The following is a 57,671-nucleotide window of genomic DNA, read 5'->3' on the forward strand; positions in this document are numbered from 1 at the left end:
TAGGTAGGCGGCAAGTGGCGCTAAGCCCTAGGAGCATACACAAGTATGTGACTAAGGCTCCCTCATGAAGCCAACACCGTGACAGTGCAAAATATGACGCGTATTTATATTCTAAATAATTCGTGCTGTGACTAGGCGACCAACGAGGATAGCTCGGGGAGCATACATAAGTATGTGACCCGAGTAGCTGAGAGCAGTCAACAACGTCACAGTACGAAGTATGACGAATATTTTAGAGGAGTTGTTGCTCCAACCACTCCTTCACAGGAATAGGCGCTGACTTCAAACTATTTGACCCGCGCGTAATAGTCGCAATTCCCACGCCTAGCTCATTTTTCAGTTCTCTTTGGCTCATTTCGCCGCGCATCAGTTCTTGCACAATTTTAACGCGAGTCGCTAACGCTGTACGCTCATCTGGCGTGAGTAATAACTGAAGAACTGGCAGATGAATATCTTGTTCAAATGCCAATTGTAATAAATTCACAAAGCGCAGCCAGTCAGCGTTCTCATCGGCTGTTAGAGCCGGATCTTGGTGTTGATTTGCTGTCATCGTTTATCCACCCATACTATTTAACTAGTACAAATAATAACACACTCTTATTAGAAATCATCAACCAAACGCTTTTCAAGCTTCAATAATACAAAAAATAACCAAATTTCATTTAGTTAGCTAATAACGCTTTAGATAGTTTGAATAATATCTAATCGACCGATGTGGAAAGTTAGAAATAAACATTTCCCATACCCACCAACACGCTAAAGCATTCGTGCTGTAGCAAGGCGGCAAAAGAGCTAGGCCCTAGGAGCATACATAAGTATGTGACTAGGGCTAGCGAGTGCAGCCAACACCGCTACAGTGCGAAGGATGACGCGAATTAGTATTTCATATTCCACTCATTAGAAAGCAACACCTTACTATTTTTCTGCCCCATAAAGTGCCGATAGAATAAGTCATATGACAACACGTTTTTCACATAGCCGCGAGTTTCTGAGAACGGAATACTTTCCACAAAGGCGACCGCATCAATACGCCCACCACTATTACCTAACCAACGAGTCACACGAGATGGGCCTGCATTATAAGCCGCACTGGCTAAAATGCGGTTATTACCAAACTGCTGATAAACATCTTCCAAATATGCTGTTCCCAGCTCAATATTGGTCGTAGGATTAGTTAATTGACTAGCATTTACGTAGTTAATACCTTGTTTTTGCGCGGTATGTTTTGCTGTTGCTGGCATCAATTGCATCAAACCTGTCGCTCCGACAGGTGAGCGAGCTTGTGGATTCCACGCACTTTCTTGGCGAGCGATTGCCATTGCATAGCTCTTTTGAATATCTTTCGATTTGGTATATAAATTGAATTCTTTATCCCACGCTAATGGGAAACGTTCTTCTAGGTGATCCCAAAGTTTAGCAGTGATAGTCGCCTGCACGCTGAGATCCGCCCACTTATTATCAAACGCATAACGCGCTAATTGCTCTTGCTGGTTGGCAGGTAGCGATGCCACTAAACTCACCCATTCAGAACGAGCAAGGTTGTCTAGCTCCCAATACATTAACTCTCTAACTCGCTGAACTTCTGGGAGTTGACTGACGCTTGAGTCTGGTTTAACAGCCGTTTTAACGTATACAGGGTAATCTACTTCTAAAACTTGTGCTGCAACCATTGGGTAGAAACCGCGTTTTTCAGTTAATTGGCGAAGTAACGTCTCACCTTCTGCTTTTTTACCTGCATCAATTAACGTGATGGCCTGCCAATATTGCCACTCTTCTTTATTTTTCACTTCCGCTGGCAAGCGATTTAACCATGAAGCGACACCTTTCTTATCGCCAGCCCCTAATGCCAAACGAACACGACGCTCTCTCAATGAAGATGAATTGCTTTCTTGAATGGTCTCATCACGCCATTGAGCCTGTTCAGGGGTCACATCTCCCATATATTGCCAAGCAATACTGTCTTTAAGTAATTGCTTTTCTGCCATGTTCATTTTTTGTGCAGAACTTATGCTATTAAGTACCATACGAGCCGCATCAGGGGATTGACGTGCATAACGACTAAAAGCCGCGATGGTGGCTTGGCGAGTAAAATCCGTTGGCGTCATCGTTTTGGCGAATGTCACAACTGAGGCTGGGTCATTTTGTAATTTCACTAACGCATCACCAATCGTTTTATAACTTGCTGGTAAACGTTTAGCTAAATAACTCGCAATCGAAGTATTACCCTCTTTTATGGCTAAATTAATGCGCTCAAGAGTCATTTCAGGGGTTAAATAACCCTCTTTTTCCCATTCATTAAATAACTTATCACAAGCACTCGGCATTGAACGGCCATTTAACCAGGCTTTTTCTGCCCCTTGCCATGCAACTTGTTTATTTCCCACTGCCCAATTAGCAAAATAAAAATTACATTGTGCTTCTGCAGGTTTTGGGGCTTCAGGGCTAAACTCCAGCAATGATTTCCACTCTTGACGACGGGCTAACTCATTCACAAATCGAGTTTTTAAGTTTTTAGCAACGGGTAGCGTCGGGTAAGTATTAATAAACTCCTGAACTTGGCGAGGTGATACAATATCTAAGTCTTGAGTTAGCTCACGATAAGCGAGATAAGGGTAAAGTGGATAATCATGCAAGGTCGGCAGCAAGCGCTCGACTTCATCCATTTTATTGGCATCCCATGCAACCTTAATTGCTTGATAACGCTCCCGCTGTGCCTGTAAGGAATCCGCCCATACTGTGCTGGAAACCAGCAACATTGTTACAGGTACTGCCGATAACCAACCTTTCATATTCACTCGCTCCATCGCTAAACTAAAGTCAAAATACAGGAAAACCTTAACCTATATATACCCCAAATAATTCGAGTTGCAGGTAGGCGACAAGCGAAGATAGACGGGGGAGCATAGATAAACTATGTAACTCGGCTAGCCTAGTGCTGTCACTTACACCTCAACGAAAAGCGCTGCAACTTGAAGGATTACGGGTATATTAAACATATATCAATACTATGAATGCTACCGAAAGTTTTTATTTAGTAACAGCGGAGAGTTCTTGAATTTTTCGACTTTACAGTCTTTTACTTTATATTTATTAGGTTTTTACTCTCGAGTTAACGCAGATAGCCTAGACCATCACATACGCAATCAGGTATAGTTCATACCAAAATATTTATTGTTGTTTATCCAATCGCAGTAGGTCATGTATTCCTACTGCATAGAAACAGAAAATTAAAATTCCCTTTATAAATCAAAAGGTAAATAAATTGGCTCAATACGTTTATAGTATGTATCGGGTTGGAAAAATTGTTCCACCGAAACGTCATATTTTAAAAAATATCTCTCTGAGCTTCTTTCCGGGGGCTAAGATCGGTGTTTTAGGTCTTAATGGTGCAGGTAAATCAACATTACTGCGTATTATGGCAGGTATTGATACCGATATCGAAGGCGAAGCACGTCCACAACCTGGTTTGAAAATCGGCTATCTTCCGCAAGAACCTAAGTTAAACCTTGAGCATACTGTCCGTGAAGCCGTTGAAGAAGCGGTTAGCGAAGTCAAAAATGCATTAACTCGTTTAGACGAAGTTTATGCAGCTTACGCAGAAGAAGGTGCAGATTTCGATAAACTCGCGAAAGAGCAAGGCGAGTTAGAAGCGATTATTTCCGCACAAGATGGCCATAATTTAGATAACCAATTAGAGCGTGCGGCGGATGCACTGCGCCTACCCGCTTGGGATGCTAAAATCGAAAACCTCTCTGGGGGTGAACGCCGTCGTGTGGCAATTTGCCGCTTACTACTCGAAAAACCCGATATGCTACTGCTCGATGAGCCAACCAACCACTTAGATGCTGAGTCTGTTGCTTGGTTAGAGCGTTTCTTACACGATTACGAAGGGACTGTTGTGGCTATCACGCATGACCGTTACTTCTTAGATAACGTTGCGGGTTGGATCCTCGAACTTGACCGTGGTGAAGGTATTCCTTGGGAAGGTAACTACTCTTCTTGGCTTGAGCAAAAAGATGAGCGTTTGGCGCAAGAAGCCTCTACAGAAGCCGCTCGCCGTAAGTCTATCGAAAAAGAACTTGAGTGGATCCGCCAAAATCCAAAAGGCCGTCAAGCTAAAGGTAAAGCGCGTTTGGCTCGCTTTGAAGAACTCAATAGCGTTGAATATCAAAAACGTAACGAAACTAGCGAACTGTTTATTCCACCTGGACCGCGTTTAGGGGATAAAGTTATCGAGGTTGAAAACCTAAGTAAATCTTATGGTGACCGCGTTCTGATTGATAACCTGAATTTCTCAATCCCGAAAGGGGCAATAGTCGGGATTATCGGCCCTAACGGTGCGGGTAAATCCACCCTGTTCCGTATGATTTCAGGCCAAGAGCAACCGGATTCCGGCTCAATCACGTTAGGTGATACCGTAAAAATTGCCTCTGTTGACCAGTTCCGTGATGCGATGGATGACAGCAAAACTGTCTGGGAAGAAATTTCTAACGGCCAAGATATCATGCGTATTGGTAACTTTGAAATTCCAAGCCGTGCCTATGTGGGTCGTTTTAACTTTAAAGGCGTGGACCAAGGTAAACGTGTTGGTGAGTTATCAGGTGGTGAACGCGGCCGTTTACACTTAGCTAAATTACTGCAAGTGGGCGGTAACGTCCTGTTACTCGATGAACCAACCAACGACCTCGACGTTGAAACTTTACGTGCCCTGGAAAACGCCCTGTTAGAGTTCCCAGGCTGTGCCATGGTTATTTCCCATGACCGTTGGTTCCTTGACCGTATTGCAACCCATATTATTGATTACCAAGACGAAGGTAATATTACGTTCTTCGAAGGTAACTTCTCTGAATATGAAGATTACAAAAAACGGACGTTAGGCGCGGAAGCGTTGCAGCCACATCGTATGAAGTATAAGCGTATGACCAAATAATCCCTGTCATAATTTAGAATTATAGCGGTGTTGGCTGCGCTCGTGAGCCCTAGTCACATACTGGTGTGTGCTCCTAGGGACTCACTCTCTTGCCGCCTACCTATAATTCAAATTATTTAAGGGATCGATATCATATAGATAGAATAAAAAACGGCATCATTCGATGCCGTTTTTTATTGGGTGACTTTATTTATAAGTCATCCAACATCAGTAACTGCTGAACAAGGGTAACACACTCTAAGAAGCGTGTGTCATAATCTGAGGATTCTACACGCACAAATTCAATATTGTTTTTCTTCAGCATTTCAATGAGTAAGCCTTGGAACGCTTTCCGGTCTTTATCACTCCCCAAGCTTCTTAAACCATCAGCTACCCAAGGAGTGTTATTCTCTAAAACTATGACCAAATCGAATCGGTATTCGTCTATCAATGCCTGAACAAATGGATGCTCTTTGCCTTCATAGCGCAAACAAAAGGCTTGAGTCGTGACAAAGTCGGTATCAATAAATGCGACTTTATTAGCATATTTTACTGCAAAATCAATATATTGAGCGTGTCCTAAGGCGATTTTGTCGTAGTCAGAATATTGCAATGCCATCTCATCGCCACCTAAGTGGCTAAACACATAGTCTCGGCCATATTCCCATGCGCTGGATGTATTGAAAATATTCGCTAACTTATTGACTAACGTAGACTTACCACTCGATTCACCGCCTAAAATCGCCACTTTACGCACGAAGAAGGGTTTGACTTCCGTTGGGATATATTCCCAATAACGAAACGGCGCTTGGCGAATTTGGTTACCGCTAATATTCATAAACGTACGTTCAGGGTCAATCAAAATGGTTTCGATACCTAAATATTTTTTATAGCGCGGAGCGTCATTCGCTTCCCCTGAATAAATAAAACTTGGGTTAATATTATGCTTTTTCAAAAAGCCTTTCATTCCATCACTCCACACTTCCCAACCGTGTGGATACGGCTCTATGCCATTTTCATCAAATGAGTGAATATGAATATTTTTTTGATATTTAAAGGTTTGTAATAACCACCGTAAACGGTCGCTTACTGTGGGCTGTTGAGACATAGAACTGTTAATAAACAAGTCCTTATCACGGGGTTCATCGTGGCAGAGAATGACATGAAGCTCATCCACTTGGCTGCACGCCCGTTGAATCAAATAAATATGCCCAGTATGTAATGGATAAAATTTGCCGAACACCACACCAATCGTTTTTTGCTGGTTGGGGTATTCAAGACCTAAAAAGCGATGAAGAGCCGCAATTTTTTGTGCGCTAGGGCTTTTAATTTTGTCGTTAATCAACTGGCTGAGATAGCCTTTGGTCATATCTGTCGCATCCGCAACTTGCTGGAGCGTGTAACCCGCTCGTTTAATTGCGTTTTTAAGATAGTCAAATTCAGCCATGTATTTTCCTTTTACCCTAAATTAAAAGCTTATAATTCATCCAAAATACTTAATGCGTCTGCTAATTTCTTCACGCCATACACTTTCATGTCCGGAGGTGATTTTTTGGGCATATTCGCATGAGGGACAATAGCGCGTTTAAAACCATGTTTTGCTGCTTCAGAGATACGTTCTTGCCCACTTGGAACTGGACGAATTTCCCCTGCCAGCCCAACTTCACCAAATACCACAAGGTCTCTAGGTAGCGGACGATCACGAAAACTAGAAACAAGGGACAGCAATAGTGCTAAGTCAGCGCTAGTTTCTGTAACTTTAACGCCCCCCACGACGTTAACAAAAACGTCTTGATCTGACATTTGCAAACCACCGTGGCGGTGTAATACTGCCAATAAAATGGCTAAACGGTTTTGTTCAAGCCCGACCGCAACACGCCGTGGGTTCGACATCATAGAATGGTCGACAAGCGCTTGGATTTCCACCAGCAGCGGTCTTGTCCCCTCCCAAACTACCATTACCGAACTACCTGATGTGATTTCATCACCACGGCTTAAGAAGATTGCTGAGGGGTTACTGACTTCTTTAAGCCCTTGTTCTGTCATGGCAAACACACCTAATTCATTGACTGCCCCGAAACGGTTCTTATGACTACGCAAAGTACGGAAGCGGTTATCCGCATCGCCATCTAGCATAATAGAGCAATCAATACAGTGTTCGAGGACTTTAGGGCCTGCCAATGAGCCATCTTTGGTGACGTGACCGACCATAATGATGGCCACACCACGGGTTTTCGCAAAACGGGTAAGATAAGCCGCGGTTTCCCTAACTTGTGCCACACTGCCCGGGGAAGATTGGATATCCGCCATATGCATCACTTGGATAGAGTCAATCACCATCAATTTAGGCTGCTCTTGCTCCGCAGTTAAGCAAATTTGCTCAATACTGGTTTCTGACAGCATATTGAGTGAGTCGGTCGGTAGCCCTAAGCGGTGCGCTCGCATCGCCACTTGTTGAAGAGACTCTTCCCCTGTGACATACAAGGTTTTCATTTCGCGAGATAACAAGCACATGGTTTGCAGCAATAAGGTACTTTTACCCGCTCCCGGGTTCCCTCCAATGAGGATGGCGCTACCCGGTACGACTCCGCCACCGAGCACACGGTCAAACTCTTTAAACCCTGTAGTAAAACGAGGCAGTTCTTCGAGGCTGATTTCAGATAATTTCTGAACCTTACTGACCCCAGCCGCATTTCCTGCATAGCCCGTTAAGCGGTCAGTACGCGATGAAGAGCTTGTTGAGGCCAGACGCACTTCCGTAATGGTATTCCATGCATGGCACGCACTACATTGCCCTTGCCAACGCGGATAATCTGCCCCGCAATCATTACAGACAAACGCTCTTTTAACCCCTTTTGCCACAGCAAACTCCTCTTAAAATTCAATTTTGTTCTTATTTCTTATTTTTATAACATTTCAACCCTATACGCTAAATAGTTCGATATTGTAGGTAGGCGGCAAGCTTAGTTATCCCTAGGAGCATACATCAGTATGTGACTAGGGTGATTAAGTGCAGCCAACACTGCCACAGCACAAACCATAAAATATCGATATCAATATTCAAAATAGTTCGGGTTGTGGCTAGGCGGCAAAAGAGGATGTCTTGGGGAGCATACACAAGTATGTGACCCAAGCAGCCGAGTGCAGCCAACACCGCCACAGCACGAAATATGAAGAATATTTAGCGTTCTTCGTGTTTGAGGCCCCCGCTCAACACACACATCACCCCCATCAGATCTGCATGACGAATAGCGACCTTCGCCCTTGCGTACACCTTTGGTTTCGCATGATACGCAATACCCAGCCCCGCTTTACGGATCATCTTCAGGTCATTTGCCCCATCACCGATCGCCACCGTTTGTTCAATGGGAATTTCCAGTTTTTCAGCCAATTTAACCAAGGTTTGCGCTTTATATTTCGCATCTACAATTGGGCCTTTAACTTTGCCCGTTAACTTGCCATTTTTGACTTCAAGTTGATTAGCAACCGCCGCCACAAGTTTCAATCGCTGTTGCAAGTTATTAGCAAAGAAAGTAAAACCACCGGATGCTATCGCAATGTGCCAATTCATTGCTTGTAACTTACGTACGAGATTCGTTAAGCCTGGCATTAAAGGCAATGTTTCCATCACTTGATCAAGAATAGCGGCATCAGCGCCTTCAAGTAAGCTAACTCTTGCTCGTAAACTTTCCGTAAAATCGAGCTCCCCTAACATGGCTCGCTCGGTCACTTCTGCAACCTGCTCTCCCACCCCTGCTAAGCGAGCAATTTCATCGATACATTCAATCTGAATGGCTGTCGAGTCCATATCCATCAGTAATAGGCCCGGTGAACGCAAACGTGGTATTTGCCCTAATGGCACCACATCTAATAAACATTCGTCAGCGAGTTTTTTAATTCGAGGTGTAATACTCCCGGCAATTCTGACCACTTGGTAGTCATCAATACGCCACGAGGAGACAATTACGATAGCGATCCCTAATCGCTGTTGGAAATTACTGATCCGCGCTTTATCTAAGCCACGGCCATATAGTAACCACCCACTGTCACCTGCACGATAATCCAATGGCATCACTTCTTCACCACTTAACGACAATGGCAACCCCGGCCATTTTTGGATTTCGTCGGGTAGATAACAATAGGTCAAACTCGTTGACATGAAAATTAGCTCCTGTAATCGAAAAAACTTTTTTATAATGATAAGTTGCGAGCAGCCGAACGAAGCCACTATACTCAATTTTAAGGCTTTGTGACCTTATGTGTTTACTGCTAAAACTGAAGATAATCCCATACTACCTGAAGTATAACGACATTTTTATACTCAAAATAAGTCGAGAGCACCAATAAAGCAATGAAACTTACCTTTAGGCTCCACAAAACAGTGATTATCGTTATCTGCATTGCGCTGGTAACCTTACTGATGCATGGTATTTCTTATTTAGGAAATAGCCAAAACCAAGGCAGAATTGAGCAATTTAAACAATTGACCTATGTTCTTGCTGAACAAGTCGCCTTCAGCTTATCTGATTATATTGTTCCAGGCAGTAAAGATTTTAACTTAGAGCGCATTAATGCCAATTTAAATAACGTGGTGAAAGATAGGTATATTTTAGATGCCAGTATCTATACCGCTAGCGGCACATTGGTCACTCAAGTTGGTGAACCTACCACGGTAAAAGAACGGCTCGCGATAGATGACAGCTCATCACTACAAAACTTTCAATACCAGCTTGTTGTTCCCATTCAAGGAACAAAAGAGCCAAAAGGCTATTTACGCTTTACGATTGATACAGAGCTCCTTTCAGCCGAAATTCAACAAGCAGATAACAGTACCAATGTATTACGAATTTTTATTCTACTCTCCTTGTGTATTGGTTTCGTTTTAGCAAATACATTACTGCGTTTAAAGAAAAAGAAAGGTCACAAACAAGCCCCTCCGTTAGTCATTAATACAGAGGAAAATCAAGATGATAATGGAGATGACAACAGTAATGAAGATGGCAAGCAAGAGAACAAAGGAACGCCAGCTACTAAGCCAGCACGTTTGAAACGAAAGAAAGAACCTCGACCTTATCGCCCTAAACGGCCTGCCTCAAAAAATAAGCCAAATTCATCTGATAAATAGCCCTAAAAAGGGCTATTGAGTTAAATTTAAATAGAAGTTGTGTCGAACACGATTGGCGCAATAAACTCGACCCGACCATCGACTAGCAATGTTTCTGGCGGGGTAGGAAAAGGCGCAGCACGTGAAATTGTCGCCAACGCTTCTTTATCCAATATTTTCGTACCGGATGAATTCAATAAACTGGCGGCAATCACTTGACCCCGACTATCCAAAACTACTTTTATATGAGAAACCCCTGTTGAGCGGTAACGCAGTGCAGCACGCGGATAGCGTTTGGTTTTAGCTATCCGCTGATGAACCTCACTTTGCCAACCTTGGTGCCCACTCACTGCCGCAGACGCATTACTGGAAAAATTCGCACTGCTACTGGATTCGCTCCCTGATGCAGGGGCGGAAGTGACCGTCGACTCCTGGGTGGTAACAGGTGCTTCGTCGATGACTTTTTTCTCTTGTGGAATTTTCTTTTTCGGTGGTCGTTTTTTCTCACTGACTTTCGTCAATGTGCCATTATCTACAATCGCAGTTTCAGGTAATTTATCCACCTTTTCAATGACTTCAGGTAATGATTCCTCACGTGTCGTCATTTGTTGTTTAGGGGCATGATTGATTTCAGGCTCAGCCTGCTGTTCAAGCTGATAAACACCCAGCTGCAACGAGATTGCTGGTGGTAATACCCCGGTCTTAGGAATTGAAGAGGTAAACCATCCAATAAAAATGATTGCCAGTGTTCCATGGAAAAGACAACTTAAAACCAAACCGCCTAGTGGACGGAAAATCGGGCGCTCTAACTGACCCGTCATACTGCTCATATTCTGCCTCACGACTTTATTTTTTGCAGATTATAGGCATAATACAAACAAAAATGATATTCATTATTATTAGTAAAAACACAATTATTAAAATAAATTATTGATTTAAATAATAAAGTAATCTGAGCAGATTATTAATCAGCACAACTGTGCTCTTTTATGACATTAACACCAGTAAAATGACTATTGATAAATCTCTTGCCCGTAAAATTAGCGGTGCGTATCAGTCAACATATAGCCAACTTGTGCGCTTTTTCCGCAGTCGGCTAGATAACAGCAACGATGCTGATGATTTATCACAGGATGTGTTTACACTATGGCTAAACCGTAAAGAACAAACGCCTGTAAATGAGAGCCGCGCTTATCTGTTTAAAATTGCGAATCATGTTTTGATTGACCATTGGCGACGTAACCAACGCCAAACTAAATCAGAGACATCCATTGATGACATTACTCATGAGCCACATTTTGAACAGAGCCAAGCTGATCCCAGTGAAATCTTGGAACATCAGCAACGGATCCAACGGCTGAGCGAAGCACTTGAAACGTTACCCCCCCGTCGACGAGAAGCATTTTTGCTGTATCGTTTTGATGGCTTATCTCAAAGCGAGATTGCTGAGCGAATGGAAATTTCAATCAGTATGGTGGAAAAACATATTGCAGCAGCACTTGTTCACTGTAAAAAACACCTTGATAATCAGGGCAATAATTCGTAATGACACACGACTCTTTGCAAACATCAGATGATGAAAGCCGCATTGATGAAGAAGCCGCGCTGTGGTTTACCCGCATGCATAGCCAACGCATTAGTGCTCTTGAAACTGAGCAATTCAAACAATGGGTTGCAGCATCACCTGAACATGCAAAAGCGTATGATGCCATTGCTGAGCTATGGCGCGATTTTGATGATATGCCGCGCCCTGCTAGCACAATACTTCCGAAGGAAAAACGCCCTTTTTTTCGCTTATGGCGCCCTTTGGGCAACACTTTAGCGGCATTTTTTATTGCAGCTATTTTGTTTTTGCCTTACAGCCACTTGCCTGCGATGTTACTCAATAATATGACCATAGTAGCAACGGATACGCCTAAAGAAGTCACATTACCCGATGGTTCTCAGCTGTTTCTTAACCGCAATACCCGTATTCATGTCGCCTATGAAACTCCAGTGCGTAATCTGTACCTAGAACAGGGAAATGTTTACTTTAAAGTCAAATCCAACCCTTATCGGCCTTTTATTGTTCAAGCTGATAACCGGCGTATTCAAGTGGTAGGAACCGAATTTGAAGTTAACAAAGTGGCTCAGCAAGTTGCTGTGAATGTCAGCCAAGGCATTGTCAGCTTTGAAGATGCCGCAAGCAAACAACCCGTTTTCCTACTTGCTGGTGACAGTGCAGTCAGTCAATCGCCGAACAGCCCAATCGCTCGCCAACACATCAACCCGCTAGATGTGGCTCGTTGGCGTTTTGGTGAATTTGTTTTTGTTGATAAACCACTTTCAGAAGTCCTCGACGAACTTAAAAACTATTCATCGATAAATATCGAGCTTTCTCCCGCTCAATTAGCGAAGAGTAAAATCTCAGGTCGCATCAATACCCATCAGCCAGAACAGTTTTTTCAAGCCCTTCCTTCATTACTTCCGGTACAAGTCGTCTATCGAGATAAAAATAACGTATTGATTATTCAAAATAAAAAAAATAAATAAAAAATATTTTCATTTGCAGGTGAGGATAATTCTCATTTCACCCTCTTCTTAACTAGTCATCATTTTGCTGACCTATTTTCGCACACTTTTTGTGCAGCTTAAGAATAAGGGATAACCATGTCTATTCAGTTTACTCAAAGCCGATTAAGGCCGCTCGCCCTTGCTATTGCGGTGAGTAGCGCCATTGTTTGTCAGTCTGCATCAGCACAAGAACTCGCATTTTCACTACCAGAACAATCACTGGCGACCTCAGTGGCTGAAATTAGCCGCCAAGGCCAAATTCAATTGATTTATGATAAAGGTCAGTTAAATGGCTTACGAGCACCAGCCTTGTCTGGTAACTACTCCGCACAAACCGCATTACAAAAAATACTCATCGGTAGCGGCTTAGAGTTAATCAATGAAAATGGTGTTTTCGTTATTCGTCAGCAAAATTTAAGCCAAGGCACATTGGTATTACCGGAAACTCAAGTCTCTGGCGTTGTTCAGAATCACCCCGCAACAGATGTTATGTCAGCACCGCAATATGTGACGTCTGAAGAGATTAGCCAGAAAAATACCGGTGATGGCAATATCACCGATTTAATGAAAACTAACCCTGCTGTCCAATTTGCTAACAATGACAGCAACTCGATGAACCAAGGAGAAATCAAGCCTTCCCGCATCTCAATCCACGGCTCAAGCAGCTATCAAAATGCTTATCGCCTTGATGGTGTTAGTTTTAATAATGATTTTGACCCCGCAGACAGTGGTCTCGGTGAAACAGCGACCCGTCTGAGCAGTAGCGACCAAGGGATCTACATCGATAGCCGTCTGATCGACAGCATGACAGTGTATGACAATAACATTCCTGTCGAATTTGGTGGGTTTACAGGGGGAACCGTTGAAGTCAATAGCCGTCGCTGGCAAGGGGAAAATAGCGCCCATGCCTATTACCGCTTAACTCGCTCCGGTTGGAACAACTTGTTCCATGACTCCACACAAGGTATTGATACCACAAAAAATGATACCGCCAACCCTGCTCGCTTTCAAAACCGCTACGATAAAAATGACTTTGGTGGCTGGTTTGAATTAGGGGTGAGTGAAAATTCAGGGCTCGTATTCTCGGCCTCACGTCGTAGCTCGACTATCCCGATGACAGTGACGGGTGGCGAAGCATTTGTACTGGAAAACAACCAAATCGAACCTATTTTTTCTGATTCAGGTAAAAAAAATCAGCGCCGTACCTCAGATAATTACTTTTTAAAATATTCACTGGATTTATCGGATAAAAGTTCATTAGATTTATCTGCTAACTACGCCTCTTACGATAGCCGCTTATTTTCTTCGTCCGTCAGCAACTCGGGTTATGATTCAACCCATGATGGATTAGGTTTTACCGCTGTATTTAAACATCAGCTGGATTTAGGCCAATTTGAAATCACTGCTAATACTCAAGACTTAAAAGATAACCGTAGCAACGACCAAAAATACTCACTAACCGTTAGAGCGATTGAGTTTGATGAGGATTGGAATTACCTCGGCATGACAGAACGTAATAGTGGTGGCCTTGGTGATTTAGAATCGAAACAGAAAAGTCATGGTCTAAAAACAGTGATGAGATTTAATTCTCTCGAAGATAGCTTAGGGATAACTCATCAACCAACGTTAGGGGCCGAAATAAACTATACCAAAGGGACGTATGTCCGTGATCATGATTATCTCCGCTACACCTATTCAGGTAATCTAATCAAAGATGATTATAATGGTAGTCTGACAAATATTAACCGATTTAAAAAAGGGTCATATTCCGCAGACTACACTAACTATGCAATTTTCTTGGATGATAACATCCAGTATGGCAATTTAACGCTACGACCAGGTATTCGTCTTGATCGTGATGATTTTGTAAACCGCACTAATATCGCACCACGTTTATCCGGTAACTATGATGTATTCGGTAATGGTAAAACGCAAATTATAGCAGGTGCGAACCGCTACTATGGCCGCTCCATGCTGACTTATGCACTGTACGGTGCGCAAAATGGCGGAATGCAAAATTGTAATGGTAGTGAATGGGATCCTTGCTCCCTAATATTAGAGAATAACAATTGGGATAATCAAAAAGATTACGAAGGGATCGATTCACTAAAAACGCCATATAATGATGAGCTTACTGTTGCTCTGCAACAAGAAATCCTTTCAACCACATGGCGTCTACAATACGTACACCGTGAAGGGTATGACGAAGTCAGAACTCGTACCAAATATGACACTCGTGATGCCGATAAACGTAGCATTCGGATGTACGACAATGGCGGCCGTAGCTCACACGACACCGTAACCCTTTCAGTTAATAACAGCCAACCTTGGGAGTGGGCAGATGCATCCCATGTAATGACAGCATCACTTACATGGCAGCAAAGTGAAAGTAATACCCCGAAAGATTCAGGTTATAACTCATTTGACCCAGCCAATAAAGTCAATCTAAACAAAGTTTGGTATGACGGCAAAATTATTGATGCATCAAAATTGCCTTCAACCAGCTTTAACTCTCCGTTCAAATTTAACTTAGAACTGACCAGTGTTTGGGATGATTATGACCTAACTTGGTACAACCGCCTACAATGGTGGGGAGCTCGAGACCAAGCAGTTCGCTACGATAACGCCTACGCAGTCGACCCTGAATATGGACAAGTTCGTAAGTACACCAAGCAGCATTTCTCCAGTAAATATACGTGGGATACTCGCCTAGGCTGGAAACCTGAATTCGCTCACGGTTTTGGCTTCTCAGTCGAAGTGAACAATATCCTTAACAATAAAAATGTTGCTGACCGCTTTGTCTTTGAAGACCGAGTATTGAAGTCCTACGACCCGGGCCGTCAGTTCTGGTTACAAGTCAATTACGACCTGTAATCCACCAGCAATGTGAGCAATTTAAAAAATATAAGCCATTAAAATAAAACAACAAATGAATAAAACGTCATGAAGACACTGAAACAATTTTTCTATTTAGTAAAACCTTTTTGGGGGCAGCGTGCTGCCCTTTTGTGCTGGATACTGCTGTTTGCCTCACTCGGGCTCACGTTGTCCTCGGTTTGGTTCAACGTCAAAATGAACATGTGGAATGGGGATTTTTATAACGCCCTACAAAAACTCGACGGCCAAGCGCTGTATGGCTTATTGCAATACTTTGTGATTTTAGTCAGCGGGCTAATTTTTGTCGTTGTTATGGGTAATTACCTAAAACAAATGCTGATTATCCGCTGGCGCAAAGGCATGACGGAGCAAGTACTTAGCCGTTGGTTATCCCCAAATAGCAAACATTACCTATTAAGGCTGACATCACAAGAGCCAGATAACCCAGACCAACGTATTGCCGAAGATATTCGTTTACTGATTGAATCGACATTAAATTTAGTGGTGACATTCCTCCACTCAATGTTAACTCTGATTTCATTTGCGACCATCCTTTGGACACTTTCCGGTAGCCTGTCGTTTAACTTTGCCGATAGCGACTGGACCATTCCTGGGTATATGTTCTGGGCTTGTATTATTTATACCCTCATTGGTATTGCACTTACCCAATGGATTGGTTTCCCACTTCGCCGTTTGCATATGGATAAACAACGCCGCGAAGCGGATTACCGTAGCTCATTAATTAATTGCCGCCAACACGGTGATGCCATCGCAGGGCAGCGTGGTGAAACTCAAGATAGAAAAGAACTGATGGGGCGCTTTGGTGAAATTATTAGCAACTGGAACCGCTTGATCCGTTGTGAGCGGAACCTCTCTTTCTACACAGTGGGTTACCAACAAGTTACCGCCTTAGCGCCTGTATTACTCGCATTACCTAAATTCCTTGCGGGTGAAATCATGTTGGGTGGCTTAATGCAATTGCGCCAAGCCTTTACCAGTGTTGCCACTTCACTCGGCTGGTTTATTTTTGCCTATAAAGAAATCGCCGCATGGCAAGCCACAGTCTCCCGTTTATACAACTTTGTGGTTTTATTGGAAAACGATAACAAAGCGGTGGTTACTATCGACGAAAAATCGCCACCTCTGATCGCTAAATTATCCGTTTCTACCGCAGACAACCGCTGCTTAATTAATTCCGTGAATATAACCGCCAAACAAGGCGAATTAACCTTGATTAGTGGCCGTTCTGGTGTTGGTAAATCCACCTTATTACGCACGCTAAGTGGGCATTGGCCTTTCTTCAACGGCACTATCAGCCGAACAGAAAAAGTTATGTGGATCCCACAACGCCTCTATTTACCAATTAGTCGGCTTGATAGCTTATTGGCTTATCCCAAAGCAACATCCCAATTTAGTCAGCAAGATTTTCAATATGCATTGATGTTAGTCGGGTTAGAAAAGCTGCATCACCAACTCGCACTCGAAACTGATTGGAACAACCGCCTATCTGGTGGAGAACAGCAGCGCATTATGTTTGCGCGTTTATTGCTCAACCGACCAAAACTACTGTTATTGGATGAAACCACCTCTGCCCTTGATGAAAACAGCGCATTAGAACTCCTCGCTCTATTGAAAGCTGAGTTACATGACAGTGCCATTATTTTGGTTAGCCATCAGAGCTTCGTTGCTCAATTTGCGGAACAACAAATATTGCTCGTTGAACCTGCGAGTGAAAAATCCTTAAATACAGGAACACCTGAATATGCTTCGTAAAATTACCTTCGCCACACTGGTAAGCATTCTGCTCGGTGGCTGCGCAGGCAGCACATCTGTGAGTCAAAATGCAACCTCGCTGTTGCCCGTACGCGGTGACCTGCAACACTATCAACTCGAAAATGGACTGCAAGTTTACCTTCTACAACGCAATCAACCTGGAGTTGAACTGCGTTTGTTGGTCAGTAGCGGTTCATTGCAAGAAAATGAACAGCAACTTGGTCTCGCGCACTTTACTGAACATATGGCGTTTAAAGGCACCAAACATTTTCCGGGAACCACGGGGTTCAAACAGCTTGAACACCAAGGGCTTAAACTCGGTAGCCATGTTAATGCGATCACCAGTTTAAATTCCACACTATATAAATTATCACTCCCTGAAGCCACGACAGCACAAGTCGCCACGGGCTTACAAGTGATGGCTGATTGGGCATCAAATATGACATTTGACCAAGACGCCTTTGAAAAAGAGCGTCCTGTCATTGTTGAAGAGTGGCGCTTACGCCAAGGGATGGGCTATCGCATCAACGATAGTTTAGAAAAATTACGCTACCACGGTAGCCGATACGTCGATCGCAACCCAATTGGTTCATTAGATGTGGTACGCAATGCCCCGATTGAGCAAGCGAAAAGCTATTACCAAACATGGTATCAACCTCAGCGAATGTCACTATTAATTATTGGTGATTTCAATAGTTCATCAGTACGTAATCAGGTTGATAATTTATTTGCGCTCCCTAAACCCGAAAAAGTGGCAGAAGATAACCCGCAATGGAAACAATTTGCCCACTCAACCAATATGTTAGTGCAAGGCGTGTTTGATAAAGAGCAAGGGGCGCGTTATGTGCAATTTGCCTTACAAAAGGATGTTAGCGCACCGCTAAATACGCGCTTAGGGCAGTCCGAAGATTTACTCGATAACCTCTGGTTAGCCATTTTAAACCAGCGTTTCTCCGTCATGATGGATAACGGTATTTTGCCATCCATTAGTATCAATGAACAAGGAGCAATGTTAGATAACCAGCGCTTACAACAGTTGATGATCATCCACCCTAAAGGCAATGATTACCAAGGTGCGACTGAGATTTTATTTACAGAGCTACAACGCCTTGCTACTGAGCCGGTTACCCAAGAAGAACTTGATTCTGCAAAGCAAGCCATGCTGAAAAAATTTAGCCAGCAAGCCGCTTCAGAACAACGTTATAGCAATGAATATTTAGCGGGGCAACTCACTACGGCACTTGAATACGACATGCCGATGTGGAATAAGCGCCAGCAGTTAGATAACAGCTACCAATTGATAAAGTCTGTCAAACCGCAGGATTTACAACAACATGTCGCTAAATTCCTACAAACCGCCTCCCCGCGTTTAGCATTAATTGGACCGGATACAGATGCCGCGACAATGGATAAGTCCGCATTTAATCAACAATGGCTTAAAATACGCCAAAGTACACCCGGGCCATTTACGCTGCGCTCCAAAGCGATTCAACTACAGCTACCTCAAGTTCCCAAAGGGGATATTGTTGAGCAATCTAAGCTACCGGTTGAAAAAACAGAGCGTTGGACATTAAGCAATGGTATTCAGGTAATTGTTAAAACAGATAAAAATCTGAAAGATGACATTCAATTTAACTTGCAATTACCGGGTGGCCGCTCGTTAGAAACACAACAAACGGCAGGTTTAACCGATTGGGCATTGAAACTTCCTGAAAGCAGCGGTTATGGGAATTACAGCGCTCGTGATCTGGCTTTACTGGCAAAACAAAACCAAATTAGCGTTCGCCCATACAGTGAATTACTCACGCATGGTTTTCGGGGAAAAACCCCTGTCGATAACCTCGAAACGGCTCTACAACTACTCAACTTGAAGCTAACAGCGCCTCAATTTAGTGGCGAAAAGTTAGAGCAACAAAAACAATCTTTTGCTTTAAACTTATCCAAAACTCCCGTAGAGCGCACGTTCCTTGATAATATCAATAAAGAAAGCTATACCCATGGTGAATTTTTAGTGATCAATCCACAGGGTAGCTGGCAACAATTTACTGCTCAACAGTTGCAGCAAGCCAACCGCCAATTACTCACGTCAACAGCAGATATGACACTGGTCATTACAGGTGCAATGAATAGCCGTGAGCTAAAACCGCTGTTAGAGCAATGGGTTGCATCACTGCCGCAAAGTAATCAAAAACTGGTATCTCGCGACCAAGGGATCATACCAAAAATGGCCAGCTTTAATAAAACATATCCCATCAGTAGCAGTGATAAAAGCATGGTCAGCATTCAATTCGCCTCACCCGCCGTATGGAGCCAACAAGATAGCTTAGCAATTCAACTTATTGATACCATTGTGAGCCAACGTCTGCGCGGCGAATTACGTGAAAAAGCCAGCGGGATCTATGCATTAGGTTTTTCACAGATGTTAGCAAAAAAACCGCAACCTTATTACCTCGCTCGCTTGAATTTCACCACGTCACCTGAGCGCGCTGAAGAAATGACGCAAATCGCCCAAAAAACGATTGGGCAAATTCGTCAAACAGGTGTGAGTGAAAAAGAGTTAACTGAAGCAAAAAATATTTGGCTCACTGAAAATTCACAAGTGACGGATAGTTCAAGCTATTGGACCGAAGCTTTGGCGCAGATTGCTGCAGATGATGGGCAATATCAGCGTTTAAATCAAGAACAAGATATTATTCGCCAACTCACGGTTGAGGATATTAATCGTTTGACTCACCAGTATTTAGGGCAGAATTCAAAAGTGTTTATGATGACGCCTTAATTACTAAATCAAGGTTAGAAAGCCAACAATATATTGTTGGCTTTTCTATCCCGAACTATCATTATTGCTATTCAAAAACGAAAAAATTTTTTCATCTCTAAATAAACTTCTTTTGCTTTTTTTATAAAGAAAAATAATTTCCATTCAATAGCATTTAATAATCGCTCCCGTAAGCTTTTAGGTTTCATTTTGATATCATCGAATATATGGATAGGCTTGACTATTTCAGTATCTATTTTTATATAATCAGTAAGATTACTCTCAATTCTACCTAACGTTGCCTGTGATAAGATATCAAATCCATATTCGAATAGGGAATTTAGTTTTTTAATAAATATCTCTGGTTTCTCATTTTCCTTCAATTTTAAAATATTATCTTTAAAGTGAATAAATAGTTCATCGGGAACATCCTTTAATCTACTCATTTTAGAAATGGTTTTAGTTAATTCCTTATATAACTCATCAGCAACATCAATCGGTTCTGGTGTTGTTATAGTTGCTTGTGATGGTAGCGGAGGAAAAGATTCTAAATTAGTACGTTGCGTATCTTTAGCTATCCCCATTGGTTCTTCTAAATAGTTAACAATAAATTTATTTGTAACATATTCTTTATCTAAAAAAAGCTCATAAAAATCATAAAGTTTAATAACAATGTCATCCGATGATTTCGTTTTTTTCATTTCGCTAATTATTTCTTTAATTAAATCAACATCTCTCTCATCTACTTTATTATTTTTCAATAAGCTATAGAAGCTTTTTTCCATTTCATTTGGAATGGCAATCGCTTCCATTAATGGTGGCCATTCCGGCTTCTCAATGACTCTTATTCTATATTCGTTTCTTTCAAGTCCAACTTGGGGTAGATTACTACCTTTCAATACACCGTGAAGAGGGGCCTCTGCATATTTAATCTCATCAATATTATTTTTATTCTTTCCTCTTAGATTTATAGGCGATAACGTTCGAGTCTGCTTAATATTTTTTATTTGCTTAGTAACATATTTTTTAATTTTTTTTGGGGCATTTTTTATATGCTCCTTGCTCGCTGTTAAGCTAACTAAAATGTTTTTCCTACCCATTGATTCAAGCATAATAATTCCTCTGAATAAATTACTGAACGCTATATAGCCAAAATCGTATATCTATTTATTATGTTGTGATATCAGATAGCGATTTTGTCTATTTTTAGTCACTCAATTTGTAATGCCTTTCATGACGTTGATGACTATCGATTGACAGGTCATCGTTTTAATGTGATTAATATTCTTATAATAAATAACGATAAAGAGACTCGATGTGAACAACGTAACCATCCGCAGAGCAACACTGGACGATGTGTCTGCAATCACCCAAATGCACGCTGACTATTCCGCGTATGCGAATACTTTACAACTGCCATATCCAACAACAAATACGTGGGAAGCTCGCCTAAGTGCTAATGACCCGCTAGTCACACAGTTTGTGGCCACTATTGATGATGTCGTTGTCGGGTTACTCGTTATTCATCAACCAAGCCAAATACGTCGCCGCCATGTGGCTACCTTCGGGATTACCGTTAGTGAAGCCCACCAAGGCAAAGGTATTGGCTCACAACTGATGCGAGTGATGGTGGATTACTGTGACAACTGGCTGAATGTCCATCGCATAGAACTAGAAGTATTCGCCGCAAATGGCAGTGGCGTCGGGCTGTATGAAAAGTTTGGTTTTGAACTAGAAGGCCGCATGAAAGATTATGCATTTCGTGATGGGCAATATGTTGATGCGGTGATGATGAGTAGGATCAAAAAATAGCGATAAAAAAATGCCACACAATAGGTGGCATTTTAGCGCATAATGAAAACGTCTAACGACTATTTGTCGCCTAACAGCACGGAGTCCAGTGCAATTTCAATCATCTCATTGAACGTGGTTTGACGTTCTTCTGACGTTGTTTGTTCGCCAGTTTTGATGTGGTCAGAAACGGTACAAATCGTTAATGCACGTGCACCAAACTCAGCGGCAACACCATAAATACCCGCAGCTTCCATTTCAACACCTAGGATGCCGTATTTTTCCATCACTTTGAACATATCAGGATCTGGTGAGTAAAATAGGTCTGCTGAGAACAAGTTACCCACACGCACATTCACGTTTCTTGCTTTTGCCGCTTCAACCGCATTATGGACTAAGTCATAGTCTGCAATCGCTGCAAAATCATTTTCTTTAAAACGTTGACGGTTAACACGTGAATCAGTACAAGCGCCCATACCAATCACAACATCACGCAATTTGACGTCATCCATTACTGCGCCACATGAACCCACACGAATAATCACTTTTACACCAAAGTCAGTGATCAGTTCTTTCGCGTAAATGGAGCATGAAGGGATCCCCATACCGTGACCCATAACAGAAATTTTACGACCTTTATAAGTCCCTGTAAAACCTAACATGCCACGCACATTATTGACTTGGCGAACATCCTGAAGGAAGGTTTCAGCGATGTATTTTGCACGTAATGGGTCGCCTGGCATCAGAACGACATCAGCGAAATCACCCATTTCTGCATTAATATGTGGAGTTGCCATGATTATTTCCCTTTAAATGATTAAATTTTTTTAAATGAATAAGGTGGTTCCCCACCTTATTCTTAAAAAAGATGACGGCAAAGCCTTGCCCATTACCTTTAACTGCGCACAATTACCCTAAATAATTTGAGTTGTCGCTAGGCGACAAAGAAAATCATCCCTATGAGCATACATAAGTATGTGATTAGGAGGATTTTATGCAGCCAACACCGCGACAGCTCAAAGAATGACGGCAAAGCCTTGCCCATTACCTTTAACTGCGCACAATTACCCTAAATAATTTGAGTTGTCGCTAGGCGGCAAAGAAAATCATCCCTATGAGCATACATAAGTATGTGATTAGGGGGATTTTATGCAGCCAACACCGCGACAGCTCAAAGAATGACGGGTAATGGGTGTTAGAGCATTGGTTTACCATACTCCATCGGCGACAAATCAAAGTACTTAGCGACTGTCTGCCCAATGTCCGCGAACGTTTCACGGTGACCTAATGAGCCAGGTTTAACTTTTGGTCCATAAATCAGTACTGGGATGTGCTCACGGGTATGGTCTGTACCTGGCCAAGTTGGGTCACAACCGTGGTCAGCGGTTAAAATCAGAATGTCATCTTCTTTAACTAATTTCATTAGTTCAGGTAAACGACGGTCGAACAATTCTAATGCTGCGGCATAACCAGCCACATCACGGCGGTGGCCGTATGCTGAGTCAAAGTCCACAAAGTTAGTGAAAACGATGGTGTTATCACCCGCCAGTTTCATTTCTTCTACCGTTGCATCGAACAGTGCATCAATACCTGTGGCTTTAATTTTCTTAGTGATACCAACATGAGCGTAAATATCAGCAATTTTACCGATAGAAACCACTTCACCTTGTTTTTCATCAACTAATTTTTTCAATACTGTTGGTGCTGGTGGCTCTACCGCTAAGTCATGACGGTTACCTGTACGTGTGAAGTTACCGGCTTTATCACCAACAAATGGACGCGCGATAACACGGCCAATGTTATAACCACCTTTGGTTAACTCTTCACGTGCGATTTCGCACAGCTCATACAGTTTATCTAAGCCATAAGTTTCTTCGTGGCACGCAATTTGGAATACGGAGTCAGCAGAGGTATAGAAAATCGGTTTACCGGTTTTCATGTGCTCTTCACCCAGTTGATCGAGGATAACTGTACCGGATGAATGGCAGTTACCTAAATAGCCCGGCAAGTTTGCTTTCTCGACTAAAGTATCCAGCAGCTCTTGTGGGAAGCTGTTTTCTTCATTAGAGAAATAACCCCAATCAAATAGCACAGGTACACCCGCAATTTCCCAGTGACCTGACGGGGTATCTTTACCCGAAGAAATTTCGCTCGCATAAGCGTATGCGCCAATAATTTCTGCATTAGGATCAAGGCCTGCAGGGAATGAACCGCTTGATTCTTCTCCTGCTTTACCTAAACCTAATTTTGTTAAATTCGGTAAATGCAGAGGCCCTTTACGACCAATATCCGCTTCGCCACGTGCGCAAGCATCTGCAATGTGACCCAGTGTGTTTGAGCCTTCATCACCAAATTTATGTGCATCGTGTGCAGCACCGATCCCAAAGGAATCCAAAACCATAATAAATGTGCGTTTCATATTTTTCTCCTGCGGTATTTTTAAATACGATATACCACTAAAATCTTGTGTATTACTCGCTGATTTGGCGATAAACCATTGGTGTAGCTTCAGGTGCTTTATCACCAATCACCATCGCTTCACGCACTTCCTTCGCGGCTTCTTCCCACGCTTTTTCACTATTTGCATGGATAATTGCCAGTGGCGTTTGGGTATCCACTTTGGCACCTAACGCAGCGATATCACTCAAACCAACACTATAATCAATTGGGTCTGTCGCTTTACGACGACCACCACCTAAAGTCACGACAGACATTCCCAGCGCACGTGTATCCATTTGCGTGATAATGCCGTCTTTTGGTGCATAAACCGCTTTGCTCAGCACTGCAGTCGGCAGGTATTTGTTGTAATTTTCAACAAAATCAGCTGGCCCTTTTTGCGCTGCAACCATACGGCCAAACACTTCTGCCGCTTTACCATTGTCTAATACTGCCTGTAATTTTTGACGTGCTTCTTCGCGGTTTGCGGCTAATGAGCCAGACACTAACATTTCTACGCATAGCGCCATGGTGACTTCATAAAGACGTGGATTACGGTATTCACCTGTCAAAAATTGTACAGCTTCACGCACTTCAACGGCGTTACCGGCACTGGATGCCAGTACTTCATTCATGTCAGTTAATAATGCGGTGGTTTTACACCCTGCGCCATTCGCGACTTTAACAATAGACTCAGCTAGCTGTTCTGACTTCTCATAAGTTGGCATAAATGCACCTGAGCCAACTTTAACGTCCATCACCAGAGCATCAAGGCCTTCAGCCAATTTTTTACCTAAGATTGAAGCCGTAATTAGCGGAATAGAATCTACTGTCGCAGTGATATCACGGGTTGCATAAAAACGTTTATCTGCAGGTGCTAATGAATTGGTTTGCCCAATAATTGCTACCCCGACATCTTTGATAATGTCACGGAAACGCGCATCATCTGGGAAAATATCGAAATTAGGGATCGCTTCGAGTTTATCTAATGTGCCACCGGTGTGGCCTAAACCACGGCCTGAGATCATCGGTATATAGCCACCACACGCTGCGACCATTGGGCCTAGCATTAATGAAGTGACATCACCCACACCACCAGTTGAATGTTTATCAACTAATGGGCCATTGAGATTGAGTGATTTCCAGTTCAGCACCGTTCCTGAATCACGCATAGCTAGCGTTAATGCAACACGCTCAGGCATGGTCATATCATTAAAATAGATAGTCATTGCCAATGCAGCAATTTGACCTTCTGAAACTGAGTTATCGCGAACACCATTAATAAAGAAACGAATCTCTTCTTCGCTTAATGGCTTACCATCACGTTTTTTACGGATAATTTCTTGTGCCAGAAACACAATATGCTCCTTTAAAGTCGAATTTATCGGCTAACAATATTGCGAAAATTAATAGCTACTGCTTGATTTTTTAACGTCAAAACCCAGCGTATTTAATAAATTTGCTAATAAACTAGAAGCACCAAAACGGAAATGACGGCTATCTGCCCAATTATCACCTAAAATTCGACCAGCTAACGCTAAATATTCTGCCGCTTCTTCTGCGGTACGTACGCCACCAGCAGGTTTAAAACCAACAGTTTTTTCCACCCCCATATCATGAATGACTTGCATCATGATTTCTGCGCTTTCTAATGTTGCATTAACAGGCACTTTACCTGTTGAGGTTTTAATAAAATCAGCACCCGCTTTAATGGAAATTTCAGAAGCTTTACGGATTAATGCCGCATCTTTTAACTCACCGGTTTCAATGATCACTTTCAACAGCACATTGGCTGCCGCGCAAGCGTCTTTACAGGCTTTCACTAAGTCAAAACCAATTTTCTCATTACCGGCAATCAATGCGCGATAAGGGAATACCACGTCAACTTCGTCCGCACCGTAAGCAATCGCCGCTTTAGTTTCAGCTAATGCGATATCAATATCATCGTTACCGTGAGGGAAATTTGTGACCGTTGCAATACGTACATCTGGAGTGCCTTGTTCACGTAATGTTTTACGTGCAATTGGAATAAAACGAGGGTAAATACAGATTGCTGCTGTATTGCCTGCAGGGCTTTTCGCCTGATGGCACAGTGCGATGACTTTCGCATCAGTATCGTCATCATTTAAAGTGGTTAAATCCATAAGGGACAGCGCGCGTTGTGCGGCCGCTTTTAAATCAGTCATATAACTCTCCAACGTTGTTAATTCTTCAGAACGACACGTTCTTTGTTGGCGAGCGGGCTTGGTTCCTTAAAGATGCTAGTCGGATGCTTTCCGAACTGAGCAGCTGAGATCCTTCTCACCGCATCATGCCCTAGAGTCCTAGACTCTGAGAACTAGCAGTTCCATAGCAGCTTACTAATGCCTATTTGACCATGGAATGATGCCATTTTATGTGCTACAAATCACATTAATCGACTGAATGTTACATTATTAAAATAAAAAATGTGATCAAAATCTAATTATAACATCTCTCGCCATCCATTTTTCTCTCAAATGGCTTTTCAATATATTCTTCATCATTAATTGACTAAGTTAAGAATAGTTGAAAATTTACGATTGATATAAAAAGTCACAAAAGAATATAGCGAATCAAAATGAAAACGGAAGGACTATTGCCCTTCCGATTGACTTATTTGAGATGATATTAATCTTACCACCAGATACATAAACTAAATGACTGCTGCTGCGCCTAATGTCAAGAAAAAGCCAGCAATCGTTGCACTCATTAAGTTAGACAGGGTACCGGCCATAACCGCTTTCATACCTAAACGAGCAACATCACCACGGCGATTTGGCGCCATTCCGCCTAAGCCACCGAGTAAGATAGCGACGGATGAAAGGTTAGCAAAACCACATAATGCAAACGAAATAATCGCTTTAGTATGGTCAGAAAGTACTTGTTTACCTGCCGCCAGAACTTCAGCATCCGCTTTCATGTATTCACCAAAATTCATGAATGCAACAAACTCATTCACGACAATTTTTTGGCCGATGAAAGAACCGGCAATTGTCGCTTCACTCCACGGCACACCAATTAAGTATGCGATTGGGGCAAATAACCAACCTAACAGTAATTCCAGTGACAGCTGTGGATAATCAAACCAGCCACCAATGCCACCTAAGATACCATTGATCAATGCAATCAAAGCGATAAACGCCAATAACATTGCACCCACGTTCAGCGCTAGTTGCATCCCTGATGATGCCCCAGAAGCGGCCGCATCAATGATATTAGCAGGGCGTTCATCTTCAGCGACTAAATCTGTCGCATCAACCCTATCTTTTACATCTTCTGTTTCTGGAACCATCAGTTTGGCGAATAACAAACCACCTGGAGCAGCCATAAAGGAGGCCGCAATCAGGTATTCCATTGGTACACCCATTTGTGCATAGCCCGCCAAAACTGAACCCGCGACAGAAGCTAAACCACCACACATAATGGCAAATAACTCTGATGTCGTCATTGTTGCAATATAAGGACGAACAACCAATGGCGCTTCCGTTTGCCCAACGAAGATATTTGCTGTCGCAGATAACGATTCTGTTCTTGAGGTTCCCAATATTTTTTGCAGGCCACCACCAAGTACTTTAATCACTAACTGCATGATCCCTAAGTAGTAAAGGACAGCAATCAATGAAGAGAAGAAAACAATGATTGGCAAAACGCGGAAAGCAAAAATAAAACCACCGCCGCCAAACAGTTCAAACATTTTATCGGAAACCAAACCGCCAAAGATGAAGCTCATCCCATCTTGACCATATCCAATAACTTTAGAAACCGCGTCAGACATCCCTTGGAGCACACTACGCCCCGCTGGAACATAAAGAACAAATGCACCAATGGCTAATTGAATTAAAAATGCGCCGCCAACTGTGCGTAGCCTAATTGCTCGGCGATTGCTGGAAAATAGAATAGCTATCGCGATAAGTACCGCCATTCCGATAATACTCATAATGAGCTGCATGGAAGGATCCCTGTTCACTTTATTTTAGGTTGATATATAAGGAAACGTGTAAGTCGCCTTGACTCTTAGTTTAATGATTATACCTAGTCATCACCAATAACCCGCAATACTCATCACAAATACATACTGCAATAAACAACAAAAATTCAAGTAATGTGATAAAAATCACAAAATCAACTCAGTTTAGTCTGGAAAGACACTAAAATCCCAATTAGCCACAATAAAAACTAAATAGATTTAAATAGCTAATTAATGAAATTATATAAATATTATTTATGATTATGTATACGGTTTTACTGAGGAAGATTAAATAACGACAAACTATTGTTGTAAAGTTGTTGGGCTATTTCTGCAGGGGATTCGTGGCGAAGCTCACATAATGAACGAAAAACCCACTCAATACGCTCAGGTCGATTTGGCTCGCCTTGGAAACCTGAAACAGGCATATCGGGAGCATCCGTTTCGAATAATAATGAAGTCAAAGGAAGTTGTGACATCACATAGCGAGTTTTATTCGCTCTTTCATAGGTAATTGTCCCACCAACACCAATATAATAACCCAGTTTAACAAAGGCTTGCGCTTGAGATAGGCTACCAGCAAAGCCATGTACGACTCCACGAGCAGGAACATCAAAACGACGCAACATCGCCGCTAATGGGTCATGACTTTTACGTGAATGCAAAATAACTGGTAAATCAAACTGTTTCGCTAGCTTTAATTGGGCGGACAATACCACTTGCTGGCGTTCAAACTGAGGGTTTTGCATATAGAGGTCGAGCCCAATTTCCCCTATCGCCACACACTTTTTATTTTTTTGGTTAAGATAATCAACCAAAATATCAATGTGTTGCTCTTGAAACTGGCTCAAATATAACGGATGAAACCCCATAGCAGCATGTAACTGCGAATACCGCTGTGCCAGTTGCCAAACTCGTGCAAAATTATCCACACTCACGGTAGGAATAACAATATCACTCACGCCACTTTGTCGAGCAAGCTGCAAACTTTCAGCGAAGGAATCACTAAAAGGAGGGAAATCAAAATGGCAATGGGTATCGATAAATTGATGTTTAGCCATCACGATTTTCGTTTGCTGATATTGCGGCCAAAGGCATTGACGTGACAGGCTCTGCCACCAATTCCGGAATGAGTTCGTTCGGTACTTGTGGCTCAAGCTGAATATCTAATGGATTAGACTCAATTTTTTGTGCCAAGGTATGGCTAAAGCGATTTGTGTTGTGCTCAAAGGCATTACCCAGTGCAGCAATAAAATAACGACCACACCGGCGCCCCGTATGGTAATCTTGATTAAGCGAAGACACCTTACTGCCCAGTGCACTGCTTTTCAGTGGAACAGGTGGATAAATCTCAAAGACCTGTACATCTTTTGGTGGGTTTTCAATAAATTCTTGTGTTCTACGGTAGCTTTTCAGATGAACTTTCAGCATCGCAGCCATACGTTGTAGGCCATTCTTATCCCCTTCCAGCCACCGAGTCATTCTTTTCACCCATTCAGGGGTAAAATACATTTGGGAAGGAACGGTACGGATCACCACAATAGTCTCTGCACCGCGGCGGTATGCCTCTTCAACTGGGATAGCTGCACTAATGCCACCATCTTGGTAAAGCGTGCCATCAAATTCGACACCTGCCCGGTAAAAGCCAGGGATAGCGCTGGATGCGCGAATAATATCGAGCCAATTGTCAGCGTCAGGTTTTAGAAAAGCGGCTGAAAAATCATCACTGCGGCTTGCTCCCATATAGAATTCACGACCTGAATTTAATAAATCGAGCCCTGCTTGTATACGTAATGGGAATTCTTTTGCTGTGGTGTCGACGAGCCAATCTAAATCAATCAGATGGCCTCCACGGATAAAGCGTAGTGGATTAAAAAATGCCGAATTGGTCGTATAGCGAGTGATCACACGGCGCGCATAACCCGCTTGCCCACAAATATACGCAGACAGGTTTTGAGCCCCTGCTGAAGTACCTATCATCAGATCAAAAGGGTTGAAGTCAGAAATAAGAAACTCATCCAGTACACCCGCTGTAAAAATCCCTCGTTGGCCGCCACCTTCACAAATCAGGGCAGTTTTTCCCGAGTTAATATTATCAAAGAATGCAAGCGGCTCAATCGTGCCAAGTGTAACTGAAACGTGTTTTCCCATAATGCCTCTAGATGACAGAAGTTCATTTGAAATAGCTCAAAAACAGAATGAGCTTCCTTTTGAAAGCCCACCCTATCAAGATTGTACAATAAATATTCAGCAATATGAGCTATTGAGACATTTATTTATAGATTAGTTAGCAATCACTAAACCATTTTGTACTGATTTTACCCCTTTAACTTGAGAGGCGACTTGGGTAATTTTATCTATCTGATCGGCTGATTTTACAAAGCCTGATAAGTAAACAACACCATTGACGGTTTTAACTGATACGCTGTTACTCGAAATACCTTTCGTACCCAGTAATTTTCCTTTTACGTCCGCAGTAATCGCTGAGTCATCAATGTACTCACCGGTATTTTTAGCGCCACTCGAAATGGCATTCCCAGTGTCTTTACCGGCCATTTCCACTGTCTTAGATGCACTGTCCCACGTTTCTGAAGCTTGTTTTTTCAAAGCACTATCCGATGATGAGCTACAAGCTGCGAGCGCCCAGCTCAACCCAATAACTCCTAACACGCTCAATAGTTTTGCTTTTTTCATAAAAACCTTCCTTTCACTGCAATGGACAACGAATAATATAGCCTAAGTAAAAAAATATAAAAAATAAAGAGAAAGGTAATAAAGACAGAATATTCTTGATGATAAGCACCAAAAAACAGAAAAAGAAGCTTTAAATGAAGTTCGAAATAAGATGACCCACTGACTATTGTTAGCCGTGGGCCATCAACGCAATTAGTGTTCGCGTGTTTTGCGGAATTTAACGTCAGGGTAACGTTCACTGGTGAGGTTAAGATTCACCATAGTCGGTGCGATATAAGATAAGTTATCGCCACCATCAAGGGCTAAGTTTTGCTCATTTTTGCGTTTAAACTCTTCGAATTTCTTCGCATCATCACACTCAACCCAACGCGCAGTAGAAACGTTAACGGCTTCATAGATAGCTTCAACGTTATATTCGCTTTTCAAACGCGAAACTACCACGTCAAACTGCAGCACCCCTACCGCACCAACAATTAAATCATTGTTAGTTAACGGGCGGAAAACCTGTACCGCCCCCTCTTCAGATAACTGAACGAGGCCTTTTAACAGTTGTTTTTGCTTTAATGGGTCACGTAAACGAATACGGCGGAATAATTCAGGGGCAAAGTTAGGAATCCCCGTAAACTTGAGTTCTTCACCTTGCGTGAAGGTATCACCGATTTGAATCGTGCCATGGTTGTGTAACCCAATGATATCCCCTGCATAGGCGTTTTCGACCTGAGAGCGATCCCCCGCCATAAAGGTTAAAGCATCAGAAATAACCACATCTTTTTTGATACGCACTTGGCGTAGTTTCATGCCTTTTTCATAAGTACCTGAAACAATACGCATAAATGCAACACGGTCACGGTGTTTCGGGTCCATATTCGCTTGAATTTTAAATACGAAACCGGTGAATTTTTCTTCTGTCGCATTAACTTGGCGTAAATCTGTTTGGCGTGGCTGCGGCTGTGGAGCCCATTCAACTAAGCCATCTAACATATGGTCAACACCAAAGTTACCTAATGCAGTGCCGAAAAAGACAGGGGTTAATTCACCCTGCAAAAATGCATCATGGTCAAATTCATGGGATGCCCCTTGAACCAATTCCAGCTCATCGCGTAACTGCGCGGCTAGTTCCTCACCAACAGCGGCATCGAGATCGGGGTTGTTTAACCCTTTAATTATACGGACTTCTTGAATCGTATGCCCTTGGCCTGTTTGGTATAGGATTGTTTCATCACGTAATAAATGATAAACACCCTTGAATAATTTACCGCAACCGATAGGCCATGTGATTGGACAACAAGCAATTTTCAGCTCATTTTCCACTTCATCCATTAATTCCATTGGATCACGAATATCACGGTCCAATTTATTCATGAAAGTTAAGATTGGAGTATCACGTAGACGGGTAACTTCCATCAGCTTACGTGTCCGGTCTTCAACCCCTTTACCGGAGTCAATCACCATCAAGCAGCAGTCAACCGCCGTTAATGTACGGTAAGTATCTTCGGAGAAGTCTTCGTGCCCTGGGGTATCCAGTAAGTTAACAAGACAATCATTATAAGGAAACTGCATGACAGAGGTAGTAATCGAAATACCACGCTGCTTTTCCATTTCCATCCAGTCAGATTTAGCGTGTTGATTAGAGCCACGGCCTTTTACCGTACCTGCACGTTGAATAGCATGCCCGAACAATAACACTTTTTCAGTGATTGTGGTTTTACCCGCATCGGGGTGGGATATGATAGCAAACGTTCTGCGTGTGCTAACTTCATGGAGAAAGTTCTGATCTGTCATTTAACCGTTCTTTTCGTTTATATACAGATTTGTATAAGCATTCGAAGAGGCTCAATGTGGCTCTTGGCGTCGCAAATCCGTCTTGTTAATCAAAATTGGCGGATATTTTCGCAGATCTTGGGGGTATTAACAATCAAAGCATCGAGGAACAGGCAAAACAGTCCCCCGATGGCTCACTAAATTGATTCAATAAACACCGCCTCTAGGCACTGACTAAACGGGTAATTTCATCCCCTAGCGCCTGTGTACTGGCATTGCCTCCCATATCGCGAGTCAAATGCTGACGTTGTTTAATCGCTGTTTCTACTGCGGACATGATAGAATCATGCATCTCGGGGCACCCCAAATGCTGCATCATCATGGCGGCTGCCCAAATCGTCCCAATCGGGTTGGCAATATTTTGCCCTGCGATATCAGGTGCTGACCCGTGAACAGGCTCAAACATCGATGGGAATTGTTTTTCTGGGTTAATATTGGCCGATGGCGCAATCGCAATAGTTCCCGTACAAGCAGGCCCTAAATCAGACAAAATATCACCAAACAGGTTTGACCCGACAATCACATCGTAGAACTCTGGCATTCTCACTAAGTTTGCTGCAAAAATATCAATATGGAATTGGTCAACTTTGATATCTGGGTATTGCTTCGCCATTTCGGCTACACGGCTATCCCAATAAGGCATTGAATGAAATAGCCCGTTAGATTTCGTCGCTGAACTTAAATGTTTTTTCTCGCGTGACTGCGCCAAATCAAAAGCATATTTTAAGATACGGTCGGTACCTTTACGGGTAAAAATACTTTGTTGCAATACCATTTCTTCATCCGTACCTTCGTACTGAATACCGCCAATAGCAGAATATTCCCCTTCAACGTTTTCACGCACGACATAAAAATCAATATCTCCCGGTTTTTTATCTGCTAGTGGGCATTTAATGCCATCAAATAAGCGTACAGGGCGTAAGTTAACATATTGGTTAAAAGCGCGGCGGATGGGTAATAGCAGCCCCCATAATGAAATATGATCAGGAACACCAGGGAACCCTACCGCGCCGAGGAAAATCGCATCAAATTTTTGCAACTGTTCTAAGCCATCTTCAGGCATCATGCGCCCAGTACGGTGATAGGTTTCGCATGACCAATCAAAATGGGTAAAGTTAAGTTTTACATTGTGTTTATTGGCTGCTGCTACTAATACTTTTAATCCTTCAGGGATCACTTCGGTACCAATACCATCACCAGGAATAACCGCTATATTAAATTGTGACATTGTGAAAACCTCTGATAAATGAATTATATCTGTTTGTTCTCCAGTTTAGGGGTTGCTGTGATAAAGTATAGATATGAAGTGTAATCCTTAGGTTTACAAACTATGAACAAGCTTCCTTCGTTAGAGGATATCCGCGTTTTTGTCACAGTTGCCCGCTTGATGAGTTTCTCTCAAGCGGCTTCACAGCTGTTGGTGTCCCCAGCTTATGTTTCTAAACGCATTAAATTGCTAGAAGAAAATTTAGGACAAACTTTATTTTTTAGGACTGCTCGCTCAATTAAGCTAACTCACGAAGGGCAAATTATTTTACGTAGCAGTGAAGTGATGCTAGCTGAATTGGAACAGATGCAACAGCAACTCAACGCCTGTCGCGAAGAGATCCGCGGCAATTTACGTATCAGTTGTAGCACAGGGTTTGGCAGTACCTATATTAACCCGTTTATCCTCACATTACGGGGGAATCATCCTTTATTAGGCATTGATCTCACTTTGACCGATAAGTCTGTCGATATTATTAGTGAAAATATTGATGTTGATATCTGTATTGGCGGTGCAATAGCAGAGCAATTTATTGCTAGGCGAATTGCACAAAACCAACGAATTCTGTGCGCTTCACCAGCCTATTTAGCAACACACGGCTACCCAAAATATCCACAAGAGTTAGAACAAAAACACTTTTGTATTGCGATTAAAGAGCGCAACCAAGCCCCCGCCGTATGGAAGCTTGAACAACAGCAAGAAAGTATGACGGTCACCCCCAATAGCAAATTAACCGTCAACAATGGTGAAGTCGCGAAACAATGGTGTTTAAGTGGCGAAGGGATCCTATTGCGCTCCCAATGGAGTGTGCAGCCTGAGTTACAGTCTGGCCAATTAGTACGAGTGTTACCGCAATGGCACCAAACCGCAGATGTTTATGCTGTATATTCGAGAAGTCTCCGAACGAGTGCTAATCTTAGAGTCTTTATCGAAAATCTAGAGCAATACCTTGCTACTCACTTATCACATGGTTTTTAGTTAACCCCATAAGTTATAAGGTAAACATGAATTGATGACAGAAACAGAGACATTCAAAGAACGTTTGTTGAAATTGCTAAAACAGAAAAAAATGAGTCAATTAAAAGCAGCTGAAGCCCTTGGGGTTTCCCGAACGGCGGTTAATAAGTGGACAAAAGGCGGTATGATTGATGAAGATAATCTTGAAAAGCTCGCCACGTTATTGGATGTCGACAAAATATGGTTGAAATACGGTGAATATACCAATAACCAAGTTACTGTTAGCAATTCAGGTGTCATGCGCAACATCAACGAAGTTCATCTTCAAGAGTCGGCAGATATCGTGACATGGGAGTGGGACTTATTAACGGGAGAATTGAACTACTCGGACAACGTTGAAGCCGTTTATGGCATTAAAATCACCAGTAATGAAGATTTCTGGGCCTTAATGAGCCATGACTCCAAAGAAAAACTGGTCAATGGATATTCTAAAATTATCCGTGAAGGTGGTGCCCATGAAATGGATTTTAAAATTAACTGGGAAGGCGATTACCGCTGGATCACCTCCCGAGCGACAGGGGTCAAAGGCCCGAATGGCAAAGTGACAAAACTGGTTGGGATCAGCTTAGACAACACAGAACGTAAAAATACCGAACTGCGCCTGCGTAAAATCAAATGCTATTTCGACGTCTTATTGTCCCATTTCAATCATTTAGTCGTATTTACCGATAAAGCAGGTGAAATATTAGCCAGCAACTTACACAACCAATCGACTGAAATAGATTACCTTGAACTACAACGTTTATTGTATCAATTAGTGATCAACCATAAGCCATGGTTAGATGAAGTATTTCGCACTGGGCGGGGGCAAATCGTATTTCAAGATAAGCAAATTACGGCTTATCAACACTTTAATGATGAAAAACAGCCTTTTTTAATGTTTGAATTAAAAGATATTTAAAACCAGTATCTTGCCCCACTTATGGCTAAAGCGGGGCAGCTTTGATTATAAATCAAGAACTAATCGTTTAGATTTAGCTCGCGAAACACACAACATCATCGTTTTTTGCTCGGCTTTTTCATCATCATCAAGGTAGTGGTCACGGTGGTCGGCCTCTCCCTCAAGTATCGCCGTCTCACAAGTCCCACAAACTCCATTACGGCATAAACATTCCACGTTAATGCGCTTATCAGCTTCGATTACCTGTAAAATAGACTCGTCTTTACCCACTTCCAAACTAAAGCCTGAACGTTGAAAATAGACCTCAAATGAATCCCCTTCACTGGCAATTTCACCAAAATTTTCAAAATGAACCTGTGATTCACCAAGGTGCTGATGACCCTTTTCAATCACCTCATTAATTAATGATTGAGGGCCACATACATACAGATGGCTATTACTCGCTTGTGCTTTAACCAATTGTTCGACAGACATTCGCTGCCCTTGGCTGCTGTCATAAAGAAATAACCGCGAGCCAATACGCTGTTGTAAATGTTCAAGAAATGCCGCTGTTGCACTATCACGAAAACAGTAATGAAGCTCAAAATCCATTTCATTTTCTTCTAGCTCATAGAGATAAGAAAGAAAAGGCGTGATCCCAATCCCACCTGCGATCAAAATATGCTTACATTGGTTATCCGCAGCTAATGAGAAAAAATTCTGCGCTGGGGACAAATATAAACTATCCCCAGCAGATAGGTGCTCATGCATAAATGCCGAACCGCCTTTCGAATTTTCATCACGTAAGACTGAAATACAATAGCTTCCACATTGCTGTGGGTCACTGATTAATGAATATGCACGTTGCAAACCAGCCTGCTCACCCATATGAACGGTGACATGACTACCTGCGCTAAAAGGCATTAGCGCGCCCTCTTGTGCAACAAACTCGAACATTTTGATATTTGGGCTAATTTGCTCAATTCGACTGACATTGACTGCAATTTTTTGTTGGTTCATCACAGTGCCCCTCTCATTATTCAATATCTAAACACAGATACTTAGTACTTAAATAATCCTCAATGCCATATCGAGAGCCTTCTTTTCCTAAACCTGATTGTTTTACTCCTCCAAAAGGAGCAACTTCATTAGAAATTAAGCCTGTATTGATACCGACCATGCCACTTTGCAGTTTTTCAGCAACGCGGTAAACACGGCTAACATCACGAGAAAAGAAATAAGCCGCTAAGCCATAAATCGTATTATTGGCACGAGCAATCACTTCATTTTCATCACTAAAACGAATTAATGTTGCAATGGGACCAAAGATTTCTTCATGAACAATCCTCATTGAGTCATCAACATCAACAAGGACTTTTGGATTAAAGAAATTGCCATACTCCGCCACTTCGCTACCTAAGGTTAATTGGTGAGCCCCTTTCGCGAGTGCATCTTGCAGTAACTCATTCATACCATCAATGGCACGTGTTGTTATCATAGGCCCAATATCCGTTCCTATTTCAAGGCCATTACCGACTTGCAATTTGGCGACTTCTGCAACGAACTTGGACTGAAATTCATCGAAAATAGCATCTTGAAGATAAAAACGGTTCACACAAACACAGGTTTGCCCGCCATTACGAAACTTCGCTTGCACCGCACTTTTTACCGCTTTATCAATATCTGCATCATCAAAAACAATAAAAGGCGCATTTCCCCCCAGTTCGAGTGATGTTTTTTTAATTGTCGATGCACACTGCTCAGACAATACTCGGCCAACTTGCGTTGAACCGGTGAATGAAAACTTACTAATAAGCTCATGTTTAGTTAGACGTTCACCTAAAACACGAGAATCCCCAGTAATGATATTGAATATCCCTGCGGGAATGCCCGCTTCATCGGCCAACTGAGCGAGGGCAAGTGCCGTAAAAGGCGTTTCAGTCGCTGGCTTGATGATAATACTACAACCCGCAGCCAGTGCTGGAGCCGCTTTACGAGTGATCATCGCTGCGGGAAAATTCCACGGAGTAATCGCACTGCAAACACCGATCGGCTGCTTGATTGTCGAAAGACGGTTACTTCCCACCGTTTGAGGGATGTTTTCCCCATAAACACGTTTCCCCTCCTCCGCAAACCATTCAATAAAGGAAGCCGCATAGCGAATTTCACCTTTTGCCTCATGCAACGGCTTACCTTGTTCAAGAGTCATTAAACGCCCAAGATCATCAACATGGGCTTCAATCAGCTCAAACCAGCGGCGTAAAATGATAGAACGCGCTTTAGCAGTGAGCTTACTCCAATCTTCCATTGCGACATGCGCTTGTTCAATCGCGTCATCCACTTGGGTGACTGACAGGCTGGGAATTGTTCCCAGCACAGATTGGTCAACAGGATTAGTCACAGGGATTTTTTTATCTGAATCAACCCATTGCCCATTGATGTAGCATGACTGACGAAATAGCGCAGGGTGAGTTAAATGATGCATTTGTGACTTCTCCTTTTGTTTTTTTATGGATAACGTGATTACTCAGTGTGTGCGCCAGCAACAATTTTGTGGAAATGGGCAACACCATGTTCACTAATTCCACTACGCTGTCTGTCAGCCATAATGCGCCCTTGGCCTCGGTAACCTCGTGATCGCAATCCTTTTTGTACACTTTCCACCAAGCGCAGATCTTCTGGGCGGAATACGGTACGATACCATTCAACTAAGTTTTTCTGATATTCAGTCAGTTCTTCATTGAGGAAATAAATATCATAGTGCTGCAAGGTTTCCCCTGCGTTCACTGGAAACTCATAAATCACCGTCATGAAATCCCCGCCAGGAGGCATATTGAACATGGTGCTTGGCCAAATCCAAAAACCAAAGAAACGAGGGTCTAAAACAGATTCATCAAACTGATAAGAGGACTCAGAGGGTTTTGCTTTACCAATTTGAACAGTCCAATTATCCAATAATTGGTGTTCGTATACGTTAACATCTACGGAACTTGCAAAGCTCACATGGTTAGTTGGACAGTGATAACACTCAATATAGTTATCAACGATGGTTTTCCAATTGGCTGGTGTATGACTAACAAAACGTGCAGCCAATTTTAAATCGCTAATCACCGCACATGCTTCTTGCATTTTTTCGGCTAAGCCTGGAAGCTGCTCTTCAATAGGTTGTGGTTCACCAACTGTCATATTTACATAGATAAACCCTGCATGTTCAATAACATGGAAGCTACTCAATGACATTGCATCTGCTTCAAAATTGTTCACATTCTCACAATTGGTCGCATGTGCTAGTTGACCATCTAACTTGAATGCCCACGCATGGTAAGGGCAAGTAATCACATTTTTGACTTTACCACTTTCACCGCTGATCAACTGGTGTCCACGGTGCGGGCAGACATTATAAAAACCACGCAATACATCATCACGACCACGAACAATCACGAGGCTTTCGCCAATGAGCTCACGAGTGATATACGAATTTTTTTCTTTTACCTCACTAACATGAGCGACACAAACCCATGAATTAGCAAATATTTTTTCTTTTTCATACTCAAAAACATCATTAGACGTGTAATAACGAGCAGGGATTGTCCATGCGTTATCAATATCAAGGTGATCATTAATCGAAATGACTTTAGCTGCATTGCTCATAATTGCCCTCACTTATGTAAACTTATAGTTAACATCTTTTTCAGGAATGTTAATGCAGATCGCATTAATGATCAAATGAAATATTGATAAAAATTTAGTCAAAAATATTTATTTAATAAATAACAATGCATTATATAGATTGTAATTATTTTAACTGTTAATAATTAGTTAATTACTTGTTGACTACGTAATCTTTGCATGGCTATTCTCTGTAAACCAAAAGTAGCATTTAACAAAAAAGTACCCTTAAAAACAAAACGAGTATTCCCTGCAAGCCAACTCTCATAAAAGAAAAAAATAAGTGAGCAACTGGAGAAGAGGTATGATGAATCACAAAAAATCCGTATTTTACGTGTCGCTAGCCTTTAGTTTGGCGTTAATCAGTTTTGGGGCATTTATTCCTGATAAACTGGAAGCTTTTTCACATTCCGCCTTAAGTTTTATCTATAACAATCTAGGTTGGTTTATCCTAGGTTCCGTTTTTATCTTTTTCAGCTTTTGTATGTTTCTTGGATTTTCCAAATTTGGTCACATACGTCTTGGTGATGACAATGATAAGCCGGAATACAGCACAGTCACTTGGATTGCGATGTTATTCAGTGCCTCAATTGGTATCAGTTTGATGTTCTGGGGAGTGGCAGAGCCTGTTTCCTATTATATCAGCCCACCAGTTGGTCAAGGTTCAACAGAACAGTCGGCCAAAGCAGCCATGCAATATGTCTATCTACACTGGGGGGTTTCCGCATGGGCGTGTTATGCACTCGTCGGCGTGGCTTTGGGCTATTTCCAATTTAGAAAAAAGCTCCCGTCGTCACTTAGTTCTGTTTTCTATCCCTTAATTGGGGATCGGATCTACGGCTCTGTCGGGAAATGGATCAATATATTGGTGATGTTATCCGTCGTTATTGGTATCGCCACATCATTAGGTTTTGGTACACTACAAGTTAACAGTGGTATGAATTACTTATGGGGATTGCCCATTAGTATTTATGTACAAATTGGTTTGATTGCTATCATTACTGTTGTTTATGTTGCTTCGACAATTTCCGGGCTACAAGGGGCAATAAAACACCTATCAAACTTAAATATCATACTTGCTCTAGGATTGATGGCATTTATCTTTCTATCTGGCCCAACCCAAACTATCTTAAAAGTCTTATTCCAAGGCATTGGAGACTACGTCCAAAATTTTGTCAGCATGTCATTTCGCACTGAACCCTATAATGACGGTACTTGGATTGCTAACTGGACACTGTTTTACTTTGGTTGGTGGATAGCATGGGCACCGCTAGTTGGCAGCTTTGTGGCTCGTATATCGAAAGGAAGAACAATCAAAGAATTTATGATTGGCGCAGTATTTATTCCTGTATTAAGTGCTTTTGCTTGGTTTGCAGTCATGGGTGGGTCAGCAATCCATCTTATTCAAAATCTAGGCCAAACAGCACTGGCTGATGCCGTAAAAACCGATGTCACATCCGCATTGTTTAAGTTCTTAGACTATTTCCCTGCATCAACATTTATCAGTATTTTAGCCATTGCCTTAGTGCTGATTTTCTTTATTACTTCTGCTAACTCAGCGGTATTTGTACTGGGAATGGTCAGCGAAAATGGGAACCCAAATCCTTCTCATGTCACTAAAACCATTTGGGGAGTCATTATTGCAGCAATCGCGATCGTGCTAATTATGACAGGTGGATTATCAGGTTTGCAATCCGCACTGGTTGCTATGGCGGTGCCATTATCCATCATGATGCTAATTATGTGTTACTCCACCTATAAAGGCCTCAATGAAGAAGTCAATGCACAAGCTGCAGCCAAAAAAGAGTTAAAAGATAATATCCAAATAATTAGTAAACCTATTCTTCCTGAAATTGAAAAATAATCATCACTAAAAGCACAAACCCCAGTATGTCTGACAACATATTGGGGTTTTAATTATATTAGTAATAAATTATTTATTACTTAAATTTATTCATCGGAAAATAGAGTTAAAGCAAGTACTAAAGCATCTTCTCGGCCTTTTTTGGCAGGGTAGTAATCTTTACGTACCGTTACTTGGTGAAAACCTAGCTTATCGTATAGATGCAAAGCAGATGCATTTGATTCTCTCACTTCTAACCATAATGTGAGAATGCCTTTCTTTATGAGTTCCTTGATAAGCTCTTCTAGCAACAAGCGGCCATACCCTTTCCCTTGGTAATCAGGGTGGAGAGCAATATTGAATAGGGTCGCCTCATCAAGAACACATTGTGTTATCGCATAACCAATAATTTGATTATTAACAGAAATTTTTAAGTTATGATACTTTTCCCCTTGATTTCCATAAAAAACTCGCTCAGTCCATGGAAAGTCATGGCTTAACTTCTCAATTAAGTACGCAGTTGCAAGATCAGATTGCTTTAGTGTTGAAATTTTCATCATATTGATAAATTTGTTTCCATAGTGCCCGTTTAGCGCTACAGCTTGTACTTAGCTCAGACAAAACAGGTGAAGTAAACATGACTTTTGAACCTTCAGGCTGGATTTCATCACCTAATACCCAACATGGTGTTATTATTGGTGTTGGGATTAAACCTAATTGCTCTGAATTGACACAAACCACATCGTCCTGTGCAATATTCATGGAAAGAAAAACATCTTTTAGCAATTGGCTATTTAAATCAAGGTTCTCATCAGTAATAATAATAAGCTTAGTCGACGCTGGGATCCTTACACCACGTTCACCACGTAACACGGCAGGATTTCTCACCATCCATTGAGTGATCCCCATTTGTTCTAAAAGCCTGTCACGTCGTGTCATTTGATTTTCCAGTCGCAATTTTACAACCACATCTTATCAAAGGGGATTAATAGCGCCAACAGAGCAATGCTATTTCTCTTATCTTTGGTAAGATGTCATCGGTTTTTTTATTATTTTAGGAGATTGACAGAATATGTCATTACTGACACCTGCCAGCGAAGTTATTCAACGCCATCTCGAACATTTTATAGATCGTCATGTCATTTTGGCTGGTGACATTCAGGATGAGCTCGCTGCAACCTTAGAAGCAGCTAGTGTTCGCGTCATCACCAACCAGTATCATCACTGGCAACGCTTACAACCGTTAATGGGTGATATGGCGTTATTCTCTGCCATAACCCCAGCAGAATTTATCCAGCCTTGCGATACTCTCATTTATTTTTGGCAAAAAAACAAGCAAGAAGCCTGCTTCCAACTCGATGACCTTTGTACTCACCTTGCTGCAGGTAGCCAAATTTTTATCGTCGGCGAGAATCGCAGTGGTGTTAAAAGCGCCGAATCTATTATGGAAGGGATCGCTAATTTACAAAAAATCGACTCTGCACGCCGTTGTGGCTTGTACTATGGTGAATTAGAACAACCCACCACCTTTGATATTGCTCGCTGGTGGCGTCATTATCAAATTGATAATGTTAGAATTAATGCATTACCTGGGGTATTTAGCCATAATGAGCTGGATATCGGTAGTGATCTACTATTGTCCACGCTAACTGACCCAATGAGCGGTGATCTGCTTGATCTCGCCTGTGGCAATGGCGTGATCGCTGCGGTGATCGGCTCACAAAACCCAGAGATCAAACTCACCTTAAGTGATGTCAGTGCGTCTGCGCTTGATTCCGCAGTATCCACTCTTGAGGCCAATAAACTGGTCGGCAGAGTCATCGCAAGTGATGCTTACTCTGATATTAACGATAAATTTGATTGGATTATTTCAAATCCACCATTCCATGATGGCCTAAATACCAGTTATCGTGCGGTTGAAAATATGATTTACCAAGCCCCTAAATACCTGAAAAAAGGTGGACGTTTGCGCATCGTAGCTAATGCTTTCTTACCCTACCCTGATTTGCTCGATAAAGCTTTTGGTAGTCACGAAGTACTTGCCAAAACAGGAAAATTTAAAGTTTACCAAGCAGTTAAGCGTTAATTTAATCGCTAATAATTTAACTAAAGCACAATTTATCATACTACTCATTGGCTGGTGCTCCTTTACCGGCCATTTTTTCATCAATCGAAAAATACTTCATAAAAAAATTATTGACGTTCGTCGAAATTAGCCTAAAATCCGCACCACATTATTGCTGGTTAGAAGCATTGATGAATCAAAGTTTAGTTAGGTATTGCGAGGGTGGCGGAATTGGTAGACGCGCTAGCTTCAGGTGTTAGTGTCCTATGGACGTGGGGGTTCAAGTCCCCCCTTTCGCACCACTAACTTTGTATAAACCACAATAATTTAGTATTGACGAGACAGTATTGCGAGGGTGGCGGAATTGGTAGACGCGCTAGCTTCAGGTGTTAGTGTCCTTCGGACGTGGGGGTTCAAGTCCCCCCTTTCGCACCACTGGTCAGTCATTGTTTATAACACCCTGCCCATTTTGACCTTCCTTGTACGACTAGCGCTGCCCTAATTCTCTATTTTGTTCTGTTTACTTACTGATTAGATTATAGAACTACCTTTGTAGAACAAAGGCCATCATAAAACATGCGAGTGAAATAACTGCGGGGACAATCAATAAACGACGAGAACCGCGATTAAATAGCATCCCAGCGGTTGCTACCATCATGGTAATCATAATGATTTTTAGATTATCTAAGCCCATATTATTGAGTATATAAGCAATGCTCAGCAATATCACAGCAAAAACACCCCAAAGGCCAGCACCTATTCGCCTTAAACCTGTGGTTTTTGATATGCTAGTTGGCATAGTGACCTCAACACCCTTAAATGATAATGATTATCAATCATATCTAGTTTCTAGTAAATTTCAATGCTTTTTTATTTCACCACGCTATAAATTAACACTTATTTTACAAAATACAAACTTACGAAAATAGATAAATAAAATGAATATCTTCGGGCTCCAATGCAAATAATTCAGGGTCAGGCTGGGCAATTAAGGAACAACCGAGATGTTGATAAAAGTGCACCGTATTTTCTGAAGGTGTCGCAGAAATATATAAGCCTTTTGCACCTTTTTGTATCGCCATTTCAGCGCATTGTTGGAATAACATCCCTGCTAAACCTTTACCACGATGTGAGTGGCTCACATGCAGGAAAGACAATTGCAGTAAATTTTTTTGTTCGCCGCGCCACACATTATCTAAACTTGCGGCAGCAATTAGCTTGCCCTGCTCAAAAATACCAAGAAATACCGCTCCTTGGTCATAACTTTCCAACAAATGAGGGGTATAAGCTTCAGGTTCGCCTTCTGGCCAACCTTTCATATCAAACCGCTGCTTGGATAGCACCAACTCACCATTTCGATATAGATAAAGGTTTTCAATTAATTCAGTGCGGTCGATAGACCAAACAGATGGGATTTCCTCTCGTTGCAGTTCGCGAACTTCTCTCATAATGTCATTCTCATTATTCGTGCCTATGAATAAGCACATTTATTGTTATTTAATAAATCAATTTATCAAGATAATGAATAAAAAAAGAAGTGCAAATGTTTAGTACGTTCATTGAGGCATGGTTGAAAAATAAGAAAAAAAAGGGCTAGAAATAAAAAAACTCCCCGCAACATCCTATTGCGGAGAATTTTTACTACAGGGTTGGTTTATTGCTTCAATCCCATTGCATCGCGCATGGTAAAGAACAAATCAGTTTGGTCAGTCAGACCCATTACGTTTGCCGCATGTGGACCATAAGCCGCCACACGTAACTGAGCACCCGTGTGCTCTTGAGAATCATCTTCTTCAGAGTTACCGTAATTTACCACCATCACAGAACCGTCTTTAGTAATCAACGCCTGCGTTAAACCCGTTGACTTAGTGCCTTCAGGAATAATTTGGCTTGAATGTGAATGGTCAGCGGTCACGATAACTAATGTATCACCATGTTTTTTAGCGAAATCTAAGCCGACTTGTACAGCTTGGTCGAGAGCGACAGTTTCACCAATTTGACCACATGGGTTTGCTTTATGGTCTTGCTTATCGATAGAAGCACTTTCAACCTGCAAGAAGAAACCATTTGGGTTGACTTCTAACAGCTCAATCGCTTTTTTCGTCATTTGAGCCAATGTTGGTGCATTCGGGTCTAACTTAGCATTCGGTTTACATTCTAACGGCGCATTGTTGATATTACCGTAATGAACTGCTTTCGGGCCTTCCCATGCAACAGTCATGTTGCCATCATGGAATAAGCCCAGAACAGGTTTATCTTGATTTGCAACAGTAATGCTGTCTAATGACTTAGCGTCACGCACAATATTATACCCACGCTCAATCGCCTGTTGCTCCAACGTTTTACCTTTGTAGTCACCCGCCTTTGCTTCTTGCTTGAAGCTCTTAGCTCCACCACCAAGGGTGACATCTGGGCGAGTTACCAACAGTTGCTCTGAAATTGAACCTCGACCGCCATTTTCTAGCGCGTTAGCCGCACATTTTTCTGCTGTTTCCTCAGGGCCATAACATTTACGCGCACTCACATGCGAAAACTGTGCAGCTGGCGTAGCGTCTTGAATCTCAGAGGTTGTGACGTTACCCGTCGCTTTACCATTACGTTTAGCTATCTCAATTAATGTCTCATGATCGTTGCCAAATACATCAATCCCTAATGCGCCATTGTAGGTTTTTACACCAGAAGACCACGCCGTGGCAGACGCTGCAGAGTCAGTCACATAGTCTGGTTTTTGGGTTTTCTTATCTAACGCATAATGGGTATATTGGCCTGTAATTGGCAAGGCATCGATTCCTTTAAAGAACCCTGAAGCACCTTCTGCATAGTTACGGGCAACGGTTATCTCTGAGTCACCCATACCATCACCAATAAACAGAATCACATTTTTGGCTTGGCCATTGTGAAGTGCCGCTTTCATGATATCAGTTTGCTCTGTCGCTAAACGACGCGCACCACCAAATTTTGTGATATCACCTTGTGCCGCACGGTTTTCTGACACCGCATCATTTTTATCAGCCGCGTAGGCAGGGACTGCACTTCCTAAAATTAAAGTACTTACCGTGACAGCTAAAAGGGATTTCATAAAATTACCAGTCATAACTGTTTCCTTGCCAATCAATAATAAAAAGAGAAAATGTGTATTTCAAATAATGACAGGCATGCTAAAGGAGCTAGATGACAGTTGAATGACGCTTTTATGGCGAAATGAAGACGTTTGTCATAAATGTGAAAAAGCAGCTAAATATAAGCTGCTTGTTGTGAATCAGTGTTATGGCTATTTACCATTGTGACACAAGTTGATTTGTTCCCTCATAAAGCGTTTCACACCAAGAAACATAGTCGTGCCCGCTAGGTAACTCAATAGCATCAACTTGATAACCTTTGTGTTTTAGAACATCCAGTAATCGGTAGTGGTTCTGAATAATTCCCCCCCAACTACCGCGTTGTTCGAATAAGCCGGCCTCAAGGAAAAAACGGATAGGTTGCGTTGGTATAATTTCGATTTCACGAATTAACCACTCAGGGTCTTTATCTTTTGGGGCCCACCAATAAGATCCTGACATACTGATAACATTACCGAAGATTTCAGGATGCTGTAACGCATTCCATGTCGCGCCAATCCCACCATAACTGGAACCCGCAATAATCGTATGGCTTGCAGATGCTTGAATTCCCATTTGTGCTAATTGAGGCATGAGCTCATCCGCCAGCAACTTAGGAAAGACATCATTAGGGGGAAGCTCATCCCCACGACGCTCTGAATTTATGCTATCAACAAATATAATATTCATAGCTGGAAAACTCCCCTGATTCATCCACTTATCAAAGAATTTCTCCATTTGATAGTTTTGCAGGTAAATTTGCCCATCCAATAGCAACAATAACGCCGGTGTTTCCATTGGTACATTAGGCTGATAAACCGTTATTTTTCTTTCGTTTTTTAATATTTGACTCACCAACGTAAAAGTCTCTAAACGGCCTTTAATCTGCCGATTTTCTACATCAGGAAAGTGACACTGGCGTATGTTCGGTGCCAATGATAACAACGAAAAACGGTTATATTTATCGACATTTAGGGAAGGAATAACGTGAGAATTATATGGGTCAGACTGCGCGGTGACTAGAATTGCTTTACGTTGAGCAAAACCGCCTTCCGGTACAGAAGGGATATCTGGTGCAATTTTATATTGCGATAACGTATCATTAGGGATGATAAAAGAACGATACCAAATATCCGTTCCCGCCAAATTGGCCATTCTTTCGTGATTACCTGACGGCGCACCTAAAATATAGGCGTTTGCTTTCGCGCCACGCCAAAGGAATGTCACCCGTTTTTGTCTATTTGAAAAATCTTCAACCAGTGGCGTTCCTTGCGCGGCAACGGCTTGCCAAAATGCGCTTGTATCACCATTTTGATAATATTCATCCAATAAACTTTGCAGCTTAGGAGTAACCGGTTCATTATCCTTTTTAATGGCTAAAGGCTGGTACTGGGTGACATCAAACTTTAATTGCCAAGGTTTACCCGGCTCACCATTCAACGCTAAATAATAAACCCCATTTTTTGATACTAAATAATCCGCACTATGAGGTTCTTGTACTGAACCGTACTCTTGCAATGCACGCACTGGCTGTTTATTGGAATCCAATAATAGAACCTTGGAAAGACCTTCACCGCGTTGTTTTATAAAATCTTGCTGCGATACTTCAAAAGATAAGCAGCTATGACCTTCGCTATCATGTACCCCTTCAGCAAAGGAAAGCTCAGATAAACGTATACAGTCAGCGTGTGTTGCCATCACCGCAGAAGAAAACAACATACAACCTAAAAGAGGCAAAGATTTCACATCAAATTCCAGTGAGTCAATTGATAATAATTATTACTATCAAAAAACTCTTTTAAACTCAATGGCTCACAGCACGTTTTTCCACCAGTTGGTTAATTAACTGCAGCGCACTCAATAAATAATAGCGTTGTTTTTTTATTAATCTCAAATAACGGCGAGTCGCGGGAATGCGGCTCACCATTTCTGATGCCGTGTAAGGCTCAATTTCACAACGCCAACGACCTCGGCTAAACTCTATCTCGCAATGATTAAATTCCAGCTCTTCTAATGTTTGCCTAATAATTGGGTACTCATTCAGCCATTCAATAACTTTCTGCCCATCCATCTGCTTCGAAACAAAATGGATATGCTTCTTCTTTATAGTCCCACGGGTTTTTACTTCAATTTTTGCATTGATACTATCTGTACATTGGCCAGATACCGCAAAACGGCTATACACAATAAAAGCGAGAAACAATTTTCTTGGCCGTTCAGTCACTTCAATCGTTAATTCGGGTTGAGGCTGCACATGAAGCACTCCGGGTGCCCCCCACTCACATGGATAAGGCGCCATGTCCTTCTCAACACGGTTAAGAGTCAATCCTGTTTGATATCCGGCAGGCAAACGTTGCTGGGTAAACTTACCGATTTTCTTCCACAAAGACGGTTTAGGCGAGGTTACGTAATGGCTCAAGTTGGCCTCCTTCCATTTCTTCATCAGCGAAGGAATTAGATAAAACGTATTCAACATCCACAGGTTTAAATGGGTTCACTTTCTGTACAAAAACGGTCCAAATTAATGCATATCCGGCTGTTAAACCTAACATAATGGCAAAAGGAATATAGATATCCGATTTATTCATGCCTGGTGGAGTGATATACACAATCGCTAAAATAATCCCGACACTCGAAATAATTTGCGGTATAGGGAAAAAAGGCGAACGATAGGCTCGATGTAAGTCAGGTCGACGAATACGCAATAACACTACTGAAATCGTTACCAGCAAGTAAGCCGTACCCCAAGAACACACCGCCGCCAGTACCAATGGAATGATACGATCAAGGTCGCCTTGAATAGCAAAAGCGTGCAAACATGGGATCATCACAGCTACTAAAATACCGAATACTGGAGTTTTAAAACGAGGGTGCAAATAAGCAAAGATGCGTGGTAATGCCCCATCAAGAGCCATTCCATAAAGAATGCGAGGAACCGCTGCCATTAACGTATTGATGGTCGCTCCACCAGCCAGTAATAACGCGATACCTATCCAGTATTTACCAAACTCACCCATAACAATTTCGGCGAATGCAGGGATTGCCATCGGTGTTTCAAGTAAACGCGTACCTGTCAGCGGGTCAACGACCACATTTTCCACTTGGTTCGCTAGCGCTGCACCGAATAACACCATACAGAGTGCGACACAAAATAAACCTGTTGTCATCGCACGGGGAATCACTTTCGCGGAATTTTTAATTTCAGGAGCCATTGGGGTTACTAGCTCACAACCAACAAACATGAACATTGCCATACCAACAAAGCTCAGTATTAGTGTTGGGTCCGTATTGAGTGGCTGACCAAACCAGCCGTCCATATCCACATGAAATGGCAACAACAAACCACTCACACTAAAAATTACTAACGTGGACCACATGGCAAATGTCAGTACAACCTCGACCTTACCAAAGGCTTCAATACCAAATGCATTTAAGATACCAAACGTGACAACCAACCCAACACCAACCATCCAAGATGAGTTACTGGTCTCTAAGACCGTGTTGAGATGCTCAAAATTAACGAGAGCCATAATCCCTGACAGAATAGTTTCGGCAGTTCCTGCAAACACATGCACAATCAAGTAAGCCGAAAGCGCACCTGTTATCGCCCAAAAGCGTCCCATCCCACAAGAGATATAGTCATATACTGAGCCTGACGTTGGGAGAATGGCCGCAGCCTCCGAAAATGTAGTTAACTGAGCTTGCATCATGATGAAACTGAGTAGCACCGCTAAGGCAAACGTATCGCCACCGATGCCGAATCCACTCGTGACGGTTAAAATAACAGGACTGGCCATAATCAAACCAGCAGAACTCGCCAAGGTGGTCGGAAAGCCAACTTTCCCTTTTTCTAAATGTGTCGACAATTTTGAGGATAAATTCATCTTGCTTCCCTCTCACTCTCTACCTAGCTATTAATGTGAATTTTTTGTAAAAATAAAGTGGTTTCATATCCACTATAGAAATAAGCTTAAATCCACTGCTATCGTTCTAAAGGACGATACCCAGAGAGAGGGGAAATAAAGTATAGCTCGCGAAAAGTACCCATATTTTTAAAAACAAAAAAAATAATTAAAGTAATATCAATATGTAACAAACAAACCACTTGTTAATATATTAATAAATATCTTTCTAAAGATACCAAAAAGCAGCAAATCAATATTCATGAGGTTTTCATGAGTTTTAAATACTGCTATCAACTTCACGTTATTAATATGTTTATTTTATGTTAAATCCATTAAGAGGCATGATAATAATTCGATTAGTACACAAGGGAATATGATGAATTCACCATTATTCGAGCCTCATCAACAAACATTGATTGATTGCTGCCTAAATACCATTGCGCATATTATTCCGGTTTCTGCATTGGTGTATTACCTCGTGAATGATCATTGCCAACCAGATAACTACGTTCTTCACGGGATACCGGCAAAAATGCATGAAGAGTATCTCGCTTATTTTCACCAATTAGATCCTTTACACCCTGACCATTTTCGCAGCGATGATTTACGCTTAGTGAGAATGGATTCTGAAATACGCCAGCAGAATCAAGCTTTTTTCCATGATTTTATGCAGCCAAATAACATGACTGATATGGCGGAAATATTTATTCGTCGTAAAAATAAAATTATTGCGGGGATTTCGGTGCTGCGAGACAGCACATTTAGCCAACAAGAAATCATGCGATTAAATACTATTTTACCTGTCGCTGAGCTGATGACATTTGATGTACTACCTGATTCCTTAGTGGCTTATACCCCCAAAGAACAAGAAATTATCCATTTAGTACGAGAAGGCGCGAGCAATAAGCGAATTGCATTATTACTGGGGGTTTCGCTATCAACAGTGAAGACTCACTTACGCAATATCTTCACTAAAGCAAATGTGACTAACCGAACCGAGCTTGTTTCATCCGGGTTTATCATTCACCAAGAAAAATGACAGTAAATCTAACGACCACCCGCCGTGGATGAACATCCACAATAGCTTTGTCTTTGAATTGATTAATAAGCCATAGTATCTATCAAATATAAAAAACCCGGCACGATGGCCGGGAAATGTTGATTAATTGAATATAAATTGAACACTAATAACGCACCATGACAGACTTTAACTCTGTGTAATACTCAATAAAGGCACTACCAAATTCACGACCAATACCTGATGACTTAATGCCACCAAATGGCACTGCGGGGTCAAGGAAGGTATGCATATTCACCCATACCGTTCCCGCTTCAATGCGTGAAATCATACGCATTGCTTTACTAAGATCATTTGTCCATAAACTCGCAGCTAAACCAAACGGAGTGCTATTCATCATCTCAATAAGTTCTTCTTCGTCATCGTAACTCAAGAAAGTCCCTATTGGCCCAAATGTTTCCTCTTTCATCAATACATCATCTGGGCTATTAGCACGAATAATGGTTGGAGGCACAAAGTACCCAGCGCCTGCAATGGGTTGGCCACCATAAATAATTTCACTACCCTCTTGGCGAGCTTTTTCAAACAAACCTAAGATTTTTTCGTAATGCGCTTTATTGGCCAGCGGCCCCATCTCGGTTGTTTCATCCAATGGAGAACCGACTTTCATCGCAGACAAACGCGTTTTTAGTTGCGCTAATACTTCATCCATCAATTTAGATGGAATATAGAACCGCTCAGCAGCCGCGCAAATTTGCCCTTGATTTAGATACCCCGCTTCAATAATCCCATTAACAATTTTTTCAACCGGAAGGTCAGCTAAGAATGCAGCACCATTTTTCCCACCAAGCTCCAGTGTTACTCGGGTTAATTTACCTTCCATTGCTGAACGCCCTACCGCCAGCCCAGTCGGTACAGACCCCGTAAATGTCACTTTAGAACAAAGTGGATGATGAATCAGTGCCGGCCCAACTTCACGACCACCACCATTTACGATATTAATTACACCGTCAGGAATTCCCGCCTCTTTTGCCAATTCCACCACTCTTAGCATAGTTAGTGGAGTAAATTCACTTGGTTTCAACACAATCGTACAGCCACATGTTAAAGCAGCCGCTAATTTCCAAATGGAAATCATAATAGAAAAGTTCCAAGGAATAATACCAGCCACAACACCAACAGGTTCACGCTGGGTAAATGCAGAATATTTCTCACCATTAAAAGAAGGCAATGAAACATTCAATGTTTCCCCGCTGATTTTAGTCGCCCAACCGGCAAAATAACGCAAAAACTGCGCAGATGACCCCACTTCAAGAAAACGAGATAATTGAATGGTTTTACCTGAGCATAACGTCTCTAACTGGGCTAATTCTTCAAGGTGCTTTTCAAGCAAGTCAGCAAGGCGGTTTAAGCAATTCCCTCTTTCCATTGGTGTCGTGTTTGCCCAAACTCCTTTAAATGCAGCATGAGCCGCATCCATTGCGGCATCAACTTCCGCTAAAGTTCCTTCTTTTACTTTAGCAATAACCTGTTCAGTGGCTGGGTTAACAACATCAAAAAAAGTATCGCCTTTGCCAGAAACCGGTAACCCGTTGATAAAATGACCGTGCTGACGCTTCAAAAACTCACTGACTTCTGGTAATAGGGTTAACTCGCTCATTGTTATCACTCCACTCAATAGAAATTAATTAGGCATTTACACAAGCTAAGTAATGTTTTACGAAGCGTGGTGTATCAATTTCCCATAAAACTTCGGTACCTTTCGCGGCAAACCAGGTATCGCCTTTATGGTATTCAACCGTCACACCGGTTTTCACATCCGTTAACTTCACCGAACCTTCGTGGACTGTCGCCATTTCATCAAATGGATATACCATTTTGAACTTGCCTTTAGTACAAGCAAAAATACCGCAGGTCAGGTTATCCGTTGGTTCACCGTGGATCATTGCAACACTCGCTTGAGGATCGCCTTCAACAACCACAGAGCCTAAATTTGTCACGCTACCAACATTCAATAACTCAGGTAGTGGTTTATTTAACAGTAATGGACTAATCATAATTTTTACCTTTAATCGATTTTAATAAACTAATTAGGTGGATAACGAATTAGCGACGACCTTGCCAATAACCGGATATCTGATGCATTATTTTTGCCAACGAAACAATCACATTACGCAGACTATCTTTACCAATAATATTGGCGTGCGGGATAGAACTCATTAAGTCATAACGATGAGAACCTTCCACCATCCCTTCAGCAAGAACTTTGCACACAATCTGGCTTGGCGTAACACCAAAACCTGAATAGCCCTGTGCATAAAACACATTTTTGTGTTGTGGTAATGAACCAATTTGTGGAAATAAATTTGCACTACATGCCATTGGTCCACCCCAAGCTAATTCAATTTTGACGTCTTTGAGGTAAGGAAAGACTTTTAGCATTAAATTACGATTCCATGCTTTAAGATCAGACGGAATATATTCAAGAAAATGAGTGGAACTGCCAAATAATAGGCGATTCTCATTCGTCACCCGGTAGTAATCTATTACAGGACGAATATCACTATAAGCACCACGAATTGGGCTAATTTGCTCGATTAATTCATCAGGTAGCTCTTCCGTCATTAATTGATATGCGTAAGTATTAATAGTTTTAGGGTAAATCGTCGGCTCAAGGCCATTTAAAAATGAATCGCAAGCCCACAGCATTTTCTGTGCTTTAACTGTTCCCATCGCAGTTCTGACTTTGATGGTATTACCATATTCCACATTTAATACTTGGCTATTTTCAAATATTTTAGCGCCATATATTTCACTAATCGCTTTCGCTTCACCCAATAATAAATTCAATGAATGAACATGACCGCCACCCATGTGTTTGATCCCACAGGTATAAGCATCAGAACCAATAATCTGTTTTAGTTCTGAGCCACTGTAAAACTCAATTTCTTCATCAGGATCAACTGACTTAAAATCTTTTAGCCAACTGCGTAAGGTTTTTTCTTGGCGCTTATTACTACCTAAGTATGCGTAACCACGGCAAAAATCTGCATCAATATCATATTTAGCGATACGATCACGCATGATCCCTGCGCCCATATTACTGAGTTTAAAAATCGTTTCTAAACCCTCTGGCCCGACATATTTTTTGATTGCATCGATATCATGGCCAATGCCCGCCATTACTTGCCCGCCATTACGCCCTGAACCACCGTAGCCAAGGTGCCGTCCTTCCAAAATAGCGATATTGGTAATCCCTTTCTCACACAGCTCAAGCGCAGTATGGATCCCAGAAAAACCACCACCAATAATCACCACATCAACATCAAGATCTTCCTTTAGCGTAGGAAAACGTAAGTCATACTTTTTAGTTGCTGCATAGTAAGTCAATGATTCCACTTGGTTATTCATTATGGATACCCTATTTAGTATCTTTCGATAACTCGATTATCTTAACCTTACATTAACAATTACATAGCCCTTTAGGGACATTCGAAACATAAAGTTAACAATTGTGACGCAAGTAGAATATTTAAATAATAATAAAATTTTAAAAAAATAAAAAAACAATCTAAAAATCAAATAATTAATAAACCATTCTTATATTAATAATAATGATTGTTAATTTAATTTTAGTTCATACAAATCATCTAGACAAAAATAAAAAAAATAATGCAGCAATAAAAAAGATAACAAGCTATAAAATGCTATTAAATCATTAGGTTAAAATAAATATAAAAACACATTATACTTAGCTTAACCTATTCATTAATAAGTTAAATAATTCAACCTGTGAATTAATATTTAGTTTTTGATAGATATTTTTACGATGATTTTTCACTGTTCCTAAACTAATGAAAAGCATCTGTGCAATTTGTGGTGAACCTTTACCTGCTAAGATTAATTCGACAACTTCACACTCTCTTGGTGTCAGCCCAAATCGTGTTTGCATATCAGTATTTTGATGGTGGTTCGACACCGAAGAAGGAGAAACATCTTTATGAAGTTTCACCATACTACGAATGATATCGAAGGCGTCTTTAAGGGGCGCTTGCGTATATTTTCCCGAGAAAAAAGGCCTATCTTCATTACCAAAAAAAATGCCTAATTGCCTGTCAGTTGAAATATCTAATAACAACCCAGCTTCATCACACCACCCTGTCTTACGATAAAAATTGAGATAATAATCTGTATGATAAAATCCTTTAGGTGCGAGTTCTTTTAGTGTTAATACTTTGGAAGCGCCTCCCTTTTGGATTTCTTGGTAGAATGGATCCATTAAATAAGCACCTCGTTGATAGATTCTGTTAATACTATCGCTATTACGGCGCTCTACTTTGGAAAGAAATCGGGGTGGAGCTCCTTTTTCAAAGGAGTAAACAATCGCATTATCGAATGCAATAAGTGAAGATAACCATGATAATAAATTAGGATAAAACTGGTTAGTTGCAACAGAATCAATGACATCAGGTAATTTTTCCAGATAGTTCTCCATTCTGCCTCCACAATTATTAACTAATTAATAAAACCTCTCTAGGCGGCTTCATTTATATTGCTTAAAACTTCATAAAGAACACATTATCTTTATAAACTCAACACGATTGTTATTAATATGTTAATCACATCACTCCATATTAGTAACCCTAATGAATAATTTCATTACATTAGTATTCATAAAAATAGAACTTACATCACATAAAAATAAATTCATCCATATATTATGTTAATTAAAAGTAAATAACCTAATAAAAGGAGAAATAATGTCTAGCAATAAAATTATTATCGATTGTGACCCTGGCCATGATGATGCAATGGCAATTTTCTTAGCATTAGGCAATTCAAATGTAGAGTTACTTGCGGTAACGACGGTTGTCGGAAACCAAACTTTAGACAAAGTTACTTATAATGCACGCGCAATTATGGAATTCGTTAGTGCAAATGATATCCCTATCGCTGCTGGTTGCTCTAGGCCATTAGTGAGAACAATACAGACTGCCCCAGAGGTTCATGGAACAACAGGACTGGACGGCACTCACCTCCCTGAACCCAAATTACCTATTGACCAACGCCACGCTGTGGACTTAATTATTGATACGCTAAAGTCACATCCCTCTAAAACGGTTACTCTCGTACCTATCGGAGGACTCACAAATATTGCTTTAGCCGTGAGGAAAGCACCTGAAATTGTTGAATTAGTAAAAGAAGTTGTTTTAATGGGAGGAGGATACCATACGGGCAACCGTACTGCAGTCGCCGAATTCAATATCCTTATAGACCCTGAAGCTGCTCATATCGTGTTTAATGAAACTTGGCCTATCACTATGATTGGGTTAGACCTTACACACCAAGCAAGGCCAGACGACCAAATAATGGAAGCAATTGCAGCGTTAAATACACCTGTAAGTGACTTTGTTGTTGAATCTCTAAATTACTACACGGCAGGTTACCGTAGACGTAATGGCTATACTGACCACGCCCCGGTTCACGACCTATGCGCTGTTGCTTATGTTATCGACCCATCCATAATGGAAACGATTAAGGCTCCAATTGATATCGAGCTACAAGGCGCTCTAACAACAGGTATGACAGTGACTGACTTTCGCCATCCAGCTAAAGCAGATTGCCACACACAAGTCGCCACAACATTAAATAACCCTCAGTTATGGGATATGTTTATTGCTTCTCTAAAGCAACTAGAAAAATAAAAACAAAAAGGTAGCCTATAAAAACAGCTACCTTTTCAGAAGATTATGATTTGATAATTTCTTTTAACTTAGTGTAGCGTCTAATTAATCGCCATTTTAATTTTACTGTTGTTGCATGCGCCCACACTATTTGCCAATAACCCTTATCAAAAAATAGTTGTACCATTTCCTTCTGTACATCGGGTGATTTAATGGCTAATAGCGCTTGAATCACCCCCAAACCTTCCTTTCCTACCTGCCATAAGCAAGCTGGTGCCTGTTTAACTTGTTCAGGATAACGCTGGTAAATATTTAGCAGCATATCAATAATCTTCAAATACGTTTTTATCTTGCGGACAGAGCGTTCATCACCACTTAATGAATGCGAAACAGATTGGTTATGGATTAAATATCGGTAGTATTGTTCATTAATAAATTGCACGCGCTTCGCCACGAGTAAGACTTCCGTCGTCCAAGGAATGTCTTGATGATGTAACTTAGGCTCAAAGAAAAATTTGTGT

At 41.6% G+C, this 57,671-nt stretch carries 46 protein-coding genes, 2 tRNA genes and 2 pseudogenes (1 of these 50 running past the window's edge); 16 read left to right on the forward strand and 34 right to left on the reverse strand.

Translation table 11 applies throughout. The annotated features are described in order from the left end of the window. Positions 1 to 232 precede the first annotated feature (232 nt). The gene (trpR, locus tag PR767_RS18605) at positions 233 to 550 is read right to left on the reverse strand and encodes a trp operon repressor (protein WP_004914745.1); all 318 of its coding nucleotides are present in this window, start codon (positions 548 to 550) and stop codon (positions 233 to 235) included. Between the two features lie 325 nt (positions 551 to 875). Next, positions 876 to 2,789 carry a murein transglycosylase gene (gene sltY / locus PR767_RS18610; protein ID WP_204354428.1) on the reverse strand — a complete coding sequence of 638 codons (1,914 nt, stop codon included), beginning with the start codon at positions 2,787 to 2,789 and terminating at the stop codon, positions 876 to 878. A 473-nt stretch (positions 2,790 to 3,262) separates the two neighbouring features. Between sltY and ettA the strand changes: the two genes are divergently transcribed. Next, positions 3,263 to 4,930: an energy-dependent translational throttle protein EttA gene (gene ettA / locus PR767_RS18615; protein ID WP_004914750.1), complete on the forward strand. Its 1,668-nt coding sequence runs from the start codon at positions 3,263 to 3,265 to the stop codon at positions 4,928 to 4,930. Positions 4,931 to 5,120: 190 nt separating this feature from the next. Here the strand turns inward: ettA and nadR are convergent, their stop codons facing one another. The 3 genes from nadR to serB form a co-directional block, all read right to left on the reverse strand. Further along, positions 5,121 to 6,356: a multifunctional transcriptional regulator/nicotinamide-nucleotide adenylyltransferase/ribosylnicotinamide kinase NadR gene (nadR, locus tag PR767_RS18620; protein WP_109911846.1), complete on the reverse strand. Its 1,236-nt coding sequence runs from the start codon at positions 6,354 to 6,356 to the stop codon at positions 5,121 to 5,123. Between the two features lie 29 nt (positions 6,357 to 6,385). Beyond that, positions 6,386 to 7,771 carry a DNA repair protein RadA gene (gene radA, locus PR767_RS18625; RefSeq protein WP_004914753.1) on the reverse strand — a complete coding sequence of 462 codons (1,386 nt, stop codon included), beginning with the start codon at positions 7,769 to 7,771 and terminating at the stop codon, positions 6,386 to 6,388. Positions 7,772 to 8,090: 319 nt separating this feature from the next. Further along, on the reverse strand, positions 8,091 to 9,068 hold the full coding sequence (serB, locus tag PR767_RS18630) for a phosphoserine phosphatase (RefSeq protein ID WP_004914755.1): 978 nt from the start codon (positions 9,066 to 9,068) through the stop codon (positions 8,091 to 8,093). A 192-nt stretch (positions 9,069 to 9,260) separates the two neighbouring features. Between serB and PR767_RS18635 the strand changes: the two genes are divergently transcribed. Continuing rightward, positions 9,261 to 10,034, forward strand: coding sequence for an AhpA/YtjB family protein (locus PR767_RS18635; protein WP_272520745.1), 774 nt, complete (start codon positions 9,261 to 9,263; stop codon positions 10,032 to 10,034). A 26-nt stretch (positions 10,035 to 10,060) separates the two neighbouring features. Here the strand turns inward: PR767_RS18635 and PR767_RS18640 are convergent, their stop codons facing one another. Then, positions 10,061 to 10,843, reverse strand: a complete 783-nt coding sequence (locus PR767_RS18640; protein WP_123382509.1) for an energy transducer TonB — start codon at positions 10,841 to 10,843, stop codon at positions 10,061 to 10,063. Positions 10,844 to 11,022: 179 nt separating this feature from the next. Between PR767_RS18640 and PR767_RS18645 the strand changes: the two genes are divergently transcribed. From PR767_RS18645 to PR767_RS18665, 5 genes are all read left to right on the forward strand, one after another. Beyond that, a complete protein-coding gene (locus PR767_RS18645; protein ID WP_272520746.1) occupies positions 11,023 to 11,559 on the forward strand; it encodes an RNA polymerase sigma factor in 537 nt (178 codons plus the stop codon). After that, entirely contained in the window at positions 11,559 to 12,545 is a 987-nt protein-coding gene (locus PR767_RS18650; protein WP_272520747.1) for a FecR family protein, read from the forward strand. The genes PR767_RS18645 and PR767_RS18650 overlap by 1 nt, the downstream gene beginning before the upstream one ends. A gap of 117 nt (positions 12,546 to 12,662) precedes the next feature. Then, a complete protein-coding gene (locus PR767_RS18655) occupies positions 12,663 to 15,440 on the forward strand; it encodes a secretin and TonB N-terminal domain-containing protein (protein ID WP_272520748.1) in 2,778 nt (925 codons plus the stop codon). Positions 15,441 to 15,509: 69 nt separating this feature from the next. Beyond that, entirely contained in the window at positions 15,510 to 17,216 is a 1,707-nt protein-coding gene (locus PR767_RS18660) for an ABC transporter ATP-binding protein/permease (RefSeq protein WP_123382512.1), read from the forward strand. Beyond that, positions 17,206 to 19,995: a M16 family metallopeptidase gene (locus tag PR767_RS18665; protein WP_272520749.1), complete on the forward strand. Its 2,790-nt coding sequence runs from the start codon at positions 17,206 to 17,208 to the stop codon at positions 19,993 to 19,995. The genes PR767_RS18660 and PR767_RS18665 overlap by 11 nt, the downstream gene beginning before the upstream one ends. 71 nt (positions 19,996 to 20,066) lie before the next feature. Here the strand turns inward: PR767_RS18665 and PR767_RS18670 are convergent, their stop codons facing one another. Further along, positions 20,067 to 21,086 (reverse strand): hypothetical protein, encoded by a 1,020-nt coding sequence (locus tag PR767_RS18670; protein ID WP_272520750.1) that lies wholly within the window; start codon positions 21,084 to 21,086, stop codon positions 20,067 to 20,069. 205 nt (positions 21,087 to 21,291) lie between these two features. Between PR767_RS18670 and PR767_RS18675 the strand changes: the two genes are divergently transcribed. Continuing rightward, positions 21,292 to 21,786 carry a GNAT family N-acetyltransferase gene (locus PR767_RS18675; protein WP_109911839.1) on the forward strand — a complete coding sequence of 165 codons (495 nt, stop codon included), beginning with the start codon at positions 21,292 to 21,294 and terminating at the stop codon, positions 21,784 to 21,786. 59 nt (positions 21,787 to 21,845) lie between these two features. On the opposite strand, the gene deoD is transcribed toward PR767_RS18675, so the two are convergent. The 10 genes from deoD to PR767_RS18725 all read right to left on the reverse strand — a co-directional run bounded on the left by deoD (position 21,846) and on the right by PR767_RS18725 (position 33,932). Continuing rightward, positions 21,846 to 22,562, reverse strand: coding sequence for a purine-nucleoside phosphorylase (gene deoD, locus PR767_RS18680; protein WP_004914779.1), 717 nt, complete (start codon positions 22,560 to 22,562; stop codon positions 21,846 to 21,848). Positions 22,563 to 22,960: 398 nt separating this feature from the next. Beyond that, positions 22,961 to 24,184, reverse strand: coding sequence for a phosphopentomutase (deoB, locus tag PR767_RS18685; RefSeq protein ID WP_004914781.1), 1,224 nt, complete (start codon positions 24,182 to 24,184; stop codon positions 22,961 to 22,963). A gap of 52 nt (positions 24,185 to 24,236) precedes the next feature. Continuing rightward, a complete protein-coding gene (deoA, locus tag PR767_RS18690) occupies positions 24,237 to 25,559 on the reverse strand; it encodes a thymidine phosphorylase (protein WP_272520751.1) in 1,323 nt (440 codons plus the stop codon). Between the two features lie 48 nt (positions 25,560 to 25,607). Further along, the gene (deoC, locus tag PR767_RS18695; protein WP_110731409.1) at positions 25,608 to 26,387 is read right to left on the reverse strand and encodes a deoxyribose-phosphate aldolase; all 780 of its coding nucleotides are present in this window, start codon (positions 26,385 to 26,387) and stop codon (positions 25,608 to 25,610) included. 488 nt (positions 26,388 to 26,875) lie between these two features. After that, on the reverse strand, positions 26,876 to 28,159 hold the full coding sequence (locus PR767_RS18700; protein ID WP_181937082.1) for a NupC/NupG family nucleoside CNT transporter: 1,284 nt from the start codon (positions 28,157 to 28,159) through the stop codon (positions 26,876 to 26,878). Positions 28,160 to 28,464: 305 nt separating this feature from the next. Further along, positions 28,465 to 29,250, reverse strand: coding sequence for a TatD family hydrolase (locus PR767_RS18705; RefSeq protein ID WP_267748152.1), 786 nt, complete (start codon positions 29,248 to 29,250; stop codon positions 28,465 to 28,467). Beyond that, the gene (locus PR767_RS18710) at positions 29,243 to 30,340 is read right to left on the reverse strand and encodes a patatin-like phospholipase family protein (protein WP_004914789.1); all 1,098 of its coding nucleotides are present in this window, start codon (positions 30,338 to 30,340) and stop codon (positions 29,243 to 29,245) included. Before PR767_RS18710 ends, PR767_RS18705 begins: the two co-directional genes overlap by 8 nt. 132 nt (positions 30,341 to 30,472) lie before the next feature. Further along, positions 30,473 to 30,883, reverse strand: coding sequence for a BON domain-containing protein (locus PR767_RS18715; RefSeq protein ID WP_109911837.1), 411 nt, complete (start codon positions 30,881 to 30,883; stop codon positions 30,473 to 30,475). Between the two features lie 192 nt (positions 30,884 to 31,075). Continuing rightward, positions 31,076 to 32,665, reverse strand: coding sequence for a peptide chain release factor 3 (prfC, locus tag PR767_RS18720; RefSeq protein WP_004914793.1), 1,590 nt, complete (start codon positions 32,663 to 32,665; stop codon positions 31,076 to 31,078). A 202-nt stretch (positions 32,666 to 32,867) separates the two neighbouring features. Next, the gene (locus tag PR767_RS18725; RefSeq protein WP_004914795.1) at positions 32,868 to 33,932 is read right to left on the reverse strand and encodes a tartrate dehydrogenase; all 1,065 of its coding nucleotides are present in this window, start codon (positions 33,930 to 33,932) and stop codon (positions 32,868 to 32,870) included. Between the two features lie 102 nt (positions 33,933 to 34,034). Between PR767_RS18725 and PR767_RS18730 the strand changes: the two genes are divergently transcribed. Both PR767_RS18730 and PR767_RS18735 read left to right on the forward strand, forming a co-directional pair. Beyond that, complete coding sequence (locus PR767_RS18730) at positions 34,035 to 34,949, forward strand: LysR substrate-binding domain-containing protein (protein ID WP_272520752.1); 915 nt, start codon at positions 34,035 to 34,037, stop codon at positions 34,947 to 34,949. 34 nt (positions 34,950 to 34,983) lie between these two features. Continuing rightward, positions 34,984 to 35,889: a helix-turn-helix domain-containing protein gene (locus PR767_RS18735; RefSeq protein ID WP_004914800.1), complete on the forward strand. Its 906-nt coding sequence runs from the start codon at positions 34,984 to 34,986 to the stop codon at positions 35,887 to 35,889. Between the two features lie 45 nt (positions 35,890 to 35,934). Here PR767_RS18735 and PR767_RS21295 read toward each other — a convergent pair. From PR767_RS21295 to PR767_RS18750, 4 genes and pseudogenes are all read right to left on the reverse strand, one after another. Then, positions 35,935 to 36,243, reverse strand: a pseudogene (locus PR767_RS21295) (2Fe-2S iron-sulfur cluster-binding protein); the annotation flags it as partial. Positions 36,244 to 36,291: 48 nt separating this feature from the next. Continuing rightward, positions 36,292 to 36,888, reverse strand: a pseudogene (locus PR767_RS21300) (ferredoxin reductase); the annotation flags it as partial. A 16-nt stretch (positions 36,889 to 36,904) separates the two neighbouring features. Continuing rightward, positions 36,905 to 38,353 carry an NAD-dependent succinate-semialdehyde dehydrogenase gene (locus tag PR767_RS18745; RefSeq protein ID WP_272520753.1) on the reverse strand — a complete coding sequence of 483 codons (1,449 nt, stop codon included), beginning with the start codon at positions 38,351 to 38,353 and terminating at the stop codon, positions 36,905 to 36,907. A 38-nt stretch (positions 38,354 to 38,391) separates the two neighbouring features. Beyond that, on the reverse strand, positions 38,392 to 39,519 hold the full coding sequence (locus PR767_RS18750) for an aromatic ring-hydroxylating oxygenase subunit alpha (protein WP_004914806.1): 1,128 nt from the start codon (positions 39,517 to 39,519) through the stop codon (positions 38,392 to 38,394). 322 nt (positions 39,520 to 39,841) lie between these two features. On the opposite strand from PR767_RS18750, the gene PR767_RS18755 reads away from it, so the two are divergent. Further along, a complete protein-coding gene (locus PR767_RS18755; protein WP_196718585.1) occupies positions 39,842 to 41,401 on the forward strand; it encodes a BCCT family transporter in 1,560 nt (519 codons plus the stop codon). A gap of 86 nt (positions 41,402 to 41,487) precedes the next feature. Here the strand turns inward: PR767_RS18755 and rimI are convergent, their stop codons facing one another. Both rimI and PR767_RS18765 read right to left on the reverse strand, forming a co-directional pair. After that, entirely contained in the window at positions 41,488 to 41,940 is a 453-nt protein-coding gene (rimI, locus tag PR767_RS18760; protein ID WP_109911832.1) for a ribosomal protein S18-alanine N-acetyltransferase, read from the reverse strand. Continuing rightward, the gene (locus tag PR767_RS18765) at positions 41,909 to 42,319 is read right to left on the reverse strand and encodes a DNA polymerase III subunit psi (protein WP_004914814.1); all 411 of its coding nucleotides are present in this window, start codon (positions 42,317 to 42,319) and stop codon (positions 41,909 to 41,911) included. Before PR767_RS18765 ends, rimI begins: the two co-directional genes overlap by 32 nt. 133 nt (positions 42,320 to 42,452) lie before the next feature. Here PR767_RS18765 and rsmC point away from each other — a divergent pair, with 133 nt between their 5' ends. The 3 genes from rsmC to PR767_RS18780 all read left to right on the forward strand — a co-directional run bounded on the left by rsmC (position 42,453) and on the right by PR767_RS18780 (position 43,880). Further along, complete coding sequence (gene rsmC, locus PR767_RS18770) at positions 42,453 to 43,466, forward strand: 16S rRNA (guanine(1207)-N(2))-methyltransferase RsmC (RefSeq protein WP_123382519.1); 1,014 nt, start codon at positions 42,453 to 42,455, stop codon at positions 43,464 to 43,466. Between the two features lie 195 nt (positions 43,467 to 43,661). Then, positions 43,662 to 43,747, forward strand: a tRNA-Leu gene (locus tag PR767_RS18775). Between the two features lie 47 nt (positions 43,748 to 43,794). Then, positions 43,795 to 43,880, forward strand: a tRNA-Leu gene (locus tag PR767_RS18780). A gap of 109 nt (positions 43,881 to 43,989) precedes the next feature. On the opposite strand, the gene PR767_RS18785 is transcribed toward PR767_RS18780, so the two are convergent. The 6 genes from PR767_RS18785 to PR767_RS18810 all read right to left on the reverse strand — a co-directional run bounded on the left by PR767_RS18785 (position 43,990) and on the right by PR767_RS18810 (position 50,427). Next, on the reverse strand, positions 43,990 to 44,244 hold the full coding sequence (locus PR767_RS18785) for a DUF1435 family protein (protein WP_004914817.1): 255 nt from the start codon (positions 44,242 to 44,244) through the stop codon (positions 43,990 to 43,992). A 118-nt stretch (positions 44,245 to 44,362) separates the two neighbouring features. Beyond that, a complete protein-coding gene (locus PR767_RS18790) occupies positions 44,363 to 44,893 on the reverse strand; it encodes a GNAT family N-acetyltransferase (RefSeq protein ID WP_117162881.1) in 531 nt (176 codons plus the stop codon). 206 nt (positions 44,894 to 45,099) lie between these two features. Then, a complete protein-coding gene (gene phoA / locus PR767_RS18795; protein WP_004914820.1) occupies positions 45,100 to 46,539 on the reverse strand; it encodes an alkaline phosphatase in 1,440 nt (479 codons plus the stop codon). A 181-nt stretch (positions 46,540 to 46,720) separates the two neighbouring features. After that, positions 46,721 to 48,289 (reverse strand): alpha/beta hydrolase-fold protein, encoded by a 1,569-nt coding sequence (locus tag PR767_RS18800; protein ID WP_272520754.1) that lies wholly within the window; start codon positions 48,287 to 48,289, stop codon positions 46,721 to 46,723. A 58-nt stretch (positions 48,290 to 48,347) separates the two neighbouring features. Next, positions 48,348 to 48,962 carry a DUF3156 family protein gene (locus PR767_RS18805; RefSeq protein WP_042851671.1) on the reverse strand — a complete coding sequence of 205 codons (615 nt, stop codon included), beginning with the start codon at positions 48,960 to 48,962 and terminating at the stop codon, positions 48,348 to 48,350. Further along, on the reverse strand, positions 48,937 to 50,427 hold the full coding sequence (locus PR767_RS18810; RefSeq protein WP_004914823.1) for an APC family permease: 1,491 nt from the start codon (positions 50,425 to 50,427) through the stop codon (positions 48,937 to 48,939). The genes PR767_RS18805 and PR767_RS18810 overlap by 26 nt, the downstream gene beginning before the upstream one ends. Before the next feature lie 397 nt (positions 50,428 to 50,824). Between PR767_RS18810 and PR767_RS18815 the strand changes: the two genes are divergently transcribed. Next, on the forward strand, positions 50,825 to 51,487 hold the full coding sequence (locus tag PR767_RS18815; protein ID WP_272520755.1) for a helix-turn-helix domain-containing protein: 663 nt from the start codon (positions 50,825 to 50,827) through the stop codon (positions 51,485 to 51,487). Between the two features lie 145 nt (positions 51,488 to 51,632). On the opposite strand, the gene PR767_RS18820 is transcribed toward PR767_RS18815, so the two are convergent. The 4 genes from PR767_RS18820 to PR767_RS18835 all read right to left on the reverse strand — a co-directional run bounded on the left by PR767_RS18820 (position 51,633) and on the right by PR767_RS18835 (position 55,961). Next, positions 51,633 to 53,126, reverse strand: coding sequence for an aldehyde dehydrogenase family protein (locus PR767_RS18820; protein ID WP_004914825.1), 1,494 nt, complete (start codon positions 53,124 to 53,126; stop codon positions 51,633 to 51,635). A gap of 28 nt (positions 53,127 to 53,154) precedes the next feature. Beyond that, complete coding sequence (locus PR767_RS18825) at positions 53,155 to 53,523, reverse strand: cupin domain-containing protein (RefSeq protein WP_109911826.1); 369 nt, start codon at positions 53,521 to 53,523, stop codon at positions 53,155 to 53,157. A gap of 49 nt (positions 53,524 to 53,572) precedes the next feature. Further along, a complete protein-coding gene (locus PR767_RS18830; RefSeq protein ID WP_272520756.1) occupies positions 53,573 to 54,877 on the reverse strand; it encodes an NAD(P)/FAD-dependent oxidoreductase in 1,305 nt (434 codons plus the stop codon). Between the two features lie 340 nt (positions 54,878 to 55,217). Then, positions 55,218 to 55,961 (reverse strand): helix-turn-helix transcriptional regulator, encoded by a 744-nt coding sequence (locus tag PR767_RS18835; protein ID WP_109911824.1) that lies wholly within the window; start codon positions 55,959 to 55,961, stop codon positions 55,218 to 55,220. Between the two features lie 265 nt (positions 55,962 to 56,226). Here PR767_RS18835 and uriH point away from each other — a divergent pair, with 265 nt between their 5' ends. Next, positions 56,227 to 57,171: a uridine-preferring nucleoside hydrolase UriH gene (gene uriH / locus PR767_RS18840; protein ID WP_004914829.1), complete on the forward strand. Its 945-nt coding sequence runs from the start codon at positions 56,227 to 56,229 to the stop codon at positions 57,169 to 57,171. 43 nt (positions 57,172 to 57,214) lie between these two features. Here uriH and PR767_RS18845 read toward each other — a convergent pair whose 3' ends face one another. Further along, positions 57,215 to 57,671, reverse strand: the 3' portion of a protein-coding gene (locus PR767_RS18845; protein ID WP_004914830.1) for a glycosyltransferase. 530 nt of this gene lie beyond the right edge of the window; the window shows 457 of its 987 coding nt (coding positions 531–987); the start codon falls outside the window, past its right edge; it ends in the stop codon at positions 57,215 to 57,217.

The sequence above is a fragment of the Providencia sp. PROV223 genome, assembly GCF_028479245.1.
GTDB lineage: Bacteria > Pseudomonadota > Gammaproteobacteria > Enterobacterales > Enterobacteriaceae > Providencia > Providencia rettgeri.

What these genes read in the sequence shown, in the direction of transcription:
- PR767_RS18745 (WP_272520753.1), bottom strand. Translation starts at nt 38,353, where the DNA reads ATGCATCATTTAACTCACCCTGCGCTATTTCGTCAGTCATGCTACATC.
- PR767_RS18820 (WP_004914825.1), bottom strand. Translation starts at nt 53,126, where the DNA reads ATGAGCGAGTTAACCCTATTACCAGAAGTCAGTGAGTTTTTGAAGCGT.
- PR767_RS18700 (WP_181937082.1), bottom strand. Translation starts at nt 28,159, where the DNA reads ATGAGTATTATCGGAATGGCGGTACTTATCGCGATAGCTATTCTATTT.
- PR767_RS18810 (WP_004914823.1), bottom strand. Translation starts at nt 50,427, where the DNA reads ATGAATTTATCCTCAAAATTGTCGACACATTTAGAAAAAGGGAAAGTT.
- PR767_RS18715 (WP_109911837.1), bottom strand. Translation starts at nt 30,883, where the DNA reads ATGAAAAAAGCAAAACTATTGAGCGTGTTAGGAGTTATTGGGTTGAGC.
- PR767_RS18730 (WP_272520752.1), top strand. Translation starts at nt 34,035, where the DNA reads ATGAACAAGCTTCCTTCGTTAGAGGATATCCGCGTTTTTGTCACAGTT.
- deoC (WP_110731409.1), bottom strand. Translation starts at nt 26,387, where the DNA reads ATGACTGATTTAAAAGCGGCCGCACAACGCGCGCTGTCCCTTATGGAT.
- sltY (WP_204354428.1), bottom strand. Translation starts at nt 2,789, where the DNA reads ATGAAAGGTTGGTTATCGGCAGTACCTGTAACAATGTTGCTGGTTTCC.
- PR767_RS18670 (WP_272520750.1), bottom strand. Translation starts at nt 21,086, where the DNA reads ATGCTTGAATCAATGGGTAGGAAAAACATTTTAGTTAGCTTAACAGCG.
- deoD (WP_004914779.1), bottom strand. Translation starts at nt 22,562, where the DNA reads ATGGCAACTCCACATATTAATGCAGAAATGGGTGATTTCGCTGATGTC.
- uriH (WP_004914829.1), top strand. Translation starts at nt 56,227, where the DNA reads ATGTCTAGCAATAAAATTATTATCGATTGTGACCCTGGCCATGATGAT.
- PR767_RS18785 (WP_004914817.1), bottom strand. Translation starts at nt 44,244, where the DNA reads ATGCCAACTAGCATATCAAAAACCACAGGTTTAAGGCGAATAGGTGCT.
- serB (WP_004914755.1), bottom strand. Translation starts at nt 9,068, where the DNA reads ATGTCAACGAGTTTGACCTATTGTTATCTACCCGACGAAATCCAAAAA.
- PR767_RS18635 (WP_272520745.1), top strand. Translation starts at nt 9,261, where the DNA reads ATGAAACTTACCTTTAGGCTCCACAAAACAGTGATTATCGTTATCTGC.
- PR767_RS18750 (WP_004914806.1), bottom strand. Translation starts at nt 39,519, where the DNA reads ATGAGCAATGCAGCTAAAGTCATTTCGATTAATGATCACCTTGATATT.
- PR767_RS18650 (WP_272520747.1), top strand. Translation starts at nt 11,559, where the DNA reads ATGACACACGACTCTTTGCAAACATCAGATGATGAAAGCCGCATTGAT.
- PR767_RS18640 (WP_123382509.1), bottom strand. Translation starts at nt 10,843, where the DNA reads ATGAGCAGTATGACGGGTCAGTTAGAGCGCCCGATTTTCCGTCCACTA.
- PR767_RS18815 (WP_272520755.1), top strand. Translation starts at nt 50,825, where the DNA reads ATGAATTCACCATTATTCGAGCCTCATCAACAAACATTGATTGATTGC.
- PR767_RS18645 (WP_272520746.1), top strand. Translation starts at nt 11,023, where the DNA reads ATGACTATTGATAAATCTCTTGCCCGTAAAATTAGCGGTGCGTATCAG.
- PR767_RS18825 (WP_109911826.1), bottom strand. Translation starts at nt 53,523, where the DNA reads ATGATTAGTCCATTACTGTTAAATAAACCACTACCTGAGTTATTGAAT.
- PR767_RS18835 (WP_109911824.1), bottom strand. Translation starts at nt 55,961, where the DNA reads ATGGAGAACTATCTGGAAAAATTACCTGATGTCATTGATTCTGTTGCA.
- PR767_RS18710 (WP_004914789.1), bottom strand. Translation starts at nt 30,340, where the DNA reads ATGGGAAAACACGTTTCAGTTACACTTGGCACGATTGAGCCGCTTGCA.
- PR767_RS18755 (WP_196718585.1), top strand. Translation starts at nt 39,842, where the DNA reads ATGATGAATCACAAAAAATCCGTATTTTACGTGTCGCTAGCCTTTAGT.
- PR767_RS18725 (WP_004914795.1), bottom strand. Translation starts at nt 33,932, where the DNA reads ATGTCACAATTTAATATAGCGGTTATTCCTGGTGATGGTATTGGTACC.
- PR767_RS18735 (WP_004914800.1), top strand. Translation starts at nt 34,984, where the DNA reads ATGACAGAAACAGAGACATTCAAAGAACGTTTGTTGAAATTGCTAAAA.
- phoA (WP_004914820.1), bottom strand. Translation starts at nt 46,539, where the DNA reads ATGACTGGTAATTTTATGAAATCCCTTTTAGCTGTCACGGTAAGTACT.
- PR767_RS18665 (WP_272520749.1), top strand. Translation starts at nt 17,206, where the DNA reads ATGCTTCGTAAAATTACCTTCGCCACACTGGTAAGCATTCTGCTCGGT.
- deoB (WP_004914781.1), bottom strand. Translation starts at nt 24,184, where the DNA reads ATGAAACGCACATTTATTATGGTTTTGGATTCCTTTGGGATCGGTGCT.
- trpR (WP_004914745.1), bottom strand. Translation starts at nt 550, where the DNA reads ATGACAGCAAATCAACACCAAGATCCGGCTCTAACAGCCGATGAGAAC.
- rimI (WP_109911832.1), bottom strand. Translation starts at nt 41,940, where the DNA reads ATGATGAAAATTTCAACACTAAAGCAATCTGATCTTGCAACTGCGTAC.
- PR767_RS18765 (WP_004914814.1), bottom strand. Translation starts at nt 42,319, where the DNA reads ATGACACGACGTGACAGGCTTTTAGAACAAATGGGGATCACTCAATGG.
- nadR (WP_109911846.1), bottom strand. Translation starts at nt 6,356, where the DNA reads ATGGCTGAATTTGACTATCTTAAAAACGCAATTAAACGAGCGGGTTAC.
- PR767_RS18705 (WP_267748152.1), bottom strand. Translation starts at nt 29,250, where the DNA reads ATGGCTAAACATCAATTTATCGATACCCATTGCCATTTTGATTTCCCT.
- PR767_RS18830 (WP_272520756.1), bottom strand. Translation starts at nt 54,877, where the DNA reads ATGAATAACCAAGTGGAATCATTGACTTACTATGCAGCAACTAAAAAG.
- rsmC (WP_123382519.1), top strand. Translation starts at nt 42,453, where the DNA reads ATGTCATTACTGACACCTGCCAGCGAAGTTATTCAACGCCATCTCGAA.
- prfC (WP_004914793.1), bottom strand. Translation starts at nt 32,665, where the DNA reads ATGACAGATCAGAACTTTCTCCATGAAGTTAGCACACGCAGAACGTTT.
- PR767_RS18655 (WP_272520748.1), top strand. Translation starts at nt 12,663, where the DNA reads ATGTCTATTCAGTTTACTCAAAGCCGATTAAGGCCGCTCGCCCTTGCT.
- PR767_RS18660 (WP_123382512.1), top strand. Translation starts at nt 15,510, where the DNA reads ATGAAGACACTGAAACAATTTTTCTATTTAGTAAAACCTTTTTGGGGG.
- PR767_RS18790 (WP_117162881.1), bottom strand. Translation starts at nt 44,893, where the DNA reads ATGAGAGAAGTTCGCGAACTGCAACGAGAGGAAATCCCATCTGTTTGG.